At 72.2% G+C, this 53433-nt stretch carries 54 protein-coding genes and 1 tRNA gene; 19 read left to right on the top strand and 36 right to left on the bottom strand.

All coding sequences use genetic code 11. The features are described 5' to 3' along the window. Window positions 1-2: 2 nt before the first annotated feature. Together DZA62_RS09475 and DZA62_RS37190 are read right to left on the bottom strand one after the other, a co-directional pair. Window positions 3-76, bottom strand: a tRNA-Pro gene (locus DZA62_RS09475). 90 nt (window positions 77-166) lie between these two features. After that, window positions 167-301, bottom strand: a complete 135-nt coding sequence (locus DZA62_RS37190; RefSeq protein WP_269813859.1) for a hypothetical protein — start codon at window positions 299-301, stop codon at window positions 167-169. Between the two features lie 102 nt (window positions 302-403). Between DZA62_RS37190 and yczR the strand changes: the two genes are divergently transcribed. Beyond that, on the top strand, window positions 404-1831 hold the full coding sequence (gene yczR / locus DZA62_RS09470) for a MocR-like transcription factor YczR (RefSeq protein WP_116948582.1): 1428 nt from the start codon (window positions 404-406) through the stop codon (window positions 1829-1831). Between the two features lie 4 nt (window positions 1832-1835). Here the strand turns inward: yczR and DZA62_RS09465 are convergent, their stop codons facing one another. Genes DZA62_RS09465 through DZA62_RS09445 form a run of 5 tightly spaced genes read right to left on the bottom strand, consistent with a single transcriptional unit; the run spans window position 1836 to window position 5524 of the window. Next, window positions 1836-2567 (bottom strand): ABC transporter permease, encoded by a 732-nt coding sequence (locus DZA62_RS09465; RefSeq protein ID WP_116948581.1) that lies wholly within the window; start codon window positions 2565-2567, stop codon window positions 1836-1838. A 30-nt stretch (window positions 2568-2597) separates the two neighbouring features. Further along, entirely contained in the window at window positions 2598-3518 is a 921-nt protein-coding gene (locus DZA62_RS09460) for an ABC transporter ATP-binding protein (RefSeq protein WP_116948580.1), read from the bottom strand. A 28-nt stretch (window positions 3519-3546) separates the two neighbouring features. Continuing rightward, complete coding sequence (locus DZA62_RS09455) at window positions 3547-4284, bottom strand: hypothetical protein (protein ID WP_116948579.1); 738 nt, start codon at window positions 4282-4284, stop codon at window positions 3547-3549. After that, entirely contained in the window at window positions 4281-5159 is an 879-nt protein-coding gene (locus DZA62_RS09450) for an ATP-binding cassette domain-containing protein (RefSeq protein WP_116948578.1), read from the bottom strand. Before DZA62_RS09450 ends, DZA62_RS09455 begins: the two co-directional genes overlap by 4 nt. Continuing rightward, window positions 5156-5524 (bottom strand): GntR family transcriptional regulator, encoded by a 369-nt coding sequence (locus DZA62_RS09445; RefSeq protein ID WP_116948649.1) that lies wholly within the window; start codon window positions 5522-5524, stop codon window positions 5156-5158. Before DZA62_RS09445 ends, DZA62_RS09450 begins: the two co-directional genes overlap by 4 nt. 120 nt (window positions 5525-5644) lie before the next feature. Here DZA62_RS09445 and DZA62_RS09440 point away from each other — a divergent pair, with 120 nt between their 5' ends. Beyond that, window positions 5645-5974 (top strand): ArsR/SmtB family transcription factor, encoded by a 330-nt coding sequence (locus DZA62_RS09440; RefSeq protein WP_116948577.1) that lies wholly within the window; start codon window positions 5645-5647, stop codon window positions 5972-5974. Continuing rightward, on the top strand, window positions 5971-6396 hold the full coding sequence (locus DZA62_RS09435) for an SRPBCC family protein (RefSeq protein ID WP_116948576.1): 426 nt from the start codon (window positions 5971-5973) through the stop codon (window positions 6394-6396). The genes DZA62_RS09440 and DZA62_RS09435 overlap by 4 nt, the downstream gene beginning before the upstream one ends. 84 nt (window positions 6397-6480) lie before the next feature. Here DZA62_RS09435 and def read toward each other — a convergent pair whose 3' ends face one another. Genes def through DZA62_RS09390 form a run of 9 tightly spaced genes read right to left on the bottom strand, consistent with a single transcriptional unit; the run spans window position 6481 to window position 13961 of the window. Next, window positions 6481-7026, bottom strand: a complete 546-nt coding sequence (gene def / locus DZA62_RS09430; protein ID WP_116948575.1) for a peptide deformylase — start codon at window positions 7024-7026, stop codon at window positions 6481-6483. A 3-nt stretch (window positions 7027-7029) separates the two neighbouring features. After that, the gene (locus DZA62_RS09425; RefSeq protein ID WP_116948574.1) at window positions 7030-7665 is read right to left on the bottom strand and encodes an HAD family hydrolase; all 636 of its coding nucleotides are present in this window, start codon (window positions 7663-7665) and stop codon (window positions 7030-7032) included. Beyond that, the gene (locus DZA62_RS09420; protein ID WP_116948573.1) at window positions 7662-7979 is read right to left on the bottom strand and encodes a metal-sulfur cluster assembly factor; all 318 of its coding nucleotides are present in this window, start codon (window positions 7977-7979) and stop codon (window positions 7662-7664) included. The genes DZA62_RS09425 and DZA62_RS09420 overlap by 4 nt, the downstream gene beginning before the upstream one ends. Continuing rightward, a complete protein-coding gene (gene sufU, locus DZA62_RS09415; protein WP_116948572.1) occupies window positions 7976-8437 on the bottom strand; it encodes a Fe-S cluster assembly sulfur transfer protein SufU in 462 nt (153 codons plus the stop codon). The genes DZA62_RS09420 and sufU overlap by 4 nt, the downstream gene beginning before the upstream one ends. Then, the gene (locus DZA62_RS09410) at window positions 8434-9699 is read right to left on the bottom strand and encodes a cysteine desulfurase (RefSeq protein WP_116948571.1); all 1266 of its coding nucleotides are present in this window, start codon (window positions 9697-9699) and stop codon (window positions 8434-8436) included. The genes sufU and DZA62_RS09410 overlap by 4 nt, the downstream gene beginning before the upstream one ends. Window positions 9700-9731: 32 nt before the next feature. Continuing rightward, complete coding sequence (gene sufC / locus DZA62_RS09405; protein WP_116948570.1) at window positions 9732-10490, bottom strand: Fe-S cluster assembly ATPase SufC; 759 nt, start codon at window positions 10488-10490, stop codon at window positions 9732-9734. 29 nt (window positions 10491-10519) lie between these two features. Next, the gene (gene sufD / locus DZA62_RS09400) at window positions 10520-11776 is read right to left on the bottom strand and encodes a Fe-S cluster assembly protein SufD (protein ID WP_116948569.1); all 1257 of its coding nucleotides are present in this window, start codon (window positions 11774-11776) and stop codon (window positions 10520-10522) included. Between the two features lie 50 nt (window positions 11777-11826). Continuing rightward, complete coding sequence (gene sufB / locus DZA62_RS09395; protein ID WP_116948568.1) at window positions 11827-13239, bottom strand: Fe-S cluster assembly protein SufB; 1413 nt, start codon at window positions 13237-13239, stop codon at window positions 11827-11829. Then, on the bottom strand, window positions 13236-13961 hold the full coding sequence (locus DZA62_RS09390) for a helix-turn-helix transcriptional regulator (protein ID WP_198663576.1): 726 nt from the start codon (window positions 13959-13961) through the stop codon (window positions 13236-13238). The genes sufB and DZA62_RS09390 overlap by 4 nt, the downstream gene beginning before the upstream one ends. Before the next feature lie 149 nt (window positions 13962-14110). Here DZA62_RS09390 and DZA62_RS09385 point away from each other — a divergent pair, with 149 nt between their 5' ends. Beyond that, window positions 14111-15055: an ABC transporter ATP-binding protein gene (locus tag DZA62_RS09385; RefSeq protein ID WP_116948566.1), complete on the top strand. Its 945-nt coding sequence runs from the start codon at window positions 14111-14113 to the stop codon at window positions 15053-15055. 311 nt (window positions 15056-15366) lie between these two features. Continuing rightward, entirely contained in the window at window positions 15367-16083 is a 717-nt protein-coding gene (locus DZA62_RS09380; protein ID WP_116948648.1) for an ABC transporter permease, read from the top strand. Between the two features lie 162 nt (window positions 16084-16245). On the opposite strand, the gene DZA62_RS09375 is transcribed toward DZA62_RS09380, so the two are convergent. Continuing rightward, entirely contained in the window at window positions 16246-17883 is a 1638-nt protein-coding gene (locus tag DZA62_RS09375; protein ID WP_198663575.1) for a PH domain-containing protein, read from the bottom strand. Then, window positions 17880-18374 (bottom strand): PH domain-containing protein, encoded by a 495-nt coding sequence (locus DZA62_RS09370; protein ID WP_116948646.1) that lies wholly within the window; start codon window positions 18372-18374, stop codon window positions 17880-17882. The genes DZA62_RS09375 and DZA62_RS09370 overlap by 4 nt, the downstream gene beginning before the upstream one ends. A 945-nt stretch (window positions 18375-19319) precedes the next feature. Here DZA62_RS09370 and DZA62_RS09365 point away from each other — a divergent pair. Both DZA62_RS09365 and DZA62_RS09360 read left to right on the top strand, forming a co-directional pair. Further along, on the top strand, window positions 19320-20246 hold the full coding sequence (locus tag DZA62_RS09365; RefSeq protein ID WP_116948645.1) for a COX15/CtaA family protein: 927 nt from the start codon (window positions 19320-19322) through the stop codon (window positions 20244-20246). Between the two features lie 88 nt (window positions 20247-20334). After that, on the top strand, window positions 20335-20583 hold the full coding sequence (locus tag DZA62_RS09360) for a DUF6458 family protein (protein WP_116948565.1): 249 nt from the start codon (window positions 20335-20337) through the stop codon (window positions 20581-20583). 10 nt (window positions 20584-20593) lie between these two features. Here DZA62_RS09360 and DZA62_RS35620 read toward each other — a convergent pair whose 3' ends face one another. From DZA62_RS35620 to DZA62_RS09335, 5 genes are all read right to left on the bottom strand, one after another. Further along, complete coding sequence (locus DZA62_RS35620; protein ID WP_157987569.1) at window positions 20594-21460, bottom strand: hypothetical protein; 867 nt, start codon at window positions 21458-21460, stop codon at window positions 20594-20596. Window positions 21461-21604: 144 nt separating this feature from the next. Next, window positions 21605-22561, bottom strand: coding sequence for a MerR family transcriptional regulator (locus DZA62_RS09350; RefSeq protein ID WP_116948564.1), 957 nt, complete (start codon window positions 22559-22561; stop codon window positions 21605-21607). Between the two features lie 34 nt (window positions 22562-22595). Further along, window positions 22596-22766 (bottom strand): hypothetical protein, encoded by a 171-nt coding sequence (locus tag DZA62_RS09345; RefSeq protein WP_157987568.1) that lies wholly within the window; start codon window positions 22764-22766, stop codon window positions 22596-22598. Between the two features lie 47 nt (window positions 22767-22813). After that, a complete protein-coding gene (locus tag DZA62_RS09340) occupies window positions 22814-23068 on the bottom strand; it encodes a hypothetical protein (protein ID WP_157987567.1) in 255 nt (84 codons plus the stop codon). A gap of 256 nt (window positions 23069-23324) precedes the next feature. After that, on the bottom strand, window positions 23325-24278 hold the full coding sequence (locus DZA62_RS09335; protein WP_116948561.1) for a heme o synthase: 954 nt from the start codon (window positions 24276-24278) through the stop codon (window positions 23325-23327). A 208-nt stretch (window positions 24279-24486) separates the two neighbouring features. On the opposite strand from DZA62_RS09335, the gene tkt reads away from it, so the two are divergent. From tkt to DZA62_RS35615, 7 genes are read left to right on the top strand one after another with little or no spacing between them, the layout of a single operon-like run. After that, window positions 24487-26592 carry a transketolase gene (gene tkt / locus DZA62_RS09330; RefSeq protein WP_232827320.1) on the top strand — a complete coding sequence of 702 codons (2106 nt, stop codon included), beginning with the start codon at window positions 24487-24489 and terminating at the stop codon, window positions 26590-26592. 10 nt (window positions 26593-26602) lie between these two features. Further along, window positions 26603-27715: a transaldolase gene (tal, locus tag DZA62_RS09325; RefSeq protein WP_116948559.1), complete on the top strand. Its 1113-nt coding sequence runs from the start codon at window positions 26603-26605 to the stop codon at window positions 27713-27715. Further along, the gene (locus tag DZA62_RS09320; RefSeq protein ID WP_116948558.1) at window positions 27712-29343 is read left to right on the top strand and encodes a glucose-6-phosphate isomerase; all 1632 of its coding nucleotides are present in this window, start codon (window positions 27712-27714) and stop codon (window positions 29341-29343) included. Before tal ends, DZA62_RS09320 begins: the two co-directional genes overlap by 4 nt. Further along, entirely contained in the window at window positions 29340-30869 is a 1530-nt protein-coding gene (gene zwf, locus DZA62_RS09315; protein ID WP_116948557.1) for a glucose-6-phosphate dehydrogenase, read from the top strand. The genes DZA62_RS09320 and zwf overlap by 4 nt, the downstream gene beginning before the upstream one ends. Beyond that, window positions 30866-31822, top strand: coding sequence for a glucose-6-phosphate dehydrogenase assembly protein OpcA (gene opcA / locus DZA62_RS09310; protein ID WP_116948556.1), 957 nt, complete (start codon window positions 30866-30868; stop codon window positions 31820-31822). The genes zwf and opcA overlap by 4 nt, the downstream gene beginning before the upstream one ends. Further along, entirely contained in the window at window positions 31819-32592 is a 774-nt protein-coding gene (gene pgl / locus DZA62_RS09305) for a 6-phosphogluconolactonase (RefSeq protein ID WP_116948555.1), read from the top strand. The genes opcA and pgl overlap by 4 nt, the downstream gene beginning before the upstream one ends. Before the next feature lie 60 nt (window positions 32593-32652). Next, entirely contained in the window at window positions 32653-32829 is a 177-nt protein-coding gene (locus DZA62_RS35615) for a hypothetical protein (RefSeq protein WP_157987566.1), read from the top strand. A 167-nt stretch (window positions 32830-32996) separates the two neighbouring features. Here DZA62_RS35615 and DZA62_RS35610 read toward each other — a convergent pair whose 3' ends face one another. Further along, window positions 32997-33890, bottom strand: a complete 894-nt coding sequence (locus DZA62_RS35610) for a DinB family protein (protein WP_157987565.1) — start codon at window positions 33888-33890, stop codon at window positions 32997-32999. A gap of 52 nt (window positions 33891-33942) precedes the next feature. Here DZA62_RS35610 and DZA62_RS09295 point away from each other — a divergent pair, with 52 nt between their 5' ends. After that, entirely contained in the window at window positions 33943-34890 is a 948-nt protein-coding gene (locus DZA62_RS09295; RefSeq protein WP_116948554.1) for a helix-turn-helix transcriptional regulator, read from the top strand. Here the strand turns inward: DZA62_RS09295 and DZA62_RS09290 are convergent. From DZA62_RS09290 to gap, 5 genes are all read right to left on the bottom strand, one after another. Then, window positions 34887-35228, bottom strand: coding sequence for an RNA polymerase-binding protein RbpA (locus DZA62_RS09290; RefSeq protein ID WP_116948553.1), 342 nt, complete (start codon window positions 35226-35228; stop codon window positions 34887-34889). The genes DZA62_RS09295 and DZA62_RS09290 overlap by 4 nt on opposite strands. A gap of 21 nt (window positions 35229-35249) precedes the next feature. After that, window positions 35250-35480 carry a preprotein translocase subunit SecG gene (gene secG / locus DZA62_RS09285; RefSeq protein ID WP_116948552.1) on the bottom strand — a complete coding sequence of 77 codons (231 nt, stop codon included), beginning with the start codon at window positions 35478-35480 and terminating at the stop codon, window positions 35250-35252. Between the two features lie 175 nt (window positions 35481-35655). Beyond that, the gene (gene tpiA / locus DZA62_RS09280; RefSeq protein ID WP_116948644.1) at window positions 35656-36414 is read right to left on the bottom strand and encodes a triose-phosphate isomerase; all 759 of its coding nucleotides are present in this window, start codon (window positions 36412-36414) and stop codon (window positions 35656-35658) included. Window positions 36415-36442: 28 nt separating this feature from the next. After that, window positions 36443-37648 (bottom strand): phosphoglycerate kinase, encoded by a 1206-nt coding sequence (locus DZA62_RS09275; RefSeq protein ID WP_116948643.1) that lies wholly within the window; start codon window positions 37646-37648, stop codon window positions 36443-36445. A gap of 5 nt (window positions 37649-37653) precedes the next feature. Continuing rightward, window positions 37654-38658 (bottom strand): type I glyceraldehyde-3-phosphate dehydrogenase, encoded by a 1005-nt coding sequence (gap, locus tag DZA62_RS09270; RefSeq protein WP_116948642.1) that lies wholly within the window; start codon window positions 38656-38658, stop codon window positions 37654-37656. 196 nt (window positions 38659-38854) lie between these two features. Here gap and DZA62_RS09265 point away from each other — a divergent pair, with 196 nt between their 5' ends. Beyond that, the gene (locus DZA62_RS09265) at window positions 38855-39340 is read left to right on the top strand and encodes a hypothetical protein (RefSeq protein WP_116948551.1); all 486 of its coding nucleotides are present in this window, start codon (window positions 38855-38857) and stop codon (window positions 39338-39340) included. Window positions 39341-39368: 28 nt separating this feature from the next. Beyond that, window positions 39369-40910 (top strand): flotillin family protein, encoded by a 1542-nt coding sequence (locus DZA62_RS09260; RefSeq protein ID WP_116948550.1) that lies wholly within the window; start codon window positions 39369-39371, stop codon window positions 40908-40910. A gap of 3 nt (window positions 40911-40913) precedes the next feature. On the opposite strand, the gene DZA62_RS09255 is transcribed toward DZA62_RS09260, so the two are convergent. From DZA62_RS09255 to uvrC, 5 genes are all read right to left on the bottom strand, one after another. Continuing rightward, window positions 40914-41615 carry a peptidyl-tRNA hydrolase gene (locus DZA62_RS09255; RefSeq protein ID WP_116948549.1) on the bottom strand — a complete coding sequence of 234 codons (702 nt, stop codon included), beginning with the start codon at window positions 41613-41615 and terminating at the stop codon, window positions 40914-40916. Between the two features lie 141 nt (window positions 41616-41756). Continuing rightward, entirely contained in the window at window positions 41757-42737 is a 981-nt protein-coding gene (whiA, locus tag DZA62_RS09250; RefSeq protein WP_116948548.1) for a DNA-binding protein WhiA, read from the bottom strand. Window positions 42738-43096: 359 nt separating this feature from the next. Then, a complete protein-coding gene (locus tag DZA62_RS09245; protein ID WP_116948547.1) occupies window positions 43097-44098 on the bottom strand; it encodes a gluconeogenesis factor YvcK family protein in 1002 nt (333 codons plus the stop codon). Next, window positions 44095-44982, bottom strand: coding sequence for an RNase adapter RapZ (rapZ, locus tag DZA62_RS09240; RefSeq protein WP_116948546.1), 888 nt, complete (start codon window positions 44980-44982; stop codon window positions 44095-44097). The genes DZA62_RS09245 and rapZ overlap by 4 nt, the downstream gene beginning before the upstream one ends. Before the next feature lie 80 nt (window positions 44983-45062). Further along, complete coding sequence (uvrC, locus tag DZA62_RS09235) at window positions 45063-47072, bottom strand: excinuclease ABC subunit UvrC (RefSeq protein ID WP_116948545.1); 2010 nt, start codon at window positions 47070-47072, stop codon at window positions 45063-45065. A 211-nt stretch (window positions 47073-47283) separates the two neighbouring features. On the opposite strand from uvrC, the gene DZA62_RS09230 reads away from it, so the two are divergent. Then, entirely contained in the window at window positions 47284-48114 is an 831-nt protein-coding gene (locus DZA62_RS09230; RefSeq protein WP_198663573.1) for a mechanosensitive ion channel family protein, read from the top strand. A 352-nt stretch (window positions 48115-48466) separates the two neighbouring features. Here the strand turns inward: DZA62_RS09230 and DZA62_RS09225 are convergent, their stop codons facing one another. Then, on the bottom strand, window positions 48467-49381 hold the full coding sequence (locus DZA62_RS09225; protein WP_116948543.1) for an endonuclease domain-containing protein: 915 nt from the start codon (window positions 49379-49381) through the stop codon (window positions 48467-48469). Window positions 49382-49579: 198 nt separating this feature from the next. Beyond that, the gene (locus tag DZA62_RS09220; protein WP_116948542.1) at window positions 49580-50146 is read right to left on the bottom strand and encodes a QcrA and Rieske domain-containing protein; all 567 of its coding nucleotides are present in this window, start codon (window positions 50144-50146) and stop codon (window positions 49580-49582) included. A gap of 143 nt (window positions 50147-50289) precedes the next feature. On the opposite strand from DZA62_RS09220, the gene DZA62_RS09215 reads away from it, so the two are divergent. After that, window positions 50290-53229, top strand: a complete 2940-nt coding sequence (locus tag DZA62_RS09215; RefSeq protein ID WP_116948541.1) for a helix-turn-helix transcriptional regulator — start codon at window positions 50290-50292, stop codon at window positions 53227-53229. The last annotated feature ends 204 nt before the right edge of the window (window positions 53230-53433 follow it).

The raw sequence follows: 53433 nt of genomic DNA, 5'->3' as shown, positions 1-53433 counted from the left end.
TGTCGGGCTGACAGGATTTGAACCTGCGACCCCCTGACCCCCAGTCAGGTGCGCTACCAAGCTGCGCCACAGCCCGTGGCTACCCCAGCCACGAGCGCGGCCGAGCGATGAACAGTGTACCGCCTCTGAGGCACCACTTCTGACACGCCCAGCCGGAGCGCACGGCTCAGGGCCGCGGCCGCCGGCTGTCGTAGTCGGTGCGGAAGGGCTGGGCGCGGACGTCGCCGTGCTGCGCCGCCCAGAGACCGGCCGCCAACGCCCACGCCAGCAGCAACACCATCACGACCACAACGACTCCCATGATCAACCCGCCACCCGAAGCACCAGACCAATTTCGAACTCACTCCAACCAAACACCAGTCCACTCTTCGCAACAAGATGCCAATCGTGGAACACTGGACTGATGAACGGCGCACGGCTGGGACCGAAGGATCTGCGGACCCTGCTCGGTGAGTGGGAGACCGACGGGCAGAGCACGTACCACGCGCTGGCCGACCGCATCCGGCTGCTGATCATCGACGGGCGGATACCGACGCGGACGCGGCTGCCGGCCGAGCGGGAACTCGCGGACGAGCTCGACCGCAGCCGCACGACCATCGTCTCCGCGTACCGCGCGCTCAGACAGACCGGCCACGTCATCAGCCAGCGCGGCTCCGGCAGTGTCGTCGCGCTGCCGCACGCGCACGAGCGGCCGGGCGCGCTCCCCCTGCCTGCCGTGGTCGACTTCGCGCGGGCGGCGCCGGCGGCGATCAGCGGCCTGGAGACGATCATCCAGCGCGCCACCGCCCACCTCCCGGAGGTGCTCGGCAAGAGCGGCTTCGACCTCATCGGCAGCCTGACGCTGCGCGAGCGCATCGCCCGCCACTACACCGAGCGCGGCCTGCCGACGCACCCCGGCCAGCTCATGATCACGCTCGGCGCGCAGCACGCGATCGCACTGGTCACGCGGACGCTGGTGCGGCAGGCCGACCGGGTGCTGGTCGAGTCACCGACCTACCCGCACGCGCTGGACGGGCTCAGGATGAGCGGCGGGCGGCTCGTCACCGTGCCGGTCACCGCCGACGGGTGGGACGGCGACAGGCTGCGCGACGCGTTCGAGCGGGTGCGGCCGTCGGTCGCCTACCTGATCCCCGACTTCCAGAATCCCACCGGCGCCTCCATGCTCCCGTCCGAGCGGGACGACGTCGTCCGGCACGCGCGCCGGGCGGGCACCGTCCTCGTCATCGACGAGACGACGGCCGACCTCGACATCGACCGCGGCTGGACGGACGTGCCGTTCGCCGCCCGCGCGGAGGGCCACCGCACCGTCACCATCGGCTCGCTCGGCAAGAGCGTCTGGGGCGGCCTGCGCATCGGCTGGATCCGGGCCGACGACGACGTCATCGGCGCGCTGCACGCGGCACGGGCGGCCGGCGACCTCGGGACGCCTGAGCTGGAGCAGCTGGTCGCGACCGAGGTCTTCGACGACTACGACACGCTCGTGCAGCGGCGCACCGAGCAGCTACGACACCATCGCGACGTGCTGGTGCGCGAGCTGCGCGAACGGCTGCCCCAGTGGGACGTGCCGGTACCGGACGGCGGGGCGTCGCTGTGGGTGGGGCTCGGCGCGCCGATCAGCTCCGCCCTCGCGCTGTTCGGCCTCACCAGGGGCGTCAGCCTCATCGCCGGCCCCAAGTTCGGCGTCGACGGGGCGTTCGAGCGGTTCCTGCGGATCCCCTACACCGGTCGCGTGGACGAGCTGACGCGCGGCGTCCACCTGCTGGAGGACACCGCGCGCTCGCTTCCCGCGCTCCCGGCCGGACGGGCACCGCAGCTGGCCGAGGTCGTCTGAGCCGTCACTCCCAGCGGAACACCCGGGCGGCGATGCCGCCGGCGACCACCGTCGCCACGGCCAGCGCGAGCAGGTTCGTCCCCTCGGGCCAGGAGCCGTTCCACGCGTCCTGCAGTGCCTCCATGCCGGCGCCCAGCGGCGACACGTCGCGGATCGGCCGGGCCCACGACGGCATCAGGTCGCCCGGCGTCCAGACGCCGGCGAAGAACATGCTCGGGAAGAACAGCAGCATGCCGATGGACGTCGCCGCCTTGCCGGTCGGCGCCAGGGCGGCGACCAGCAGGCCGACGCCGAACAGCGCGGTCGCCGTCAGCGCGAAGGCGACGACGAAGCCGCCCACGTTCGACGGCGTTCCGAGGTCGAAGGCGATCGCGCCGAGCAGCACCACCATGACCGCCGCCGCCACCAGCGCCGCCAGGTTGACCAGCAGCTGCGCGGCCAGCACGTTGCCGGGATGGACCGGCGTCGTCGACAGCCGGCGCAGGATGCCCTTCTCGCGGTAGGTCGCGAGCACCGTCGGCAGGACGCTCAGCCCGAGCAGCGCCGCCGACAGTGCCAGCGCCATGACCGGCAGGAACGCCTTGGTGATGCCGGTCTCGGGGTCGTCCTCCCCCAGCCCGATCGAGCCGAACACGACCATCAGGCCGATCGGCAGGGCGAACGTCATGACGGCGGACGTCGTGTCGCGGAGGAACAGCTTGGACTCGACCGTGGTGATCTTGGTCAGGGTGGACATCGAGGTCTCCTCTTCGGGTCGCGGACGGCGTCAGGCCACGGGCTGGGGCTCGAACGACCGGCCCGTCATCGCGACGAACGCGTCCTCGAGACTGGCCTGGTCCATCCGCAGCTCGGCGGCGACGACATCGTGTGCGGCCAGCGTGGTGATGACGGTGTAGGGCAGGTTGCCGGTGCCGCTGACGACGTAGTGCGCGCCGTCGCGGCGGACGCCGGTGACGTCGGGCAGGGCAGTGAGGACGGTCTCGTCCAGCGGCGAGGACGGGCGGAACCGCAGCGTCTGCTCCGTGGAGACCCGTGCGATCAGCCCGGCCGGGCTGTCGATGGCCGCCACCCGGCCCCCGTCGATCAGCGCCAGCCGGTCGCACAGCCGCTCGGCCTCGTCCATGAAGTGCGTGACCAGGATGATCGTGACGCCACGCGACCGAACCTGCTCGATCAGCTGCCAGGTGTCGCGCCGCGCCTGCGGGTCCAGGCCGGTGGTCAGCTCGTCCAGCACGGCGATGCGCGGGTTGCCGACCAGCGCCAGCGCGATCGACAGCCGCTGCTTCTGCCCACCGGACAGCTGCTCGAACCGGGTGCCGGCCTTCTCGGTGAGCCCGAGGTCGGCGAGCAGCTCGGCCGGGTCGGCCGGCGACGGGTAGAACGACGCGTAGAGGTCGAGCGCCTCGGCCGCGGTGATCTTCTCCGGCAGCTCGCTCTCCTGCAGCTGCGCGCCGAGCACCTTGCGGACCTCGGCACGGTCGCGGACGGGGTCCAGGCCCAGCACGCTGACGTTGCCGCCGTCGGGCCGCCGCAGTCCTTCGATGCACTCGACCGTGGTGGTCTTGCCGGCGCCGTTGGGGCCGAGGATCCCGAAGATCTCGCCCTCCTCGACCGCGAACGAGACGTCGTCGACGGCGACGGTCGAGCCGTAGACCTTGTGCAGGTTGGTCACGTCGATGATCGGCATGGTGCTGCCGTCCTTCCAGGTCAGGGGGTCAGGCCTTCTGCGGCCGGAGGTCGATGGTGCGGATGAAGCGCTGGATGCCCGCGAGGGTGAGGGCGAGGACGGCGATCGCGGCGGCGATCGCGAGGCCGACGGGCAGCCGCTCGACGCCGAGGTCGTCCATCGCCGCGCCGGCCCAGCCGACCGACATGATCGCCTCGACGGCCAGCAGCGGGAGCAGCAGCAACGGCAGCGCCAGTGTCGGCCCGAGCCAGCCGTACCGGTAGTAGGCGGAGCCGATCAGCCAGCCGCCGGCAACGTTGGCCGCGACGACGATCCAGACCTCGGGAACGATGAGCCAGAACTGGTAGCCGTGGTCGAACAGGTGCGGCGTCGTGAACGTCGGTGTCTCGTCGACGGCGCGGTACAGGCCGTACTCGACGAGATAGCCGCCGGCCTCGAGCACCGCCATGACGCCGGCCATCGCGACGACGATGGCCGAGCCGGCCCAGCCGAAGCTGCGCCGCGTCACGCCGGAGGCGACGGCGACCGGCAGGTAGGCGGCGGTGATCATGATGCCCATCGAGAGCGGGAAGTAGCGCGTCGCGTACTGGGAGTTCTCCCAGATGCTCTCGCTGCCGTCGCCGCCGTCCTGGAACAGCGCCACGATCAGGCCGATGACCAGGAAGATCACCGCGACGATCGCGACGAACAGGACGAGCGCCTTCGACAAGCCGTACGAGAGATCCAGGAACGACGCCCGGGCGCGGCGGTACGTGAGCGAGCTCATGCCGGGTCTCCCTTCGTGAGGTGGACGAACAGGTCCTGCAGTGCGACGGGCGAGAGTTCCAGACCCCAGTCGGCGGCGACGCTGCGCGCGTCCGGGTCGATGTCGCCGTAGACGGTGACCGACTTCGTCCCGCCGAGCCGCTTCTCACCGAGGACCGTCATGCCGGTGGTGAAGTCGTCGACGGCCGCCGCCGGGCCGACGACCGCGGCGCCGCGCATGCGCAGCGACTCGGTGTCGTCGTAGGCGACCAGCCGGCCGCGGTCGATGATGATCACCTGCTCGAACAGCCGCGAGACCTCCTCGATGAGGTGCGTCGACAGGATGATCGTGCGCGGGTTCTCGATGTAGTCCGCGAGCAGGACGTCGTAGAACGCGTAGCGCGACGGCGCGTCGAGGCCGAGGTAGGACTCGTCGAGCATGGTCAGCGGGGCCCGCGACGCCAACCCGACGGTGATGCCGAGCGCCGACCGCTGCCCGCGGGACAGCTTGGTGACGCCGCGGTTCAGCGGCAGCTCGAACAGATCGATCAGCCGCTGCGCGAACTCGTCGTCCCAACGCGGCCGGAACCGCCGCGACCGGCGCAGGATGCCCTTGACGTTCTCGCCCTCGATGACGAGGTCGCTGCTCTCGCGGATCAGGCCGATCTCCTGGGTGAGCTCCTCGTTCTCCCATGGCGTCCTGCCGTCGACGAGGATGGTGCCCTCGGTGACCTTCCGGTATGCCGCGATCAGCGACAGCAGCGTCGTCTTGCCCGACCCGTTGCGGCCGAGCAGGCCGTAGATCTTGCCGCCCTCGAGCTTCAGCGTGAGGTCGTCGATCGCCGTGACGCCGGGGTAGCGGACGGTCAGGTTCTGGATGTCGATACCGAACGTCATGCCGACTCACGACCCTTCAGCGTCTGGATGCGGGCGACGACGTCGTCGAGCGGGATGCCGATGACCCGGGCCTCGGCGACCATCGGCTCGACGACGTCGGCGAAGAAGCGCTCGCGCCGCTGGGACAGCAGCATGTCGCGGGCCTCTGAGCTGACGAACATGCCGATCCCCCGTCGCTTGTAGAGGACGCCCTCGTCCACCAGTTGCTGGAACCCCTTGGCGGCCGTCGCCGGGTTGATGCGGTAGTAGGCCGCGTACTGGTTGGTGGACATCACCTGCTCGTCAGCTCCCAACTCGCCACTGAGGATGTCGTTCTTGATGGCCTCCGCGATCTGGTGGTAGATCGGGCTCCGGTCGTCGAACATCAGCACCCCCTCTGGTTCCTAGGTTCTTTACTTGACTAATGAACCGTAACACCGCAGAACCAACGAACGCAAAACAGGTGGCTTGATAGTTCACCGAGTGGTGAAGTATTGTGCGTGGCGATGCGCCCCGCACCAGCTCAGCTCGACGTCGTCTTCGCGGCGCTCGCCGACCCGACCCGGCGCGCCGTCGTCGCCCGTCTGCGCCTCGGACCAGCGACGATGACCGAGCTCGCCACTCCCCTGTCGGCCAGCCTCCCGGCCATGACGAAGCACCTCGCGGTCCTCGAACGCGCCGGCCTGGTGACGACGGCGAAGAAGGGACGGCAGCGGTACTGCGCGCTGACGGCCGCGCCGCTGCGCGACGCCGCCGCCTGGCTGGCCGAGCACGGCGCCTACCGGGGCGACCGGCTCGACGCCCTCACGTCCTACCCGAAGGAGAACCCGTCATGATGCCCCTGACGTTGCAGCTCAAGCGGCCCGTCCCGGCCGAGCCCGCGCGAGTGTGGCAGGCGTGGACCGACCCCGCCGAGCTCGTCAGCTGGTACTGGCCGGCCTCCTTCGCGACGTCGTGCGACGTCGACCTGCGGGTCGGCGGCCGGTTCCGCATCTCGTCGGCGGCCGCCGGCCTGGCCGTCAGCGGCGAGTTCGCCGCCGTCGAGCCGCCACCGGCCGGGCGGCTCGTCCACACCTGGCGGTGGGACGGCGAGGAGGCCGAGACCCTGGTGACGGTGGAGTTCCTCCCCGGCGCCGACGACGGCACGGACGTCGTCGTCACGCACGAGCGGTTCACCGACCCGGGCGACAGCGCCAACCACGCCCAGGGCTGGAACGACTGCCTGGCCCGGCTGGTCAGTCGCACCCGGCAGCGTTGATCTTGGAGTTGTTCGTCCATCTATCGGACATTTCACCCCACGTTGGCCGAACAACTCCAAGATCAACGCGGGAAGGGGCGAGGGTCAGATGGCGCGGCCGAAGGTGGCGTGCGGCGAGTCCTTGATGACCGGCGTCTGCTCCCCCGCCCAGTCGGCCTCGCGGATGACCTTCATGGCCGCCTTGCGGGCCTCGCGGTCGAGCTTGTCGATGAACAGGATGCCGTCGAGGTGGTCGGTCTCGTGCTGGATGGCGCGCGCCAGCCGCTCCGAGCCCTCGATGGCGACGGCGTCGCCGTGCATGTTGAAGCCGTGCGCGACGACGCGCAGGGCACGGCGGCAGTCGTACTCGAGACCGGGCAGGGAGAGGCAGCCCTCGGGGCCGAACTGCTCCTCCTCGGACAGCTCCAGCGTCGGGTTGATCAGGTGCCCGACGACGTCGTCGACGTCGTAGGTGAAGACGCGGAGCGAGACGCCGATCTGCGGGGCGGCGAGGCCGGCGCCGGGCGCGGCCTGCATGGTGTCGACGAGGTCGGTGACGAGCTGGCGCAGCTCACGGTCGAAGTCGACCACTGGTTCGGCCTCGGTGCGCAGCACCGGGTCGCCGAACAGCCGGATCGGTCGGACGGCCATCTCTCACTCCTCGGGAGAACGATCGGGTGACACCAGGCCCAGCTGCGACAGCTCGTCGCGCAGCCGGCCGGGGTCGGTGAAGTGCAGGCTGGTCATGCCCAGCTCGGCGGCGGCGTCGACGTTGGGCGGGTTGTCGTCGATGTACACCGTCGACGACGCGTCGAGGCCGTAGCGGTCCAGCAGCACCTGGTACAGCCGGGGGTCGGGCTTGACCAGCCGCTCGGTCCCGGACACGACGATGCCCTCGAACCAGGAGAGGAACTCGAACCGCTCCAAGGCCAGCGGGAACTTCTCGGCCGACCAGTTGGTCAGCGCGTACAGCCCCACCGAGCCGCCGTCGCGCAACTCGCGCAGGAGGTCGACGGTGCCGTCGATGTGCCCGCCGATGGTGTCGAGCCACCGGGCGTCGTAGGCCGCGATCAGCTCCGCGTGCTCAGGGAACCGCGCCGACAGCTCCGCCACCGCCGCGGCCCAGGTGCGGCCGGCGTCCTGCGCCGCGTTCCACTCCGGCGTCGTGACCTCGGTGACGAACCGCTCCACCTCGTCCTCGGACGGCAGCAGCGTGCGGTAAAGGTAGCGCGGGTCCCAGTCGACCAGCACTCCCCCGAGATCGAAGACGACGGTCTGCGGCGCGCTCATACGTTGAAACCGAGCGCGCGCAGCTGCTCCCGCCCCTCGTCGGTGATCTTGTCCGGCCCCCACGGCGGCATCCACACCCAGTTGATGCGCAGCTCGGCGACCAGGCCGTCGGTGGCGGCCGCGGCCTGCTCCTCGATGACGTCGGTGAGCGGGCAGGCGGCGCTGGTGAGCGTCATGTCGACGGTGGCGACGTTCTGCTCGTCGACGGTGACGCCGTAGATCAGGCCGAGGTCGACGACGTTGATGCCCAGCTCGGGGTCGACGACGTCGCGGAGGGCCTCCTTGAGGTCCTCGAGGTCGACGGTGGCGGTCATCGGGTCTCCTCCTCGATTGGCCCGGCGCCGGCGAGCGCCCGGGCGGTCGCGTCCTTGAACGCCATCCAGCTCAGCAGCGCGCACTTCACGCGGGCGGGGTACTTGGCAACGCCGGCGAAGGCGATGCCGTCGCCGAGCACGTCCTCGTCCGGCTCGACCTGGCCGCGGCCCTGCATGAGCTCCGTGAACACCCGCTCGGTGGCGAACGCGTCGTCGACGGTCGAGCCGGTGAGCAGCTCGTGCAGGACGCTCGCCGACGCCTGGCTGATCGAGCAGCCCTGGCCGTCGTACGAGACGTCGGTGATCTTCTCGCCGTCGAGCGCGACCCGGATGGTGATCTCGTCGCCGCACGTGGGGTTGACGTGGTGCGCCTCGCCGCCGAACGGCTCGCGGAGTCCGCGCCCTTTCGGATTCTTGTAGTGGTCCAGGATGATCTCCTGGTACAGGCTGTCGCTCACCCGAAGAACCTCTTCACCTGGTGGAGACCGTCGGCGAGCGCGTCGATCTCGTCGAACGTGGTGTACAGGTAGAACGACGCTCGGGTGGTCGCGGGTATTCCGTACCGGACGCAGACGGGTCGCGCGCAGTGGTGCCCGACGCGCACGGCCACGCCCCGCTCGTCGAGGAGCTGGCCGACGTCGTGCGGGTGGACGCCGTCGAGGACGAACGAGACGGTGCCGCCGCGGCTCTCGGTGCTGTTCGGGCCGATGATCCGGACGCCGTCGACGGCGTTCAGCTTCTCCAGCGTGTACGCCGTCAGTGCCTGCTCGTGCGCGTGGACGCGGTCCAGGCCGATGCCGGTGAGGTAGTCGACGGCGGCGCCCAGGCCGATGGCCTGCGCGATGGGCGGCGTGCCGGCCTCGAACTTGTGCGGAATGGGGGCGAAGGTGGAGCCCGTCATCGCGACGGTCTCGATCATCTCGCCGCCGCCCAGGAACGGCGGCAGCGCGTCGAGCACCTCGCGGCGGCCCCACAGCACGCCGATGCCGGTGGGGCCGACCATCTTGTGGCCGGTGAACGCGAGCAGGTCGACGCCCAGCGCGGTGACGTCGATGGGCTGGTGCGGCACCGACTGCGACCCGTCCAGCAGGACGAGCGCGCCGACCTCGCGGGCCCGGGCGACGACGGTGGCGACGTCGTTGACGGTGCCGAGGCTGTTCGACTGGTGCACCAGCGAGACGATCTTCGTCCGCTCGTTGATCAGCTCACCGATCGTCGAGAGGTCGAGCCGGCCGTCGTCGGTGAGCCCGAACCAGCGGAACGCCGCGCCCGTGCGCTTCGCGGCCAGCTGCCACGGCACGATGTTGGAGTGGTGCTCCATCTCGGTGACGACGATCTCGTCGCCGGGGCCCAGGCGGTACCGCGGGTCGTCGGCCAGACCGCTGGCCAGCGTGTGCGCGACCAGGTTGAGCGCCTCGGAGGCGTTCTTGGTGAAGATGACCTCGTCGCGGCTGGGCGCCTTGATCAGCGCGGCGAGCTTGTCGCGAGCGCCCTCGAAGGCCGCCGTCGACTCCTCGCCGAGCTGGTGCACGGCGCGCGCCACGTTGGCGTTGTGGCGCGTGTAGTGCTCGGCGAGGGTGTCGAGGACGGCGGTCGGCTTCTGCGACGTGTTCGCGGAGTCGAGGTAGACCAGCGGGTGGTCACCGGCGAGCCGCCGTTCGAGGATCGGGAAGTCCTTGCGGACCCGATCCACGTCCAGCGGGCTGTGCGGTGCGCTCACGATGGCTCCTCAGTGATCGAGCGGTGGCGGGGTCAGGCCGGGGTGCCGACGTAGTCGACGTAGCCCTTCTCCTCCAGCTTCTCGGCCAGCTCCGAGCCGCCCGCCTCGGCGACGCGGCCGGCGACGAAGACGTGCACGAAGTCGGGCTTGATGTAGCGCAGGATGCGCGTGTAGTGCGTGATCAGCAGGACGCCCTTGTCGCCGCCCGCGGAGAAACGGTTGACGCCGTCGGAGACCACCCGCAGCGCGTCGATGTCGAGGCCGGAGTCGGTCTCGTCGAGGACGGCGAACTTCGGGTTCAGCAGCTCCAGCTGCAGGATCTCGTGCCGCTTCTTCTCACCGCCGGAGAAGCCGGTGTTGAGGTCGCGCTCGGCGAAGTCGTCGGCGATGGCCAGCTGGTCCATGGCCTGCTTGACGTCCTTGACCCAGGTGCGCAGCTTCGGGGCCTCGCCGTCGACGGCGGTCTTGGCGGTGCGCAGGAAGTTCGACACCGACACGCCCGGCACCTCGACCGGGTACTGCATGGCCAGGAACAGGCCGGCGCGGGCCCGCTCGTCGACCGTCATGGCCAGCACGTCGTCGCCGTCGAGCAGCACCTCGCCGCTGGTGACGGTGTACTTCGGGTGCCCGGCCAGGGAGTAGGCCAGGGTGGACTTGCCGGACCCGTTCGGGCCCATGATGGCGTGCGTCTCGCCGCTGCGGACGGTGAGGTCGACGCCGCGCAGGATCTCCTTGGGACCGGCCTCGGTCTCGACGGAGACGTGCAGGTCGCGGATCTCCAGGGTGCTCATTCTCGATGCCTCTCGGGTGTTCTCGGTGGTCAGTGCGTCGTCGTGGCGGCCGGCAGGCCCTCGCCCAGCGCCAGCTCGCGCTCGACGGTGGCGGTCAGCCGCTCGGCGATCTCCGGTACGCCGATCTTGTTGATCAGCTCGGTGAAGAAGCCGCGCACGACCAGCCGGCGGGCCTCGTCGGCCGGGATGCCCCGCGCCATCAGGTAGAACAGCTGCTCGTCGTCGAACCGGCCGGTGGCGCTGGCGTGCCCGGCGCCCTCGATCTCGCCGGTCTCGATCTCGAGGTTCGGCACGGAGTCGGCGCGGGCGCCGTCGGTGAGCACCAGGTTGCGGTTGAGCTCGTAGGTGCTGATGCCCTCGGCGGCCGGCCGGATGAGCACGTTGCCGATCCACACGGTGTGCGCCTTCGAGCCCTGCAGCGCGCCCTTGTAGAGCACGTTGCTGCGGCAGTTGGGCTGGTTGTGGTCGACGAACAGGCGCTTCTCGAGGTGCTGGCCGCTGTCGGCGAAGTACAGGCCGAGCAGCTCGGCGTCGCCGCCGGGGGCGGAGTAGTCGAGCGTGACGGACGTGCGCACGAGGTCGCCGCCGAAGCTCACCACGACGTGCTTGACGACGGAGTCGCGGCCGACGCTGACGTGGTGGTGCGACAGGTGCACGGCGTCGTCGGCCCAGTCCTGCAGCGTGACCAGCGTCAGCCGGGCGCCGTCGTGGGTGATGACCTCGACGTTGTCGGCGAACGCCGCCGACCCCTCGTGCTCGAGGACCACGACGGACTGGCTGAACCGCTCGGCCGTGATGACGACGTGGCCCGCGGCGGCCTTCTCGGCGCTCAGGCCGCGCAGCCGTACGATCGTCGGCTTGTCGACGATCGCGTCGGCCGGGACGGTGATCGCGAGCACCTTGTCGGCCTCGGCCCAGGCCCGGGCACTGACGCGGTCGTTCGGCACGTAGCCGGACGAGCCGCGCCGGGGGTCGCCGGCCTCGACCGTCTCGACGACGACCTGCGGGTCGGCGTCGACGCTGACCTCGTAGTCGTGGCCGTCGAGCGGGGCGTCGTCGTGCAGGCCGCGCAGCCGCGCCATGGGCGTGAAGCGCCACTCCTCCTCGCGCCCGCGCGGCACCTCGTGGTCGGCGACGTCGAATGACGCGACGGTGTCGAAGGCGCTGCCGCCGTGGTCGGGCGCGCCGGCGCCGTGCGAGTGCTCGGTGAGGCCGTGCTGGGCCTGCTGAGCGGTACCGGCCGAGGCATGCTTCTCCGTCGAGGCCGGAATGTTAGCCGTGGTCATCTGCTCTCTCTCGTGGGTGGTCGCGCTGCTGGTCGGTCCGGGCGGCGGCGTCAGCCGACCGCGCCCTCCATCTGCAGCTCGATCAGCCGGTTCAGCTCCAGCGCGTACTCCATGGGCAGCTCGCGCGCGATGGGCTCGATGAAGCCACGCACGATCATCGCCATGGCCTCCTCCTCGGTGAGGCCGCGGCTCATCAGGTAGAAGAGCTGGTCCTCGCTGACCTTGGAGACCGTGGCCTCGTGACCCATGGAGACGTCGTCGTTGCGGATGTCGACGTACGGGTAGGTGTCGGAGCGCGAGATGGTGTCGACCAGCAGCGCGTCGCAGCGCACTGTGCTGGCGCTGTGGCTGGCGCGCGGCATGACCTGCACCAGGCCGCGGTAGGACGTCCGGCCGCCGCCGCGGGCGACCGACTTCGACACGATCGAGCTCGACGTGTTGGGCGCGAGGTGCACCATCTTCGACCCGGAGTCCTGGTGCTGCCCCTCGCCGGCGAACGCCAGCGACAGCGTCTCGCCCTTGGCGTGCTCGCCCATGAGGTAGATGGCCGGGTACTTCATGGTGATCTTCGAGCCGATGTTGCCGTCGATCCACTCCATGGTGGCGCCCTCGGCGGCCGTGGCGCGCTTCGTCACCAGGTTGTACACGTTGTTCGACCAGTTCTGGATGGTCGTGTAGCGAACCCGGGCGCCCTTCTTCACCACGATCTCGACGACCGCGCTGTGCAGGGAGTCGGAGGTGTAGATGGGGGCGGTGCAGCCCTCGACGTAGTGGATGTAGGAGTCCTCGTCGGCGATGATCAGCGTCCGCTCGAACTGGCCCATGTTCTCGGTGTTGATGCGGAAGTAGGCCTGCAGCGGGATCTCGACGTGGACGCCCTTCGGCACGTAGATGAAGCTGCCGCCGGACCACACCGCCGTGTTCAGCGCGGAGAACTTGTTGTCGCCGGCCGGGATGACCGAGGCGAAGTACTCCTTGAACAGCTCGGGGTACTGCTTGAGGCCGGTGTCGGTGTCGAGGAAGATGACGCCCTGCTCCTCGAGGTCTTCACGGATCTTGTGGTAGACGACCTCGGACTCGTACTGCGCCGCGACGCCGGCCACGAGGCGCTGCTTCTCGGCCTCGGGGATGCCCAGCTTGTCGTAGGTGTTCTTGATGTCCTCGGGCAGGTCCTCCCACGAGGCCGCCTGCTTCTCCGTCGACCGGACGAAGTACTTGATGTTCTCGAAGTCGATGGTGGAGAGGTCGGCGCCCCACGTCGGCATGGGCTTCTTGTCGAACAGCCGCAGTGCCTTGAGCCGGGTCTCGAGCATCCACTCGGGCTCGTTCTTGAGGGCGGAGATCTCGCGGACCACGTCCTCGTTCAGCCCGCGCTTCGCGGCCGCGCCGGCGCTGTCGCTGTCGGCCCAGCCGTACTCGTAACGACCCAGGCCCTCGAGCTCGGGGTGAGCGGTGGTGGTCATATCTGGGAGATCCTCTCCGTCTTTCCCGTGGTGTCCGTGGCGTTGCCGCCGCGGGGGATGTGCGTGGTGCAGACGCCCTCGCCGTGCGCGATGGTGGCGATGCGCTGGACGTGGGTGTCGAGCAGCCGGGCGAACGCCTCCGTCTCGGCCTCGCACAGCTGCGGGAACTGCTCGGCGACGTGTGCCACCGGGCAGTGGTGCTGGCACAGTTGCTCGCCGGTGACCGGCGAGGCCTGGGCCGACGCGGCGTAACCGTCGGCGCTGAGGGCGTCGGCGAGCGCGGCCGCGCGCTGCTCCGGTGGTACCGATTCGATGATAGGCCGGTACCGCTCCTCGAGGTCGGCAATGCGCCGACGCGCGAACTCGGCGACGAGGTGTTCTCCCCCGGTCTCGGCGAGGAACCTCAGCGCACCGACCGCGAGGTCGTCGTAGGCCTGCTCGAACGCGTCGCGACCGGCCGGCGTCAGCACGAACACCTTGGCCGGGCGGCCGCGGCCGCGGTGGCCGTAGACTCGCTCCTCGCGGGACTCGATGACGCCGTCGCCCATCAGGGTGTCGAGGTGGCGCCGCACGGCAGCCGGGGTCAGCCCCAGGCGCTCGCCCAGCGCCGCCGCCGTCGAGGGGCCGTTCTCGAGGATGGAGCGGGCGACCCGCTCCCGGGTGCGTGCGTGCGCCTCCTGGACGCCGGGCTCGTCGCCCGGTGCCCGCGTGGCCTCGCGCACGTTTTTCACAACACCATCGTGCTCTTTTTCATTCGCCGACTCAACCTCCTCATCGTGCGATGCATCACGCAGGTCAGCCTTACCTTTGTTGCTCCGGCAGGCCCCGACCGGGCGGCGGCAGGCCGGTGCCGCCGTGCGACACTCGCGGGATGAGCACAGCGCCGGCCGTCGAGATCACTTCTCTGGTCAAGCGCTACGACGCCGTCACCGCCGTCGACGGCCTGTCCCTGCGGGTGGCCGCCGGGACCCTCACCGCCGTGCTCGGGCCGAACGGCGCCGGCAAGACGACGACCGTCGAGATCTGCGAGGGCTTCCGCCGGCCCGACGCCGGGTCCGTGCGCGTGCTGGGGCTGGACCCCTGGCGCGACGGCGCGGGGCTGCGGCCGCGGGTGGGCGTCATGCTGCAGGAGGGCGCCGGGTTCTATCCGGGCGCGCGGCCGGTCGAGCTGCTGTCCCACCTGGCGCGCCTGCACGCCGATCCGCTGGACGTGCCGATGCTGGTCGCTCGGCTGGGCCTGGAGTCGGTGGCCCGCGGACGGACGCCGCTGCGCCGGCTGTCCGGTGGCGAGCGACAGCGCATCGCGTTCGCGGCGGCGCTGGTCGGGCGGCCCGAGCTGGTGTTCCTCGACGAGCCGACGGCCGGGCTGGACCCGCAGGCGCGGCGTGCGACGTGGCAGCTGCTGGACGAGCTGCGGGCCGCCGGGGTCACCGTCGTGCTGACGACGCACCTCATCGACGAGGCCGAGCGGCTCGCCGACCAGGTCGTCATCATCGACGCGGGGCGGGTGCTGGCCGAGGGGACGCCGCAGGAGCTGACCAGCGGTGTCTCGGACGACGTGATCCGCTTCGGCGGGCCGCCGCGTCTGGACGTCGCCTCGCTGCGGGCGGCGCTCCCCGACGGCTCCTCGGTGAAGGAGGTCGCGCCGGGCTCGTACGAGGTCGCGGCGGTGGTGGATCCGCGGCTGCTGGCGACGCTGACGTCCTGGTGCGCGGCGAACGACATCCTGGCGGAGGGTCTGCAGGTCGGGCACCGGTCGCTGGAGGACGTGTACCTGGAGTTGATCGGGGCCGCGGCGGAGAGGACGGCGCCGTGACCGAGACGCCCTCGACCGGCCAGCCGCCCGAGTTCCCGCGCCCCACCGCCGGACCGCCCGAGCCGACCCGCCCCGCCGCCGGACCGCCCGAAACCCCGCGCCCCACCGCCGGACCGTCCCAGCCGACCCGCCCCACCGCCGGACCGCCCGAGCCGTCGGGACGCTCGTCGGCCCGGCCGTCCCAGCCGTCGCCGCGCTCGTCCGGCGCCTCCCCCGCCCCCGACTCCCAGTCGTCGCCCGGCCCGTCCGGCCGTTCGTCCGCACGGCCGTCCCTGTTCACGCCGGCTCCCGGTGCGGCGCCGGTCGGCCGGATGCTGCTGGCGCAGACGCTGTTCGAGATCCGCCTGCTGCTGCGCAACGGCGAACAGCTCCTGCTGACCGCCGCGATCCCCGTCGTGCTGCTGTGGCTGCTGACCGCCGCGCCGGTGTTCGACACCGGCGACTACGAGCGGGTCGACTTCCTCGTGCCGGGGATCCTGGCGCTCTGCGTGATGTCGACGGCGTTCACGTCGCTGGCGATCGCGACCGCGTACGAGCGGCGCTACGGCGCGCTCAAACGCCTGGCCGCGTCGCCGCTCCCCCGCTGGACGTTGCTGCTGGCCAAGGCGCTGACCGTGCTGGTCGTCGAGGCGTTGCAGGTCGTGCTGGTCGGCGGACTCGGGCTGGCGCTCGGGTGGCGGCCGTCGGGGTCGCCGCTGGCCGTGATCGTCTTGCTGGTCGCCGGGACACTGGCGTTCGCCGGGCTCGGCCTGCTGATGGCGGGCACGCTGCGCGCCGAGGCGACGCTGGCCGCTGCCAACCTCGTCTACCTGTTACTGCTGGTTCTGGGCGGCGTGGTGATCCCGCTGTCCGGCTTCCCGTCGGGCGTGCGGACGGTCCTCGAGCTGACACCGACCGGCGCCCTCGCGGACGGTCTGCGCTCGGTCCTGGCCGACGGTGCCGGGCTGCCGTGGGGATCGGTCGCCGTGCTCGCGGTCTGGGCGGTGGCCGGTCTCGCCGCCGCGGCCCGCTGGTTCCGCTGGGACTGAGCGCGACGCCGTGGCCTGCCCGCCGCATCGGCGACCACACGCAACACGACTCATCGCGTACTTTCCGGCCACGCGCACAGCGCCCGGTCGCCTCAGAGAGCCGCCCACCCTGCCGGCCTGACAACGCAGCGCCGGCGCATCGAGCTGTGTCGTCGGCGGCGCTCAGCGTTCCCGGAAGGCCGCCTGCTCGGGCTCAGCCGCGACCGGAGCATCCCGGACCAGGAAAGGGTCGAGCAGGCCGGGAACGGCCTCGGCGCCGAAGTCGAGGACCTCGTGCTCGTCGGCGTCGACGACGGAGTACCGTCGCGCGCCGGCCGCCGTGGTGGCGGTGAGGGTGAGCAGGCCCGCGCGACGCTGGAAGACCGACTGGCTCAGCCGCCAGCCGATGATGCCGTTGCGCTGCAGGTACACCGTCGCCCGCCGGAGGCTGCCCTTGCGAGCGACGAGGTAGTCGCCGTCGAGGTCGTGGCCGAGCGACCGGTAGGCGTCGCCGGCCAGCAGGACGAGGGCCACGCAGCAGGCCGCCGCGAGCACCGTCAGCACGACGGCCCAGAAGTCGCGCACCGGTGAGGCGACCGTCAGCCAGACCACCGCCGCCGCCAGCACCACGTCGGCCGCGAGCGCCCAGCGCAACCGGCGTGTGCGCGCCGCGACCGGATGTCGTCGCAACCGCCCGCCCGGACGGACGCCGGCGACAGCCGCCGCCACCGACGCGGCGACCGTCATGGGCGCGGCCGGCAGCAGCGTTGACGCCTCGGATTTGGGGTCGGTGCGCAGACCCGTCGTGACGACGTCGACGCGGGCCGCGCCGGCGGACCGCACACCGAGCGGCTCGACGATCTCGACGCCGCGGACACGCTGCTCCTCGATGCTGACCGAGCGCGTCGTGAGCAGCCCCCGCCGGACCCGCAACGTGCCGCCCGGCTCGCGTTCGAGGCGGTACGCCCACCACGCCTCGAGCGTGAGCGCCAACGTCGCCACGGCCCCGACCAGCACGAACACCACCGCGAACAGCACCAGTGTCTGCGTCGCGCCGATGTCCTCGACGATGTCGCGGGTGGTGTCGATGGGCAGGCTCTCGCGACCGAACCAGTTCAGCACCTGGAACAGGCCCCCGACCGCGATGCCGGCGAGTGCGAGCGTCCAGAACGAGAGCGGCGCGAAGCGGAGCCAGCCAGGGTCCCAGCGAGCCAGGACGCGTACGTCGGGTTCGGTGCCGTCGGCGGCGACCGGCGCGCGGTCGAGTAGCAGCGCGCGCAGCCGCTCGCCCTCGTCGCGGTGCACGGGGTCGAGCACGATCGTCTGCGGCGACTGCCCCGGCCCGCCGGCCTCGACCTGTTCGCCGGTGCCGATGCTGACCTTCACCAGGCCGAACACCCGCTGGACCGGATCGGCCGAGAGGTCGACGGTGCGGATGCGCTCGCGGCCGAGCGAGCGCTTCGTGGTGAAGACCATGCCCTTGTGCTGTTCCATGCGCGTCGGCGTGACGCGGTACCGGCTGTGCCGCCAGCGCACGTAGTCGGCGATGGCCGACACCAGCACGACCAAGACCACCGCCGGCACCACCCACGCCAGCGCCGTGCCGTAGGAGGTGCCGGAGCCGATGCCGATGGTCGTGGGGATGGCGCCGCCGAGCGCGAGGATGAAGACCCAGACGCCGGTGACCTTGACGGTGTCGCGGTGCAGCGCCAGCCAGCCCGGTTCGTCACCGGCGGTGGGCGTGGTGGTGGCCACCGAGTCCGGCGCCGGCGCGGCCGCCGCATGGTCGAACGCGGGGTCGGCGGGACCGGTGTCGCTCACGTGGCGTCGCCCGGGGTGTCGTGGGTGATGCGGGTGAGTTCCTCGGCGAGGTCGGCGGCCTGCTCGTGGTCGAGTCCCTCGATCTTCACCGCACCCGCCGACGACGCCGTGGTGACCGTGACGGTCGACAGGCCGAAGGCGCGCTGCAGCGGGCCTCGCATGGTGTCGACCGTCTGGATGCGTGACATCGGCGCCACCCGCCAGACCTGCCACAACACCCCGCCGCGGGTGTAGACGGCCTGGTCGGTGACCTCCCAGCGATGGATGCGGAACCACCACGGCGGCAGCAGCAGAATGCCCACCAGCCCGACGACCGCGAGCACGGCGGCCGGGATCAGGAACCACGCCCGGGCCGGGGCGATGAGCAGGCCGAGGATCAGCAGCGGCACGACGACCACGGCAGTCAGCACACCGATTTGGGCCCGCCACCACGCCATGACGCGCTGGTCCAGCCAGTTTCGGGGCGGTCGCAGCCGAGTGGCGCTGCTCATGTCGCTGTCCTCCCGCAGATCGTCGCAGTGAACGAGCCGACTGCCGGAGCCCGCCGGCGTGCCCACGGCGGCTCTCACGGCGATCATGGCGTGCCCGTAGACGCACGGTATCGGAGCCGCTGTGCCGAGGCGACCGAAGCGGGACGAACCACGTCGTGGCGGTCGCGGCGGACTCGGCCTGGGGCGCCGGTCCGCGGTCGCCGCCATGGCAGCGGCATGCGACGGCCACGGCACGCCGCCGCTCGGTGAGAACGGCGAGAGCGGCGACAGCCGGCGATCCTGGCAGGTCCGTCGCCGAGGGCCGCGACGGACGCGGATCCGGCCGCCCCAGCTGTGACCGGCGCGGGTCCGGGTGCCCCAGGTGTGGCGTCACGGATCGCCCCATTCCCGGTCCGACCCGGCCGCCGGACGGCGCCGGGGCCGGAGCCGACGCTGCCGCCAAGGAGAGGGGCGCCGGCAGCGCACCGATCGGCCACGCGGCAGACGCCGTCGGAGCGGCGTACTCCCCCAGGCCGGCACCCGGCCCGCTGCCAGGAGTACGCGGGTCGCCACCACCCTGCCCACCACCGAGCAGCCCGCCACCGGCGAGGGCGGCGAGCAGCACGACCGCCAGTACGGCGCGGAGACGAGCGGACCGAAGGACCATGACCCGGACGCTAAGCCCGAACCCGGCCCGGTTCACGATTTCGCCGTTTGCCCGAATGAGCTGGACGTTTGCCCGATTCCGGGCTAACGGCGACCACCCACGAAACGTGGTGAGGGCTAACTTCCGGGCTAACGCGGACGCGAGTCGGGCAGGTCGCAGACCCTTGACAGAACGCCCGGCGGTGGGGCAGGCAACGGAGGACCCGGAGATCGCGAGCGGAGGCCGGGTCCTACCATGACGTGGTGACCGCGACCCTTCCGACGACTCCGGCTCCGGCGCCCGGCCGGGCCGCCCGGCTCGTGCGGCGGCTGCCGCTCCCGTCGGAGCTGACACTGCGGCGGCTGGCGGTCGCATCGCTGGTCACACAGGCCGGAATCATCGTCACCGGCGGCGCGGTCCGGCTCACCGACTCCGGGCTCGGCTGCCCCGACTGGCCACATTGCACCGCGGGCTCCATCGCCGCCACACCCGAGATGGGGCTGCACGGCGCGATCGAGTTCGGCAACCGGCTGCTGACGTTCGTGGTCGGCGCCGTCGCGTTCGCGATGCTGGTCGCGGTGCTGCGGACGCTCACCTCCGACCGGCCCCGCCGCGATCTCCTGGTGCTGTCGGCGGTGCTGCTCGGCGTGGTGCCCGCACAGGCGGTCATCGGCGGCATCACCGTCTGGACCGACCTGAACCCGTGGGTCGTCATGTTCCACTTCCTGGTATCGGCCACGCTGGTCGGCGTCGCGACGGTGCTGGTCAGACGGGCGCAGCGGCCGCACGGAGCCGTACCGGCCCGCGTCGGGCAGCCGTGGCTGGAACGGCTCGCCCTGCTGACGCTGGCGGTCACCGCGGTCGCCGTCTACCTGGGCACCGTCGTCACCGGCAGCGGGCCACACTCCGGCGACCCCGACTCCAAGCGCACCGGCCTCGACGTCGCCGTCGTGACGCAGGTGCACGCTGACTCGGTCCTGCTGCTCATGGGCGTCTCGATCGGCCTGTACTTCACCGCGCGGGCGGTCGGCTCCCCCGGGCGGGCCGCACGCGCCGCCGCCGTCCTGCTCGCCGTCGAGCTCGGGCAGGGCGTCATCGGGCTGGTGCAGTATCGGCTCGAGCTGCCGGAACTGCTGGTCGGACTGCACATGCTCGGCGCGGCGCTCATGGTGATGGCCGCAACCGACGCCTGGCTGGCCACGCGCTGGCTGCCCTCGCGGCGACCGGCTGCGCCGATCGTGCGCTGACGCCGGCTCCGCACCGGCGCCGTTTGCCCGTCAGGCGGCCGGGTACCTCCCGAAGGCGAATCATGCCGATTTGGGAGGTCTGTTCGACATGAACATCGGTCTGGGTGTCTTTCTGATGGCGCTGGGCCTGATCCTGGCGCTCGGTGTCCGCGACCGGCTGGCCGACTTCGACCTGAGCGTCATCGGCTGGGTGCTCACCGGCGTCGGTGCCCTGGCCATCGTGGTGTCGATGATGGTCACGTCGATGCGGAGCCGTCGCGCCAGCAGCACGGAGTACGTCGAGCGGCCGCGCACCAGGGAGTACGTCGAGCGGCGCGACGACGTCGACCCGCTCTGATCACGCTGGTTCAGCGCACGACCGCACCGGCCGCGATCCGGCGCACGGCGGCGCCCGTCCCAAGTTCGGGACGGGCGTCCGCGTTCTCCTGGTAGTAGCGCAGCGCGTGATAGGCCAGCACCGGGTCGGCGCCGAGGCGCTCGGCCGGGATCGCCGCGGCCGTGTTCGCCGGCGCCGTCGCCGTGAGGCGGCCGAGCGCCGCGGTCCGGCGGCCGGATATCCGCGCCGCGACGTTCACCGGCTCGCGCGTCACCACCGTCAGCCAGTTCTGCACGGGCCGCGGCGCCAGGCCGATCCCGTAGCGGATCGACGTCGTGCCGATGCGCTCGACCTGCTCCCAGGTCAGCTCGACGGGCTCGCCACCCAGCCCGACGACCAGGTGCGACGGAGTGAGGTCCAACCCGAGCCGGCGGCGGGAGGCGATCAACCCGACGATCCCGCCGAGCGCCAGCACCGACCCCACCACCAGCAGCACGACGAAGCCCACCACCGACGACCATTCGCCGCGAACCGCCGCGACGACGAGAGCCGCCACGCCGAGCGCGACGAGCGCCAGCCCCAGGACCGCCAGCGCCAGGCTGACCAGCGGCGACGTCGGGCGGACGGGGATCCGCACCCCGGTCTGCCGGTCGCCGTCCAGCTCGAGCGACACCTCCACGACGGAGGAGGTGCGGCGACGGGGCCGTCCGGCGACGGCGATCGGCGCGAGCAGCAGCAGGACGCCGCCGATCACGGCGGCCGCGCTCCACTGGCGGTCGGCTGCGGCGATCGCCGCGACCGGCACCAGGACGGCCGCGAGGGCCCCGGACACCACGACGCCGAGCCAGCCGCCGAGGGGCGGACGGCGCCAGTCCGGCGGCCACGGCAGCGTCGTCACGGCGACGATGCTCTCACGCCGGCCGCCGCGGCGAGGACCCCGGCGCACCACCCCCACCACCGGGACCATGCGCCGGCCGTGCGGCACACTCGCGGATGCCCGGACGGCGAGGCGGGTGCGCAGCGAACAGCCACCAGGCGCGGGTCAGTCGGCGGACTCCGACCCGATCAGGGCCTGGGCGAACCACTCCATCGCGGCGACGCTGCCCGAGCTCACCTGCGCGGCCGGCCAGTCATTGATGACGCCGACGAGCTCCCAATAGCGCTCGACCCGGCGGTCGGAGAACAGGGCGATCTGCTCGCCCAGCTCACGCCGGAAGTCCGCGGCGTCGTCGACACCGCGGGCGTGCGCGAACCGCGGCGCCAGCTGGTCGACGACGAGTTGCCCGTCCGGTGAGGCCGGGGCGACACCGGCGGTGTGCAGTGGCGCCACCAGCTCGGTCACGCTCTGGTAGAGCGCCACCTCGGCGGGCGATGGACCGGACGAGTCGGACGCGGCGGCGCCGGCCTCGGCCATCTGGCGCACCCGCGCACGGTAGGACGGGTCCTGTACCAGCTCGGCCAACTCGACCCAGGCGTCGACCTGGGCCGGTGTCGGGTCGTCGGGCAGGTCGACGCGGACCGAGCGCATCCGGTCGGCGAACGCGGGGTCGGTGTCGAGGCCCTCGAAGGCCGACGACCAGTAGTCGTCGATGATCTGCTGCCGCTCGGCGGCGGACAGGTGGGCCAGGCGGTTCATGAGATCCAGCTCCTCGTGGTCGTCGATCCCCAGCGCGGCCACCGCCCGCAGCACCGAACGCCGGGTCCGGAGCAACCGGATCTGCGCGTCCAGAGCCGCGGCATGCGCCGTCGCCATGTCGGCCAGCGACAGTGACCGGTCGAGGACCCGCCGGACGGTCGCGAGGTCGATGCCGAGCTCGCGGAGCGTGCGGACGAGATCCAGCCGAGCCAGGGCGACGGCGTCGTAGCGGCGGTAGCCCGCCGGGGATCGGTCGGTCGGCGGCACCAGTCCGATGTCGGCGTAGTACCTGATCGTCTTCACCGGGAGTCCGGTGCGCCGGGCCAGGTCGCCGATGCTGAGGAAGGCGCCGTCGTCGTTCACGAGAACCACCGTGGTGTCTCCAGTAACAGGAGGGTCAAGTCCACCAGGCGAGCCGTCCGGACGCCAGCCGTTGCTGCGCCGTCCCGTCGGCCAGTTCGCCGTGCGCCGCGGGGTATCGCCAATGGAACCGGAGCCCGTGGTGGACGACCGCGGGATCGTTGACCAGTCGGGCCGTGACCACGGTGGCGGCGACCTCGGCGGGCACGCCGGTGAACCGATGCCACAACTGCGTGAGGGCGTCGACCTCGCCGGCTACGATGCCCGGCGAGGCGTGGACCACCAGGCAGTTCGGTGTCGACGAGCCGAGCCGGGCCAGCCCGCGGCGACGTGGTGTGGGTCAGCTCGGGCGACGAGCCCGGTGAACAGCAGGACACCGAAGTCCTCCTGCCCGCGCAGCCCGGACATGGCAGCCGCGACGACGCCGGTCGCCACGAGGCCGAGGGCGATGAACAGCACCGCCACCGGCACCGGCACCGTGCGGAGCGGGAACCGCACTCCCGAGGACACCAGGCCGGCCACCCTGACCTGTGCCGATGGCCCGACCGGCTGGGAGCGCCGGGGCGCGTACTGCCACGCTGCGGGCACGGTCAGTGAGCACCACCGACAGCAGGACAGACGCCACCACGGCCAGGCCGAGATACTCGACGACGAACCCGGCCCAGCCGCCCAGGACGGTGCCGCGCCACTCCTCGGGCCATGGCAGACCGGTCACGACAGCATGGTCGCGGCCACCGTGCACACAACCCGCGGCGGCGGAACGGCGTCAGCCCAGGATCAGCACGTCGGCCATCACGGCGACGAACACCACCGTGAGGTAGGTGATGGAGCCGTGGAAGAGCCGCATGGCGGTCAGCCCTGCGCCGTCGGGGGTCCGCTTCGCCCGGCCGTACAGCCGGTGCGCCTCGACGAGGAACCAGACGCCGGTCAGCACGGACGCCAGCCCGAAGATCCACCCGAGCGAGGCGACCGGCCACAGCACGAACGTCGTGGCGACCATGGCCCACGAGTAGAGCAGGATCTGCAGCGCCACCGTGCGCGCCGACGCCACGACCGGCAGCATCGGCACGCCGGCCCGCGCGTAGTCGTCGCGGTAGCGCATGGCCAGCGGCCAGTAGTGCGGCGGCGTCCAGAAGAAGACGACGAGGAACAGCAGCACCGGCGGCCAGTCGAGCGACCCGGTGACGGCGGCCCAGCCGATCAGCGTCGGCACACAGCCGGCCACCCCGCCCCAGACGATGTTCTGTGACGTCCGCCGCTTGAGCAGCATGGTGTAGACGAGGACGTAGAAGAGGTTGGCCGCGATGGTCAGCGCCGCGGCCAGTGGGTTGACCCACACCAGCATGATCGCGACCGAGGCGGCCAGCAGGACCGAGGCGAACGCGAACGCCGGGTACGGGGCGACGACGGCGCGGGCGAGCGGCCGGCGCCGGGTGCGGTGCATGACGGCGTCGATGTCGCGCTCGAGCACCTGGTTGAACGCGTGCGCGCTACCGCCGGCCAGCGTGCCGGCCACCAGTGTGGCGAGGGCGAGACCCAGCGGCGGCAGCCCGCGCTCGGCGAGCACCATGGCCGGCAGGGTGGTGATGAGCAGCAGCTCGACGACGCGCAGCTTCATGAGCGACACGTAGGCGCCGACGACGGAACCCAGCCGCCCCAGCCGCGTGGGCGGCTGTGGTGTACGCCGGGTCGCCGCGGGACTCGGCTCGACGGACGTCAACGTTCACCTTCGTGTGGTCGAAGCGACAGGCGGGAGTGGGAACATCCGCCAGCATGGCCTGTTGAGTCTAACGGTGCGCCCAAACCGCCGAGCGGCCGGGCACACGTGCGGGTGACGTCGATACGCTCGACCGTGGAACGGCCGTCTCGCCGACGCCGCCATGATCACAGACGTAGGGACCCATCCGCCTGAGAGGAACGTCACGCCGGTGAACACGACACCCGAGAACAGCGCAGACTTCGAGTGGACGGAGCTCGACGACCGGGCGGTCGACACCGTGCGGCTGTTGGCCATGGACGCCGTCGAGAAGGTGGGCAACGGGCACCCGGGCACGGCGATGAGCCTGGCACCGGTCGCCTACACGCTCTACCAGCGGGTGCTGCGCCACGACCCGTCCGACCAGCACTGGCTGGGCCGCGACCGGTTCGTCCTGTCCGCGGGACACAGCAGCCTGACCCAGTACATCCAGCTGTACCTGTCCGGCTACCAGGTGACCCTGGACGACCTGAAGGCGTTCCGCACCTGGGGCTCGGCGACGCCGGGGCACCCGGAGTTCCGGCACACCAACGGCGTCGAGGTCACGACCGGCCCGCTCGGGTCCGGGTTCGGGTCGGCGGTCGGCCTGGCGTTCGCCCAGCGCCGGGTCCGCGGCCTGCTCGACCCCGACGCGCTGCCGGGCGAGAGCGTCTTCGACCACCACGTCTTCGTCATCGCCTCCGACGGCGACCTCGAGGAGGGCGTGTCGAGCGAGGCCAGCTCGCTGGCGGGCACGCAGGAGCTGGGCAACCTCGTCGTCATGTGGGACGACAACCACATCTCCATCGAGGACGACACCAACATCGCCTTCACCGAGGACACCGTCGCCCGCTACGAGGCGTACGGCTGGCACACCCAGGTGGTCGACTTCACCGCGGGCGGCGAGTACCACGAGAACCCGCAGGCCATCTACGAGGCGCTGGAGAACGCGAAGGCCGTCACCGACCGCCCGTCGTTCATCGCCGTCCGCACCATCATCGGCTGGCCGGCCCCGAACAAGCAGAACACCGGCGCCATCCACGGCTCCGCGCTGGGCGCCGACGAGGTCGCCGCCACCAAGCGGGTGCTGGGCGCCGACCCGGAGACGTCGTTCGACGTCGCCGACGAGGTCCTGGCGCACGCCCGCGAGGTCGGCGCCCGCGGCAAGCAGGCCCGCACCGAGTGGGACGAGCGCTACGCCGCGTGGCGCGAGGCCAACCCCGACCGCGCCGCCCTGCTCGACCGCCTGCGGAGCGGCGAGCTGCCCGACGGCTGGACCGACAGCCTGCCGGTCTTCGAGCCGTCGGAGAAGGGCATCGCCACCCGCGCCGCGTCGGGCAAGGTCATCAACGCGGTCGCGCCGGTGCTGCCGGAGCTGTGGGGCGGCTCGGCCGACCTCGCGGGCTCCAACAACACCACCATCGAGGGCGAGCCGAGCTTCCTGCCCGAGAAGCGCTCCTCGAAGATGTTCCCCGGCGACCCGTACGGCCGCACGCTGCACTTCGGCGTCCGCGAGTTCGCCTCGGGGCTGATCGTCAACGGCATCGCGCTCAACGGCCTCACCCGCCCGTACGCGGCGACGTTCCTGGTGTTCAGCGACTACCAGCGGGCCGCGGTCCGGCTGGCGGCGATCCAGCAGCTGCCGGTGACGTTCGTGTGGACGCACGACTCCATCGGCCTCGGCGAGGACGGCCCCACGCACCAGCCGGTCGAGCACCTGTCGGCGCTGCGGGCCATCCCGGGCCTCGACGTCATCCGTCCGGCCGACGCCAACGAGACGGCCGTCGCGTGGCGCACCGTGCTGGAGCGGAAGCACCCGGCCGGCCTGGCGCTGACGAGGCAGAACGTGCCGACCTTCGACCGCACGGTCTACGCGTCGGCCGAGGGCACGGCCCGCGGCGGCTACGTGTTCGCCGAGGCCGCCACCGACGATGGGAGTGGCACGCCGCAGGTGATCCTCATCGCCACCGGCTCGGAGCTGCAGCTGGCCGTCGAGGCCCGCGAGACGCTGCAGGCCGACGGCGTCCCCACCCGCGTCGTCTCGATGCCGTCGCAGGAGTGGTTCGAGGAGCAGGACGCCGAGTACCGCGAGTCGGTGCTGCCGGCCGCCGTGAAGGCACGCGTCTCCGTCGAGGCGGGCATCGCGATGAGCTGGTACCGCTACCTCGGCGACGCCGGCCGCGCGGTCAGCCTCGAGCACTTCGGCGCCTCGGCCGACTACCAGACCCTCTACCGCGAGTTCGGCATCACGGCGGACGCCGTGGTCGCCGCGGCCCGTGATTCCATCTCCAACGCCTGAGAGGGACATCATGAACGCAACCGATCCGCTCGGCCGGCTCTCCGCCGAAGGCGTCGCCATCTGGCTCGACGACCTCTCGCGCGACCGGCTGACCACGGGCAACCTCCAGTCGCTGATCGACGGCAGGCACGTCGTCGGCGTCACCACCAACCCGTCGATCTTCCAGGCCGCCATCACCAAGAGCAGCCTGTACGACGACGACCTCCGCCGCCACGCGGGCCAGGGCTCCGACGCCGACGCCGCCGTACGCGACCTCACGACCGACGACGTCCGCGCCGCCGCCGACCTGTTCGCGCCGGTCGCCGGGCGCAGCACCAACGGCGACGGCCGGGTCTCCATCGAGGTCGACCCGCGGCTGGCGCACGACACCGCCGCCACCATCACCCAGGCCCGCGAGCTGTGGAGCGAGGTCGACCGCCCGAACATCTACGTGAAGATCCCGGCGACGAAGGCCGGCCTGCCGGCCATCACCGCGACCATCGCGGCGGGAATCAGCGTGAACGTCACACTGATCTTCTCCATCGACCGCTACCGTGAGGTCATGGACGCCTACCAGGCGGGACTCGAGCAGCGGGTCGCCGCCGGTGAGTCGCTCGACGGCATCGCCTCGGTCGCGTCCTTCTTCGTGAGCCGGGTCGACTCCGAGATCGACAAGCGGCTGGAGTCCATCGGCTCGGACGAGGCACTGGGGCTGCGCGGGCAGTCCGCCGTCGCCAACGCCCGGCTCGCCTACGCCGCGTACGAGGACGTCATCGCCGCCGACCGCTGGCAGCGGCTGGAGGCGGCCGGCGCCCAGCGGCAGCGGCCGTTGTGGGCGTCGACGTCGACGAAGAACCCCGACTACCCCGACACCCTCTACGTCACCGAACTCGTCGCGCCCGACACCGTCAACACCATGCCCGAGGCGACCATCGAGGCCGTCGCCGACCACGGCGACATCACCGGTGACACCATCCGGCCCAACCGCGAGAACGCCTGGAACACGCTCGCCGCGGTCCGCGCCGCCGGCGTCGACCTCGACGACGTCAGCGAGGTCCTCGAGCGCGAGGGCGTGGAGAAGTTCGAGACGAGCTGGAACGACCTGCTCGAGTCCGTCAACGCCAAGCTGGAGGCCGCCAAGTGACCGCTCTGACCGTCACGACGTTCGGCGTCGACGCGGACGCCGTCGTCGACGGCCTGGTCGGCGAGAAGGTCGCGTCGCGCATCGCGGCGAAGGACGCCACGCTGTGGGGCCCGGAGGCCGAGCCCGAGGCGTCCATCCGGCTGGGCTGGACCGACCTGCACGAGACGTCGCGGCCGCTGCTGGCCGAGATCGAGGCGCTGTCGGCGCAGCTGCGGGCCGAGGGCCTCGACCGCATCGTGCTGGCCGGCATGGGCGGCTCGTCGCTCGCGCCGGAGGTCATCACCAGGTCGGCGGGGGTCGAGCTGACCGTGCTCGACACCACCGACCCGGGCGCGGTGCGCCGGGCGCTGGCCGACCGGCTCGACCGCACCGTCCTGGTCGTGTCGAGCAAGTCCGGCTCGACGGTCGAGACCGACAGCCAGCGCCGGGTGTTCGAGGCCGCCTTCACGGCGGCCGGCATCGACGCCGCCAGCCGCATCGTCGTCGTGACGGACCCGGGCTCCGGCCTCGCCGACCTGGCGGCCGAGCGGGGCTACCGCAAGGTGTTCCTCGCCGACCCCGACGTCGGCGGCCGCTACTCCGCGCTGACGGCTTTCGGCCTGGTCCCGAGCGGGCTGGCCGGCGCCGACATCGCCGCGTTGCTGGACTCCGCAAGTGCTGTCGCCGCCGTCCTCTCAGGCGACGTCCCCGACAACCCGGCGCTGCGCCTGGGCGCCGCGCTCGCCGGCGGTCACGGCGGTCACATTCCGGCCTCGGCTGAGGAGCGTACCTCGGCCGAGAGCTACGACAAGGTCGCCATCGCCGACTCCGGCTCCGGCATCGTGGGTCTGGCGGACTGGGCCGAGCAGCTCATCGCCGAGTCCACCGGCAAGCAGGGCACCGGCGTCCTGCCGATCGCCAGCGGCAGCGTCGACGACCCCGAGGTCGCCCACCCCGCCGCCGACGTCCTGCCCGCCGTCGTCGGCTCCCCCGCGCAGCCGCCCGCCAAGGGCGTCGTCGTCGCCGGTGAGCTGGGCGCGCAGTTCCTGCTCTGGGAGTACGCGACGGCCGTCGCCGGGAAGCTGCTGGGCATCAACCCGTTCGACCAGCCCGACGTCGAGAGCGCGAAGGTCGCCGCCCGCGGCCTGCTCGACGCCACGCCGGAGCCCGAGGCGCCGGCCTTCACCGACGGCGTCGTCGAGGTCCGTGGCTCGGCCGGCCTGCTCGACGGCGTCGACTCGCTCTCCGGGGCCGTCGACGCCCTGCTCGGGCGGCTGGCGCCCAACGGCTACCTCGCCGTCATGGCCTACCTCGACCGCGAGGGCGCCGACGCCGAGCTCGCCGACGTCCGCGTCCCGCTCGAGCGGCGCACCGAGCGGCCCGTCACCTTCGGCTGGGGCCCGCGGTTCCTGCACTCCACCGGGCAGTACCACAAGGGCGGCCCGGCGCAGGGCGTGTACCTGCAGGTCACCGGCGCGCCGGCGGAGGACCTCGAGATCCCGGAGCGGCCGTTCACGTTCGGGCAGCTGATCGCCGCCCAGGCCACCGGCGACGCCCAGGTGCTGGCCGACCACGACCGTCCGGTGCTCCGGCTGCACCTGACCGACCGCAAGGCAGGCATCGAGACCCTGAGGGGCATCCTGAGGTGAACGTCCAGAACCCGCTGCGCGACAAACGCGACAAGCGGCTGCCCCGCATCGCCGGCCCGTCCGGCCTGGTGATCTTCGGGGTCACCGGTGACCTCGCGCGCAAGAAGCTGATGCCGGCGGTGTACGACCTCGCCAACCGCGGCCTGCTGCCGCCCGGTTTCTCGCTGGTCGGCTTCGCCCGGCGCGACTGGGCGACCCAGGACTTCGGCAAGATCGTGCACGACGCCGTCAAGCAGCACGCGCGCACCCCGTTCCGGGAGGCGACCTGGCGGCAGCTCGCGCAGGGGTTCCGGTTCGTCCCGGGCGACTTCTCCGACGACGACGCGTTCGACCGGCTGGCCGAGACCGTCCACGAGCTGGACGACCAGCAGGGCACCGGCGGCAACTACGCGTTCTACCTGTCGATCCCGCCGTCGTTCTTCGACATCGTCAGCAAGCAGCTGGACCGCTCCGGGCTGGCTCACCCCGACGGCCCGGAGCAGTGGCGGCGGGTGATCATCGAGAAGCCGTTCGGGCACGACCTCGAGAGCGCCCGCCAGCTCAACGCGACCGTCGAGAACATCTTCCCGCCCGACGCGATCTTCCGCATCGACCACTACCTGGGCAAGGAGACGGTCCAGAACATCCTGGCGCTGCGCTTCGCCAACCAGTTGTTCGAGCCGATCTGGAACGCCCACTACGTCGACCACGTGCAGATCACCATGGCCGAGGACATCGGCATCGAGGGCCGGGCCGGCTACTACGACGGCATCGGCGCGGCCCGCGACGTCATCCAGAACCACCTGCTGCAACTGCTGGCGCTGGTGGCCATGGAGGAGCCGGTGTCGTTCAACGCGTCGGACCTGCGCGCCGAGAAGGAGAAGGTGCTCTCGGCGGTGCGGCTCCCCGACGACCTCAGCGAGCACACGGCGCGCGGGCAGTACGCGGCGGGCTGGGCCGGCGGCGTCAAGGTGAAGGGCTTCCTCGAGGAGGACGGCATCCCGCCGGAGTCCACCACGGAGACCTACGCCGCCGTCCGCCTCGACATCGACACCCGCCGCTGGGCGGGCGTGCCGTTCTACCTGCGCACCGGCAAGCGGCTCGGGCGCCGCGTCACCGAGGTGGCCATCGTGTTCAAGCGGGCGCCGCACCTTCCGTTCGAGTCCACCGCCACCGAGGAGCTGGGCCAGAACGCGCTGGTCATCCGGGTGCAGCCGGACGAAGGCACCACCATCCGGTTCGGGTCGAAGGTGCCGGGCACGGCCATGGAGGTGCGCGACGTCACCATGGACTTCGGCTACGGCGGCTCGTTCACCGAGGAGAGCCCGGAGGCGTACGAGCGACTCATCCTCGACGTCCTGCTCGGCGACCCGCCGCTGTTCCCGCGGCACGAAGAGGTGGAGCTGTCCTGGAAGATCCTCGACCCGATCGAGGACTTCTGGGCCCAGAGCTCCGTGCGGCCCGAGCAGTATCCCCCGGGCGACTGGGGCCCCGCATCAGCCGACGAGATGCTGGCCCGCGACGGCCGCAGCTGGAGGCGTCCATGATCATCGACATTCCCTCCACCACCGCGGCCGACGTCGGCAAGCGCCTGGTCGACCTACGCGAGAAGCACGGCGCCGTCGCGCTGGGCCGCGTCCTGACGCTGGTCATCGTCACCGAGGAGGCCAACGCCGAGGACGCCATCGAGTCGGCGAACCAGGCCAGCCACGAGCACCCGTGCCGCATCATCACCGTCATCCGCGGCACGTCGCGCGGGTCGGCACGGCTGGACGCGCAGATCCGGGTCGGCGGCGACGCCGGCGCCAGCGAGGTGGTCGTGCTGCGGCTGTTCGGGCCGCTCACCGGGCACGCGGAGTCCGTCGTGATCCCGTTGCTGCTGCCCGACAACCCGGTGGTCGCCTGGTGGCCGGCCGAGTCGCCCGCGGTGCCCGCCGACGACCCCGTCGGGCGGCTGGCGCAGCGGCGCATCACCGACGCCGCGGCGTGCAAGCGGCCGAGCGCCGCCCTGCAGGAACGGGCCGAGAGCTACCAGCCGGGCGACACCGACCTCGCGTGGACCCGGCTCACGCTGTGGCGGGCGCTGCTGGCGGCGGCCCTCGACCAACCGCCGCACGAGGAGATCATGGCGGCGCGGGTGGTGGGCGGGCCCGACAACCCGAGCGCCGACCTGCTGGCCGGGTGGCTGGCGCACACGCTGCGGGTCCCGGTCACGCGGACCAAGGCGACCGGCGTCGACGGCCTGCTCAGTGTGCGGCTGGACCGCCCGTCCGGCGCCATCGGCATCGAGCGGCCCGACGAGGAGGTCGCGACGCTGACCGTCCCCGGCCGGGCCGACCGCCGCGTCGCCCTCCCCCGTCGCTCCGCCGGCGACTCCCTGGCCGAGGAGCTGCGCCGCCTCGACCCCGACGACGTCTACGCCGAGGTCATCCAGGAAGGGCTCGAGGAGCTGCACGAGACCGGCAAGATCACCCGGACCAAGGCGAAGGCCAGGCGATGACCACACCCACGATCGTGATCCACCGCGACGCCGAGGTGCTCGTGCAGGCGGTGGCGGCCCGGCTCATCACCCGTCTGGTCGACGCCCAGGCCGCCCACGGCGACGCGTCGGTGGTGCTCACCGGCGGGACGGCGGGCATCGCGACGCTGCGGGCCGTGGCGGCCTCGCCGGCCCGCTCCGCCGTCGACTGGGCAGCGCTGTCCGTCTGGTGGGGCGACGAGCGGTTCCTGCCGTCCGGCGACCCCGAGCGCAACGAGACGCAGGCCCGCGCGGCGCTGCTGGACCACGTGCCGGTCGACCCGGCGCGGGTGTTCGCCATGCCGGCGGCGTCGGGCGATCTCACCCCGGAGGACGCGGCGGCGCGGTACGCGGACGTGCTGGCCGACGAGACGGAGAAGCGGCTGCACTCCGGCGCGCCGGCGTTCGACGTCCTGCTGCTCGGCGTCGGGCCGGACGGCCACGTCGCGTCGCTGTTCCCCGAGCACCCTGGCCTGCACGACGACCGCACGGTGGTCGGCGTGCGTGGCGCGCCCAAGCCGCCGCCCGAGCGGGTCAGCCTGAGCCTGCCGGTCATCCGGTCGGCCGACGAGGTGTGGCTGGTCGTGGCCGGTGCCGACAAGGCGACGGCCGTCCGGCTGGCGCTCGGCGGGTCCGGGCCGGTGCAGATCCCGGCGGCCGGCGCCCAGGGCCGGCGGGCGACGCGGTGGCTGCTCGACCGCGCCGCCGCGGCCGAGCTCCCGCCCGGACTGGACCGGCTGGCGTCGCCCTGAGATCGCCCTACATCGGGACAGATGTGACACAACGGCGAAGGCTTGCCTATCCTTCCCCGCGTGGCGTCGATGAAGGCGAAGAAGAAGTGCTGCCGCGACCGGCCGCGGTGCAAGGTGTGCCCGGTCGTGCTCAAGCGGCTGGCCGATGCGGGGTTGCTGGAGCGCGAGAGCAAGCGCCGCTACTCCTTCGACGCCAAACCCCCGAAGGCCGCCGTCGCCGCCGCCCGCACCGTCTGACGCCGACCCCGCCTGGAATGATCACGTTCAGTTGGCGTGTTCACGCTCACCCAGGCATGCATGCCTGGTGAAGCGAGTACACGCCGGCCCGACGCCGAACACAGGACTTCTCCCGCTTACCCAGGCATGCATTCCTGGGTGAGCGGGAGTAACCCCACTGAACGTGATCATTCCGGGGCGGGCGCGCGGAGGAAGGCGGCCACGTCGGGGTGCTGGAAGAAGTCGGCCCAGCCGGCGGCGTCGAGGTGGAAGCGGTCGTCCTGGGCCGAGACGTCCGCACCGCGCGAGACCAGCAGCTTCACGACGTCCAGTGCGCCGGCCCCGGCGGCGTAGTGCAGCGCCCCGTCGACCGGCGCGCCGGCCGCCGCCAGCGCCCGCACCACGTCCCAATGGTGCAGTCCGGCCGCCTCGGCCGTCAGCGTCGCACGCACGGCCGGCGCACCGGCACCGAGCGCGGCCGCCACGCCGGCCGCGTCTCCACGCAGCGCCGCCGCCACGACGTCGTCCCGCAAGTCCGCCTCGGCGCGGTACAGGTCGCGCAGCAGGCAGATCTCCGCGCCGTGCGCCATCACCTCGCGATTCACGTGCAGCACGAGCTTGGCCATCGAGTCCTCGGCGTACGGCCCGCCACGCGGCCCGAGCGGGCGCAGCATCGCCTCGTCGTCCAAGGCCGCGACGCCGGAGCGCCACAGCTCGTACGCCTCGTCCAGCAGCGTCAGCGCCCCCTCCGCGGTCGCCGGCAGCGGCTCCGGCCAGTGCCGCGCGTCGTACATGTCGGCGTCGGCCGCGGCCGGGTCGAAGAACGCCCGCGCGCGCTTGCCGAGCACGTCGCGGCCGACGTGCATGGCGCGCCAGGCGATCGTCGTGACGGGCGGAAGCGGCGGCTCCGGCTGGACGGACTCCAGGTCCAGCGCGCCGCCCTCGCCCACCGGGCGCAGGCTCCACGCCCCGTCGACCGGCTCCCACCGGTACTCGTCGTCGGTCAGGCCGGCCAGGCGCGGCCGGAAATGGACAGTCCAGTAGAACTCGAGCTGGTCGAGCAGGTCCGTGCTCCACGTCATGCAGACCACGGTAGGACCCAAATAGGACACCGTCTGTCATATAAAGGAAGACATGCGCGCCGAACGCCTCGTCCAGATCGTCCTGCTACTGCAGACGCACGGCCGGCTGACGGCGGGCGAGCTGGCTCGGCGGCTGGAAGTGTCGGCCCGGACGGTGCAGCGCGACCTCGACTCCCTCAGCGGGGCCGGCTTCCCCGTCTACGCCGACCGCGGCCGGTCCGGCGGCTGGTCGCTCGCCGCCGACTACCGGACCCGGCTGACCGGCCTCTCCCCCGCCGAGACCGCCGCGCTGTTCGTCGCGTCGACGGCGCACGTCCTCGCCGATCTCGGGCTGGACGCCGCCGCGGGGACGGCCGAAGCCAAGCTGCTCGCGACGGTGCCCTCGCACGCGCGGCGGCAGGCCGATCTCGCCCGGGAACGCGTGCTCGTCGACCACGCCGACTGGATGGACACCCGCGAGCCGTCACCGTGGCTGCCGGTGCTGCAGCAGGCGGTCTGGGACGACACCCGCGTCCGCCTCACCTACGGCAGCGCGCCGGACGCCGTCGACGTCGAGCCGCTGGGGCTGGTCGCGAAGAAGCGGTCGTGGTACCTCGTCGCCCGCAAGGCGACCGGGGAGTTCCGCACCTACCGGGCCGACCGCATCGTCCACGCCGACGCCACCGACGAGCGGTTCGACCGGCCGGACGACTTCGATCTCACCGAGCACTGGCGGCGCGGCAGCGACCGCTACTTCGCCGAGCTGCGCCGCTACCCGGTCCGGCTACGGGTCCGCGGCTACGCCGCCGTGCGGCTGCGCTGGGCCCGCAACGCCGTCGTCGACACCGAGTCGGCGCCTGACGAGGACGGCTGGTCGGAGGTCGCGATGACCTTCGAATCGGCCCACGAGACCCGGATCCACCTGCTCGGGCTGGCCGGCGACGTGGTGGTGCTGGAGCCCGTGGAGCTACGTGAGGCCATGCGCCACGCCGCCCAGCAGTTCCTGGACCAGAACGGCTAGAGCGAGCGGCGCTTGCGCAGCGCCTGAAGCGCCTCTTCGAGGATGGCCGCGCCGTCCTCGTCGCTGCGCCGCTCCTTCACGTACGCGAGGTGCGTCTTGTACGGCTCGGTGCGCGGCGCCGCCGGCGGGTGATCGGGGTCCTGGCTGGCCGGAAGCCCGCAGCGGATGCAGTCCCAGGACTCCGGGATGACAGCCTCGGCGGCGAAGCTGGGCGAACTCTCATGCCCGTGCTCGCAGTAGTACGTGACCCTGCGGCGTGGTGCGGAATCGCCGCGTTCTGCCTCGCCCATGGGCCCGGCGCCCACCCGACTGCCACGGATCGCGTTGCCTCCGACCACGGTGCGTCCTCTCTGACGGTTCTAGCTGGCGTTCAGCAGGCCGAGCGCGACGATGGCGGCGCCCCAGACGAGACCCAGGGCGATCGTGAGCCGGTCGAGGTTGCGCTCGGCGACCGAGGAGCCGCCCAGCGAGGTGGACACGCCACCGCCGAACATGTCGGACAGGCCGCCACCCTTGCCCTTGTGCATGAGCACCAGCAGGATCAGCAACGCGCTGGTGATGACCAGCAGGATCGAGAATGCCAGTTCCACGGTGGTGTGCCTTCGTCCTTCCGGATCGGCCGGCCGGCAGAGCGCCGGTCGCACGGTCCAAGACTACGCGTTCGAGCCCGTCGTGCCGAATGGTACCCGCTCGCTGGGAATGATCATGTCCCCGCCCCCGGCCGATGAGACGGGCCGGACGACGGGGACACGAATGTGCTGGTGCTCAGGGGTTGCGGTGGTACCGGGCGATCAGCGCGAACTCGTCGGCGTTGATGCTCGCACCGCCCACCAGGGCGCCGTCGACGTCGGGCTGCTCCATGATCGGCTTGACGTTCGCCGCCTTCACCGAGCCGCCGTAGAGGATGCGGATGCCCGCGGCGACCTCGGCGCCGTACAGCTTGGCCAGCCGCTCGCGGATGGCCGCGGCCAGCTCCTGGGCGTCGTCGGGCGTCGCGACCTCGCCGGTGCCGATGGCCCAGACCGGCTCGTACGCGACGACGATCTTGGCGGCCTGCTCGGCGGGCAGACCGTCGAGCGCGCCGTCGAGCTGCGCCAGCGTGTGCTCGACGTGCCGGTTCTCCTGCCGGACCTCCAGCGGCTCGCCGACGCACAGGATCGGCGTGAGCTCGTGCTGGTACGCCGCCTTGATCTTGGCGCCGACCAGCTCGTCGGTCTCGCCGTGGTACTCGCGCCGCTCGGAGTGGCCGACGACGACGTACGTGCAGCCCAGCTTCGCCAGCATGGCCCCGGAGATCTCGCCCGTGTAGGCGCCGGAGGCGTGCTGGGAGAGGTCCTGCGCGCCGTACGCGATGTTGTAGCGGTCGGCGTCGATCAGCGTCTGCACCGATCGGATGTCGGTGAACGGCGGCAGCACCGCCACCTCGACCTTCTCGAGGTCATCGTCGTTGAGTGAGAAGGCGAGCTTCTGCACCAGCGCGATGGCCTCGAGGTGGTTGAGGTTCATCTTCCAGTTGCCGGCCATGAACGGCCGGCGGGTGGTCTGTGCCACGTCAGTCCTCCAACACGGTGAGGCCGGGAAGCTCCTTGCCCTCGAGCAGTTCCAGCGAGGCCCCGCCGCCGGTCGAGATGTGCGTGAACGCGCCCTCGTCGAGGCCCAGCTGTCGGACCGCGGCCGCGGAGTCGCCACCGCCGACGACGCTGGTGCCGCCGACCAGCGAAGATATGGCGACCGCGACCTCTCGCGTGCCCTCGGCGAACGGGGCCAGCTCGAACACGCCCATCGGGCCGTTCCAGACCACCGTCTTCGCGTCGACCAGCTTGCCGCGGAACAGCTCGATGGTGGCCGGGCCGATGTCGAGGCCCTTCTGGTCGGCCGGGATGGCCGCCGCCTGCACCACGGACGTGGCGGCGTCGGCGCTGATGTCGGCCGCGACGACGACGTCGACCGGCAGCACCAGCTCGACGCCGCGGTCAGCCGCGCGCGACAGGTACTCGCGGACGGTGTCGAGCTGCTCCTCCTCGAGCAGCGAGCCGCCGACCTCGTAGCCCTGGGCCTTGAGGAACGTGAACGCCATGCCGCCGCCGATGAGCAGGCGGTCGACCTTCTCGAGCAGGTTGTCGATGACGCCCAGCTTGTCCGAGACCTTCGAGCCGCCCAGCACGACGACGTACGGACGCTCGGGGTCGTCGAGGACCTTCGCGAACGCCCGCACCTCGGCCTGGACCAGCAGCCCGGCCGCGTGCGGCAGCGCCTTGGCGAGGTCGTAGACACTGGCCTGCTTGCGGTGCACGACGCCGAAGCCGTCGGACACGAACACGTCGCCCAGCTCGGCCAGCTCGGCCGCGAACGCGCCGCGCTCGGCGTCGTCCTTGCTGGTCTCGCGCGCGTCGAAACGCAGGTTCTCGAGCAGTGCGACGTCGCCGTCGGCCAGCGCGGCGACCGTCTTCTGCGCGTTCTCACCGACGGTGTCGGTGGCGAACGCGACCTCGGCGCCGAGCAGCTCGGACAGCCGCTTCGCCACCGGCGCCAGCGAGTACTTCGCGTCGGGTGCGCCCTTCGGGCGGCCCAGGTGCGCCATGACGACGACCCGGGCACCCGCCGCGGTCAGCTGCTGGATGGTCGGCACCGACGCCCGCACCCGGCCGTCGTCCGTGATCACGGACTCGCCGGCCTCGCCTTCCAACGGCACGTTGAGGTCGGAGCGCAGGAGGACCCGCTGACCGCGCAGGTCCCCCAGCTCGTCGATTCCCCTCATCACGCTCAGAGCGAGGCGCCGACGAAGCGGACCAGGTCGACCAGACGGTTGGAGTAGCCCCACTCGTTGTCGTACCAGCCCACGACCTTGACCTGGTCGCCGATGACGCGGGTCAGGCCGGAGTCGAAGATGCACGAGGCGGGGTCGGTGACGATGTCGGAGGAGACGATCTCGTCCTCGGTGTAGCGCAGGTAGCCGGCCAGCGCGCCCTCGGCGGCCGCCTTGTACGCGGCGTTGACCTCGTCGACGGTGACCTCGCGCGACAGCGTGACGGTGAGGTCGGTGGCCGAGCCGGTGGGCGTGGGCACCCGCAGGGCGAAGCCGTCGAGCTTGCCCTTGAGCTCCGGCAGCACGAGGCCGATGGCCTTGGCCGCACCGGTGCTGGTGGGGACGATGTTCAGCGCGGCGGCACGAGCGCGGCGCAGGTCCTTGTGCGGGCCGTCCTGCAGGTTCTGGTCGGCGGTGTAGGCGTGCACCGTGGTCATGAGACCGCGCTCGATGCCGAACGCGTCGTTGATGACCTTGGCCAGCGGCGCCAGGCAGTTGGTGGTGCAGGAGGCGTTGGAGATGATCGAGTGAGCGGCCGGGTCGTAGGTGTCCTCGTTGGCACCCAGGACGACGGTGACGTCCTCGTTCTTCGCCGGGGCGGAGATGATGACCTTCTGCGCGCCGCCGTCGATGTGCGCCTTCGCCTTGGTGGCGTCGGTGAAGAACCCGGTGGACTCGACGACGATGTCGGCGCCGAGCTCCTTCCACGGCAGCTGGGCCGGGTCGCGCTCGGACAGCACCTTGAACGACTGGCCGCCGGCGCTGATGGTGTCGCCGTCGTGGCTGACGTCGGCGAGCGTGCCGAGGATGGAGTCGTACTTCAGCAGGTGCGCGAGGGACTTGGTGTCGGTGAGGTCGTTGGCGCCGACGATCTCGATGTCGCCGCCGCCCTGAGCGAAGACCGCGCGGGCGAAGTTGCGCCCGATCCGGCCGAATCCGTTGATGCCAACACGAACGGTCATCAGGAGATGCTCCTTCACGGTTCAGGGTGATCAAGGACGGTCGTCCACCCCGTCGTGGTGACCCAGACGAAACATTAGGGCATCACTACCGGAAACGTTGAGTGGCCCGTCATCCGCATGCTAGTACCCTCCTCGGCCCTCGGAGCGGCACCCGCTACCATCGGCCCGTCCACGCGGCCGGCAGGGGGATCAACGGGTGACCATCTATCTCGTCCTGGGCTTCGCCGGGCTCGCTTTCCTGCTGGTGTCACTACTGGCCGGCGAGTTCCTGGACGGGGTCCTCCACATCGGCGGCGACTGGTTCTCCAGCGCCGCCGCGGCCGCATTCGTGTCCGCGTTCGGCTTCTGCGCCTCACTGGCGCAGTCCGCCGACCTCGGCACGGCCGCGACGCTCGGGCTCGGCGTGGCCGCCGGCGCGCTCGTCGCGGCGCTCACCGCCTGGCTGACCAGGCTGCTCAAGGACGGCGCCACCGACCAGACTCCGCGCACCACCGACATCATCGGCTACGACGGCGTCGTGGTCTCGACCATCCCGGAGGCGGGGTTCGGGGTGGTCAGTATCAGCGTCGGCGGGCATCTCACCCGGCTGAACGCGCGCGCCGTCGAGGCGATCGAGAGCGGCGCCCCGGTCACCGTCGTCGGCGTCCTGTCACCCACCGCTGTGTCCGTCGCCCGCCTGTAGCGGGCTCCGCCAACGGGGAGATCCACATATGAGTGAAACGACCATCACCGTCATCGGACTCATCGTCCTTCTTGTTCTGATCGTCCTGCTCATCACCAGCCGCTACAAGGTGGCCGGGCCGAACGAGGCCTACATCGTCACCGGACGCCGCGGCAAAGCCGTCCGCAATCCCGAGACCGGCATCATCTCCACCGACCTGTCCGGCCAGCGCGTCGTGATGGGCGGCGGCACGTTCGTCATCCCGTTCGTCCAGAAGCTGCACATCCTCGACCTCTCCAGCCGCCGGCTGTCGGTGCAGATCCGCGGCGCCGTGTCCGGCCAGGGCGTCAAGCTCAACGTCGAAGGCGTCGCCATCGTCAAGGTCGGCGGCAACGAGGACCAGATCCGCGCCGCCGCGCAGCGCTTCCTCACGCAGCAGGAGGAGGTCGAGACGTTCACGCAGGAGGTCCTGGCCGGTGCGCTCCGGTCGATCGTCGGCGGGCTGAGCGTCGAGCAGATCATCCGCGACCGCGCCGCGTTCGCCCAGCGCGTCGCCGACGAGTCCGAGAACTCCCTCACAGGCCAGGGCCTGGTGCTGGACACCTTCCAGATCCAGGACATCACCGACGACGGCAGCTACCTGTCCGACCTGGGCCGCCCCGAGGCCGCCCGGATCGGGCAGGAGGCGGCCATCGCCGAGGCCAACGCGCGGCAGGCTGCCGAGCAGGCGCGCATCCTGGCCGAGGAGGAGATCGCCGTCGCCCAGCGCGGGCTGGCGCTGCGGCAGGCCGAGATCAAGGCCGAGACCGACGCCGCGTCGGCGCGGGCGGCCGCCTCCGGCCCGCTCGCCCAGGCCGACCAGGACCAGGCGATCCTCGCCGAGCAGGAGAAGGTCGCCGTCCGCCAGGCCGCGCTCACGGAGCGGCAGCTGGACACCCAGGTGCGCAAGCCCGCCGACGCCGAGCGGTACCGCGTCGAGCAGGAGGCCGAGGGCAAGCGGAACTCCGACATCGCCGAGGCCGAGGCGCGCAAGGCGGCCGCCATCGCCGCCGCCGAGGGCCGCGCCGAGGAGGCCCGGCTGGTCGGTGAGTCGGAGAAGGCCCGCCGCGCGGCGCTGGCCGAGGCGGAGGCGATCGAGGGCGCCAAGCGCGGTGAGGCCGAGAAGGCCCGCCGCGTCGCCGAGGCCGAGGCCGTCCGCGCCGAGGGCGACGCCGAGGCGTCGGCCATCCTCGCCCGCGGTCACGCCGAGGCGGAGGCGATGGACAAGCGCGCCGAGGCGTTCGCGCACTACAACGAGGCGGCGGTGCTCCAGATGCTGGTGGAGGTGCTGCCGACCATCGCCCGCGAGGTGTCCGCGCCGATCGGCGCGATCGACAAGCTGACGGTGGTGTCGACCGACGGTGTGAGCTCGCTGCCCCGGCAGGTCACCGACAACGTCGTCCAGACGCTGGAGATGCTGAAGAACGCGACCGGCCTCGACCTCGACGAGCTGATCAAGAGCGCCGCGTCGGGCGCGGTGGGCCGGCTCGGCGGCTCGAACGGCTCGTCCGACGGCGCCGCGCCGGACGGCGTGCCGGTGCCGCGGCCCTGACGCTCACCACCAGGCGATCGCCGTCGTGGTCCCGGGCCTGACCTCGGTCAGGCCGCCGTCGCGGACCACGACGGCGACGCGGTCCAGCGCCGTCGCCCACTCCCGCGGCGGCACCGGGACGAGCCGGACCGGGCAGCCGGCCGCCGTCCACTCGCGCCGCCGGCTCGGCGGCATCGCGTGCCAGGCGAGCTGGGCGGCGTGCCCGGCCTGGGCGGCGGCCTTGCCCGCCGTCATCGCCACCGCGGGGTTCAGGGCCACGGCGAGCGCGGCGGGCTCGGCGTCGAGCGGCTCGCCCTCGGCGTCGCGCACCTCGGTGCCGCCGACCTGCAGCCTGCGCACCTCGTCGGGCAGCTCGCCGACCGGGCCGGGCAGCAGCGCCCGCACGCCGGCGCCGCCATGCGTCACCCCGACGCCGGGAAGCTCCCGCACCCGCTGCCAGTGGATGCCGCGGGCGCGGCGGACCACCTTGCGGATCCAGCCGTCCTCGTACTGACGGACCGCGGCCGCCCACTCAGGGTCGGCGTCGTCGGCGTACCCGGCGTCGACCAGCCGGGCGACCGCCGACGCGACCGCCTCCAGCAACGCCCGCCGGGTGGGCGGGTCGCCCTCCGCCGAACCGGGCCTGGGCAGGTGGACGACGATCTGCATCGCCCACGCGTCCGGCCCGGCCGGCGGGCCGGCCTCGGGTGTGTCTCCCGGGTCCATGGACTACCGCGCGACGCCCAGGCGGCGCCTCGCGGCGTTCTCGTCAGTCGCCATAGGCACCGCTATGACTCCTTCCTCGGCCTTGCGAGGCATCGACCTGGACGCCGCTCGCAACGGCCGAGACCCGAGAGACACAGCCGGTCACGGGGCGAGCATGTCCGGTGTGAGGCTGGCCTCGGTGTCGGGGATGCCTTCGTCGGCGGCCTTGCGGTCGGCCATGGCGAGCAGCCGGCGGATGCGGCCGGCCACGGCGTCCTTCGTCATCGGCGGGTCGGACAGCTGGCCCAGCTCTTCGAGGCTGGCCTGCTTGTTCTCCAGCCGCATGACGCCGGCCTGACGCAGGTGGTCGGGAACGTCCTCGCCCAGGATCTCCAGCGCCCGCTCGACCCGCGCACCCGCGGCGACGGCGGCCCGCGCCGACCGGCGCAGGTTGGCGTCGTCGAAGTTGGCCAGCCGGTTCGCCGTGGCCCGGACCTCGCGGCGCATGCGCCGCTCCTCCCACGCCAGCACGCTGTCGTGCGCGCCCAGCCGGGTCAGCAGCGCGCCGATGGCGTCGCCGTCGCGCACCACCACGCGGTCGGTCCCCCGGACGTCGCGCGCCTTGGCCGAGATGTCCAGCCGCCGGGCCGCGCCGACCAGCGCGAGCGCCGCCTCGGGCCCCGGGCAGGTGACCTCCAGCGCCGACGACCGTCCCGGCTCGGTCAGCGAGCCGTGCGCGAGGAACGCGCCCCGCCACGCCGCCTCGGCGTCGTGGTCGGCGCCGTTCACCACCTGCGGCGGCAGCCCGCGGACCGGCCGCCCGCTGCCGTCGATCAGCCCCGTCTGCCGCGCCAGCCGCTCGCCGTCGCGCACCACGCGCACGACGTAGCGACTCCCCTTGCGCAGCCCACCGGCCGCGACCATCGCGAGGTCGCTGTCGTGGCCGAACACCTCCGCTATGTCACGTCGCAGCCTGCGGGCCGCGACCCCCGTATCCAACTCGGCCTCGATGACGATCTTCCCACTGACGATGTGCAGGCCGCCGGCAAAGCGCAGCAGCGACGACACCTCAGCCTTACGGCAGCACGTCCTGGTCACCTCGAGGCGAGCCAGCTCGTCCTTCACGGATGCTGTCATCGCCATGCCGTGATCCTGCCACACCGGAGGGCCCGTCCGGTCACGGTCACTGCATGCCGGACGGGGCCGTTCCCCTGCGCCGGGGAGGTGGGGCGACTGGTCCCTTCCTCGGATGGGGAGCACCTCACTCGCGTAGGAACCAGACGGTGGCCGGATCGGTGCCGGGTGTGGTCCTGCGGCGGGTGAGGTGTACTCGTGGCGGGTGAGGTCACCGTCATGCTCGTGAAGACCGGGGGCCCGGCGACGGCCGCGAACATCGAGGTGCCCGCTCTTCCTCCGTCCCCCTGATGGCTGCCCGTTCTTGGCCAGCAGGGGACGGCCGGCTGTCGCACCCAGCCAACCCGACCGACGGGCGCGCTTCGGCGTCAGGGGCCGACGACGAGCGCCTGGGCGTAGGTGCGGCCCAGCCGGGCGGGGTCGTGCTGGGCGCTGCCGTCGCTGCGGGCGACGTCGGCGACGACCAGTTCGGCGCCCATCTCGCCCGCGATGCGCCGCAGCAGTTTCTCGTCGGCGCAGGAGCGCCGCTCGGCGATGACGAGGTCGAGGCGCAGGTCCGGCGCGTACGCCCCGAGCACCTCCAGGTGCATCTCCGGGGTGAAGCCGGTGGTCTCGCCGCCCTCCTCGGACAGATTCAACGTCACCGCGCGCCGCGCGGACGTCGTGACCAGCGCGTCGCGGATCTCGGGGACGAGCAGGTGCGGGACGACACTGCTGAACCAGGAGCCGGGGCCGAGCACCACCCAGTCGGCGTCGGCGATCGCGTCGAGCGCCTCGGGACAGGCCGGCGGGTTCTCGGGGACCAGGCCGACCGCGACGATGTCGCCGTCGGTGGTGGCCACCTCGTGCTGCCCGCTGACGGTGAAGATCTCGCGCGGCGCGCCGGGCCCCGCGGCCGGGCGGCCGACCAGCGCCTCGATCGTCAGCGGGACGAGCGCCATCGGCAGCACGCGGCCCTGGGCTCCGAGCAGCCGGCCGACCCAGTCCAGGCCCTCGACGTGGCCGCCGAGCAGCTCCCACAGCGCGACGATGAGCAGGTTGCCGGCCGCGTGGTTGTGCAGCTCTCCCCCGCTGAGGAACCGGTGCTGCAGCACCCGCGCCCAGGTGCGGCCCCAGTCGTCGTCGCCGCACAGGGCGGCGAGCGCCATGCGCAGGTCGCCGGGCGGCAGCACGCCCAGCTCCTCGCGCAGCCGTCCGCTGGAGCCGCCGTCATCGGCGACGGTGACGACGGCGGTCAGCCGCCCCGCCATGCGACGCAGCGCCGACAGCGACGCCGCCAATCCGTGCCCGCCGCCGAGGGCGACCACCTTCGGGCCGGCGAGCCGGCCGCGGGCCGCTTCGCCCGCCTTGCTGGTGAGTGTTCCGGTCATTCCCGTCCGAGATCGCGATGGACCACGAGGGTCTCGATGCCCTGTTTACGCAGCCGCTGCGCGAGCGCCTCGCTCATCGCGACGCTGCGGTGCTTGCCTCCGGTGCAGCCGATGCCGATGGTGACGAACCGCTTGCCCTCACGCAGGTACCCGGGCGCCACCATGGCGACCAGCTCGCTGTAGTGCTCGAGGAAGTCCTCGGCCCCCGGCTGCGTCAGGACGTAGTCGCTGACCTCGGCGTCCGTGCCGTTCTGCGGCCGCAGGTGCGGCACCCAGTGCGGGTTCGGCAGGAACCGCATGTCGGCGACAAGATCAGCGTCCACCGGCAGACCGTACTTGAATCCGAACGAGATGACGATGGCCCGCAGCCCGGTGATCTCGGGCGCCGAGAACGCCGACCGCACCCGGCCGGCCAGCTCGTGCGGATTGAGCAGCGAGGTGTCGATGACGACGTCGGCGGCGACCCGCAGCGACGCCAGCTCTTCACGCTCGCGCTCGATGGCCTCGAGGATGCGGCCGCCGCCCTGCAGCGGATGCGGCCGCCGCGCGGACTCGAACCGGCGCACCAGCGCCTCGTTGCCGGCCTCGAGGAACAGCACCGTCGGGCGGTAGCCCTGCTCGGTGAGGCGGTCGAGTGCGCCCCGCAGCTCGCCGAAGAACACGCCGCCTCTGACATCGGCGACGACGGCGACGCGGCGCAGGTCGGTGCGCTGGGTGACGGTGGTGACGAGGTCCATCAGCAGCGACGGCGGCAGGTTGTCGACGACGAACCAGCCGATGTCGTCGAGTGCCGCGGTGGCCGCCGTCTTCCCGGCGCCGGACATGCCGGTGACGAGAAGCAGGTCGAGCTTCTCCGAGGCCTCGGGTCGGGCCTGGTCGTTCATGGTGCGATCCCCTTGTGCGGTGCGGCGGTGGATGTTCTCTTGTGGGAGCGCGTCCGGAGAGCGACCGCGACCATGGCTGGTCACGGATCGAGGATCTCGCCGGTTGCGGTGTTGACGGCCGGGGCGGCCGGGCGCTCCGCCAGCGCATCGACCACCGCCTGCGCCGTCGCAGGACCGAAGCCGGGGACCTCCGCGATCTGCTCCATGGTCGCAGCTCGGAGCCGTTTCAGCGACCCGAACGTGGTCATGAGCGTCTTGCGACGCGTGGGGCCCAGCCCGGGCACGCCGTCGAGCAGGCTGTCGACCATGGACGTGGATCGGCGCTGCCGGTGGAACGTGATGGCGAACCGGTGCGCTTCGTCGCGGACCCGCTGCAGCAGATAGAGGCCCTCGCTGGTGCGCGGCAGGATGATCGGGTGGTCGGAGTCGGGCGGCCACACCTCCTCCAGCCGCTTGGCCAGGCCGACGACGGGGATGTCGCTGACGCCCGCCTCGTCCATGGCCTGCCGGGCGGCGTTGACCTGCGGCTGGCCGCCGTCGACGACCACCAGGCCGGGCGCGTAGGAGAACTTGCGCGGCCGGCCGGTCTCGGGGTCGATGCCGGGACGCAGCTCGGGCGCGGCGGCCGCGCCGTCAGGCGCGGCCTCGCCGTCAGGCGCGGCCTCGTCCTGGTCGGCCTGGTGCGACTCGCGCAGCCGGCGGAACCGGCGGGTCAGCACCTCCCGGATGGAGGCGACGTCGTCCGTGCCGCCCTGCTCGCCGCGGACGGTGAACTTGCGGTACTCGCTCTTGCGCGGCAGGCCGTCCTCGAACACCACCATCGAGCCGACCACCTCGGTGCCGGCCAGGTTGGAGATGTCGTAGCACTCGATGCGCAGCGGCGGCTCGTCCAGCTCGAGCGCCTCCTGGATCTCCTCGAGCGCCCGGCTGCGGGTGGTGAGGTCGCTGGCCCGCTTGGTCTTGTGCAGGTTGAGCGACTGCTTGGCGTTGGCGGCGACGGTCTCGAGCAGCGACCGCTTGTCGCCGCGCTGCGGGACCCGGATGTCGACCCGGCCGCCGCGCAGCTCGGCGAGCAGCTCCGTCAGCGCGGCCGCCTCGCCCGCGTCGTCGGGCAACGCCGGCACCAGCACCTCGCGCGGCACCGCCTCGCCGCCCAGCTCGCCGTAGAGCTGCAGCAGGAACCGCTCGACCAGCTCGCCCTGCGGCGCGTCGTCGGCCTTGTCGGCGACCCAGCCGCGCTGCCCGCGGACCCGGCCGCCGCGCACGTAGAACACCTGGACGGCGACCTCGAGGGCGTCGTCGGCCAGCGCGACGACGTCGGCGTCGGTGCCGTCGCCCAGCACGACGGCGTTGGCCTCCATGGCACGGTCGAGCGCGGCGATGTCGTCGCGCAGCCGGGCGGCCCGCTCGAAGTCGAGCTCCGCGGCCGCGGCCTTCATCTCCTTCTCCAGCCGCCGGACGTAGCCGGTGGTCTTGCCGTCGAGGAAGGAGACGAGGTCGTCGGCGATCTGCCGGTGCTCGTCGGCGTCGACCCGGCCGACGCACGGCGCGGAGCACTTGCCGATGTAGCCGAGCAGGCACGGCCGGCCGATCTGGCGGGACCGGTTGAACACGCCCTTGGAGCAGCTGCGCACCGGAAACACCCGCAGCAGTTGGTCGAGCGACTCGCGGATGGCCCACGCGTGGGCGTAGGGGCCGAAGTAGCGCACGCCGCGCTTCTTCGCCCCGCGCATGACCATGGCCCGCGGGTACTCCTCGTTCAGCGTGACCGCGAGGTACGGGTAGGACTTGTCGTCGCGGTAGCGGACGTTGAACCGAGGGTCGTACTCCTTGATCCAGGAGTACTCGAGCTGCAGCGCCTCGACCTCGGTGCGCACGACCGTCCACTCGACCTTGGCCGCCGTGGTGACCATGGCGAACGTGCGCGGATGCAGGGCGGAGAGGTCCTGGAAGTACGACGACAGCCGCGGCCGCAAGCTCTTGGCCTTGCCGACGTAGATGACCCGGCCGCGCGCGTCGCTGAAGCGGTAGACCCCGGGCTCGACCGGGATCGACCCCGGGGCCGGTCGGTATGTCGTCGGATCGGCCACGACTGACAGCCTATGACCTCGCACCGACAGCGGTGGCACCGTGACGTTCGCCGTGGGCGTGACCGAGCGGCCGACCGGCCATGTGCCGCGATGTGCCGACAATTCTCACACCTCCCTCGGCCGAATAGCGGAACAAATCGGAATCACCATGATCGGTTCGCCGGCCGGAACTATGTTCGGGGCACCTTCGAGACAGGGCGGGAGGCATGGAATGCCCACATCTGTGCGAACAGAGAATTTCGTCGACCAACTCGGCGATTCGTTCAGCCGACTCGGCTCCGACATCGGCGACTTCGTGCCGCGCCTGGTGGTCGCGCTAGTACTGCTGCTGGTCGGACACTGGATCGCGAAACTGATCCGGCGGCTGCTCACGGCCGGTCTGAACAAGATCGGCGCGGGTCGGCTGACCGAGGCCGCCGGCATCGAGAACACCCTGCGCCAGGCCGGCACCAACGGCGTCGCGCTGATCGGCCAAGTGGCCTATTTCCTCGTCTTCATCATCTTCGTGCAGATCGCGGCGGAAGTGCTGCAGATCCACGAGTTGACGTCGATGTTGAATCTGCTGATCGCTTATCTGCCACTGGTGGCCGTCGCGCTGCTGGTGCTGTTCGTGGCCGCCGCGATCGCGAATTGGGCGGCCAATGTCGTCCGGCCGTTCGCGGAGAGCCGCAACATGGCCTGGGTCAGCAGCGCCGTACGCATCGGCGTGTTGGTGATCGGGATCCTCGCCGCGTTCGACACGCTGAACTTCGCGCCGTCGGTGACGTCGAAGATCGAGAACACGCTGCTGCAGTACCTGCCGCTGGCGGTTCTGGTCGCGGGGACGATCGCGTTCGGCGTGGGCGGCATCAACACCGCCCGCGAGTGGTGGACGAAACTGTCGCCGTCGAACTTCGACCGGCCGATGGGCCGCGCCGCCACCGCGCCCTCGTATGGCTCGGCCGGGTCAGCGGCGCTCGCGGACCCGCCGGCCGATCCGCCCGGCCCGTCGCTCTTCGGCGACGAGCAACCACCGCCGACGGAGCCGAATCCGGGCACCTGACCCGGACGTCACACCCAGGCTCCCCTGACGCCGCACCCGGCCGCCGGTTCACCCCGTTCGCACCGGCCGGGTGCGGCCCCGTCAGCCCCTCCACAGCCGACCTCCCGTTGATCTTGGAGTTGTTCGGCCATCTATCCGACATATCGGACCCGTGGGCCGAACAACTCCAAGATCAACTTCGGGGGGACGGACGGGCCGCGGTGGCCGGGCCGCGGTGGCCGGGCCGCGGTGGCCGGGCCGACGGTGGCCGGGCCGACGGTCCCGGTGGTCGAGCGCGGTGGCGGGGCGCGCGGTGGCCGGACGCGTCAGCCGCGCCGACGACCCCGGTGCGCGGGCGCGGTGGCCGAGCGGGTCAGCCGAGCCGACGGCCCCGGTGGTCGAGCAAGCGCCGAATCCGGGCGCACAGCTGCTGCGGACGGGCGAGGTCGGCTCCGGTGACACGCACGACCTCCCAGCCGTGATCGCGCAGCACTTCGTCGCGGCCGATGTCCGCACGCCAGCGCCGGGCATTCACTCGGTGGACGTCGCCCTCGTACTGAATCGCGAGCTTCGCGTCCTCGTAGGCGAGATCCGGACGGCCGATCCAGCCGCCGCGTCCGTCCGACAGATCCGGGTTGACCGTGGGCTCACGCAGGCCCCCGGCCACGAGCACCAGGCGCAGCCTGCTCTCCTGCGGCGAGTCCACCCGAGCGCGGACCATCCTGGCCACCGACCGCACCCGGACGATCCCGCGCCGACGTCGCGCCGCGTCCGCCGTCTCCACCAGGCGGTTGCACGTAGTCAGCCCGCGCCGCACCATCGCGTCGCCCACCACGACCAGCTCGGTGTCGTCGAGCGTCCGTGACAGATCCAGCCACGTGCGCTCGGGGGTCGTCACCCGTACGCCGCGATACACCATCGCGTCGTCAGGACCGAGGCCCTCGTGTGGTTCCACCCCAGGCCGCCGCGGCACCGTGCCCGGCGGGACGATGACCTGCAGGTCGGCCGGCAGCTCGGCCGGGAGCTCCATCCAGGCGGCCGCCGTCGCTCCGTACAACGCGGCGTCAGCCGGCAAGGCCAGCAGCAACGCCCGCACGCGCCGGTCGTCGTCCATCTCGAGCTCGCGCGCGACATAGACACCGCGGTGCAGCCGGACGTACGCCGGGCCGCAGAGGCGATCCTTGCTGACGCCGGCGGCTCGAGCGGTGGCATAGGTGAACTCCGCGCCGGCGAGCCGTACGGGAACCGGCTGCGTCCGGCGGCCGGGGTCGTCTCGTCCATGCCGCACACTCCGACGTTCCCGGAATCGCGGCGCCGCCACCGCGACCGAACACCGGAATGTGGACAACCCTCGCCGCGACCCTCAGGTGTGGACAGACGCCCCGCCACCCAGCCACGTTGATCTTGGAGTTGTTCGGCTCACGGGGTCCGATTTGCCGGATAGATGGCCGAACAACTCCAAGATCAACGCCGATGGTCGCGGCGGTCAGCCGGCGAGGATCTGGTCGCCCTCGACGACGATGGCGACCTGCGGCAGCGGCTGCTCGGCCGGGCCGCGCGCGACCGAGCCGTCGGCGACGTTGAACTGGCTGCCGTGGCAGTCGCAGGTGATGAGGCCGTCGGCCACCGTGGTGACCGCGCAGCCCTGGTGTGTGCACGTGCTGCTGTAGGCAACGAACGTGCCGGCCTCGGGCTGGGCCACCACGACGCCGGGGACGTGCAGGACGACCCCGCCGCCCACGGGGACGTCGGCCGTGCCGGTGAGCGCCTCGCCGCCCGGCTCGCCCGCCGGGGTCGAGGCCTCGGAGGTCGGGTCGGCCGGTGTGGTGCCCTCGGCCGGCGTGGTGGCGTCGGCGCTCGGTTCGGTGGTGGCGGACGGCGCGCCGCCGGTGGTCGGCTCGTCGTCACCTCCCCCGCAGGCCGCCAGCAGGCCGGCGACGCCGACGGCGCCCAGACCCATCAGGGCGGTGCGGCGGCCGATGCAGTGGCCGCAGCCGGCATGGTCGCCGTCGGTCTCGCCGGTCGGGGTGGTTGCCGTCTGGTGCTGTGCCATCGATCGCCTCTCGGTGGTCCTGCGTGCGCCCGTCCCAGGGTTGTACGGACCAGCGGCCGGGATGGATTGCGCGCGCCGGTGGGCACGACCGTACCGCCGCCAGCAGCCTTGCGTCCCGGCGACCGATCGGGAGACCATCGCGCATGGTCCACCTCCCGCCGGCGGCCGGCAGGCATCCGCTGTCGGTCTCGCCGCCGGCGTTCGTGGGCCGTTCCCGCGAGGTGGCCTCGCTCCTCGACGCGCTGGCCCGGCCACCGGCGGTGGTGCTGGTCGAGGGCGAGGCCGGCATCGGCAAGAGCCGCCTCGTCCAGGAGGCGCTGACCGCGTCCGAGTCAGCGCCGCGGGCGCTGGTGTCGGTGTGCCCGGCGCTTCGCGAGTCGCTGACGCTCGGCCCGATCGTCGACGCGCTGCGCGAGGCCCGGCCACAGGTGGCCGGGCTGGGGCTGAGCGAGCTGGCCGGAGCGCTGCGGCCGTTGTTCCCGGAGTGGACGGCCGGCCTGCCGGAGCCGCCGGAGCCGCTCGACGACGCCAAAGCGGCACGGCATCGGCTGTTCCGGGCACTCGCCGAGCTGATCCGGACGCTCGCGGTCGAGCTGCTGGTCCTCGAGGACGCCCAGTGGGCGGACGAGGTGACGCTGGAGTTCCTGCTGTTCCTCACCGCCCGGCGTCAGACCGGCGGGCCGAACCTGGTGGTGACCTACCGGCCGGAGGAGGTCGGCGACCAGTCGCTGCTGCTGCGGCTGTCGTCGCGGCCACCGGCCGGCGGCACCCAGCTGCGCATCGCCCTGGCGCCGCTGGGCCGCGACGACACCGCGACACTGGTGTCGTCGATGCTGGACGGCGAGCCCATGTCGGACGAGTTCGCCGGTTTCCTGCACGAACGCACCGACGGCGTGCCGCTCGCGGTCGAGGAGTCGGTGCGCCTGATGTGCGACCGCGCCGACCTGGTGTTCCGCGCCGGCCAGTGGGTCCGCCTGAGCCTCAGCGACCTGCAGGTGCCGCCCACGGTCCGCGACTCCACCCGCGAACGGGCCGGACGGTTGTCGCCGACGGCGCAGCAGGTGCTGCGCGCCGCGGCCGCCTTGGCGGAACCGTCCGGCGAGGCGGTCCTGTCGGCCACCGCGGGGCTCGCGCCGCCCACGTGCCGCGCCGGCGTGGCCGAGGCGTTCTCGGCCGGCTTGCTGGACGAGGACGACCGCGGGCGGTGGCGGTTCCGGCACGTGCTCACCGCCACCGCGGTGTACGAGGCCATCCCGCGCCCTGACCGGCAGGTGCTGCACCTGCGCGCGGGCCGGGCGCTGGCGGACCACGATCCGCCGCCGGTCGCCCAGCTGGCCCGGCACTTCCGCGAGGCGGGCGACACCGCGCTCTGGGCCCGCTACGCCGAGAGCGCCGCGCGGCGCGCGATCGATTCCGGCGACCACACCACCGCGATCGTCCTGCTCGACGAGCTGCTGTCCGCGGCCGAGCTGGAGCCGCCGGACCGGTCCAGGATCGCGAGAACCGCGGCGGTGGCGGCGCTGGGCCGCCGCGAGCCCGTCGACGAGGTCTGGCACCGGCTGGTGCGGACCCTGCGCGCCGTGCTCGCCACACCCGGTCTCACCGACCGCCAGCAGGCGGAGATCCGCAACCCGCTCGGCCGGCTGCTGATCAACGGGGGCGAGGCCGAGGCGGCCCTCACCGAGCTCGAGCAGGCGGTGGCGCACCTCGACCACGATCCGGTCGAGGCCGCACAGGCGATGACCTACCTCGGCTGGGCCTACGCGGGGCCCTGGCCGGCCGCCACCCACCTGCGCTGGCTGCAACGCGCCGCCGGCCTCGCCGACGCCATCAGCTCCCCCGCCATCCGGTTGTCGCTCGCCGGCAACCGCGCGGCGGCGCTGCTGATGCTCGGAGAGGAGGAGGCCTGGCAGGCCGTCGCCGACGTCCCGTCCGTTGGTGACACGCCGGCCGAGCGGCAGGACGTGGCCCGCATCAAGGCCAACATCGGCACCGGCGCGCTGATGTGGGGCCGCTACCCGGAGGCGCGGCAGCATCTGGCGGCCGCCCTGGCCCTCGCCGAGGCCGAGCAGCTGGGCCGGCTCCGCTTCAACATCCTGCTCGAACAGGCCAATCTCGACTGGTTCACCGGGCAGTGGGACGAGCTGGAGCAGCGCGCGGCGGAGCTCGCCGAAGCCGACCGCGACCGGCCGGCCATCTACCTGGCCAGCGTGCGGCTGACGGCCCGGCTGGCCGCGGCGCGCGGCCGGTGGCGGACCGCCGAGGAGCAGTTCAGTCTGGTGCTCGACGAGGCGACCAGGCTCGGCGCGGTCGACGACACCGTCGAGCCGGCGGCCGCATTGGCCCGCCACCGGCTCGCGGAGCGCCAGCCCGCGCGTGCGCTCCGGGTGACCGACCGGCCGATGGAGACGGTCGAGACCAAGGGCGTCTGGGTGTGGGCCACCGACCTCGCGCCCGCCCGGGTCGAGGCGCACCTGGCCGCCGGTGAGCCGGAGCCGGCGGCCCGGCTGACCGAACGGTTCGCGACTGGATTGCGGGGGCGCAACGCCCCGGGCCCGCATGCCGCGCTGACGGCCTGCCGGGCCCTGCTCGCGGCGGCCGCCGACGACCACCTGACCGCCGCGGACGGCTTCGCGCTCGTGGCCGAGCAGTGGGACGCGCTGCCGCGGCCGTACGACGCCATGCTCGCCCGCGAACGACAGGCGCGGGCGCTGCTGACGGCCGGCCGGAGCGAGCCGGGGCTGGACCTGCTGGCGCGGACCTACGAGCAGCTCTTCCGGCTCGGCGCTCGCGGCGATGCGGACCGCGTCGCCCAGCGGCTGCGCGAGCACGGCGCCGAGGTGCCCCGTCTGTGGCGGGGCGGCCGGCGCGGCTACGGCGACCGCCTCTCGCCCCGCGAGCTCGAGGTCGTCCGCCTGGTCATCGCCGGCAAGACGAACCGCGAGATCGGCCGCATCCTGACCAAGTCGCCGGCGACGGTCGACCAGCAGCTGCGCTCGGCGATGCGCAAGCTGAGGGTGTCGTCGCGGACCGCTCTCGCGGTGACCGCGGTGGAGGCCGGAGTGTTCTCGGAGGAACCCTAGGGTCTCCGGATCAGGTTGATTGACGCATCCGCAGGATAGCGACGGCAGGGCCGGCCCCGCAGCATGAGCCCATGACGGATGCCACCGGGACAGCGGATGTCTGAGCGCCCCAGCTCGGCATGTGACGAGCCCGGCTCCGATGCCCCGCAGGACCCCCAGGGCGAGCCCGGCCACGGCGACGACGCCGGTCGGACCGGGGCCGCA

This window comes from Jiangella endophytica, from assembly GCF_003427025.1.
In the GTDB taxonomy this organism is placed as follows: Bacteria; Actinomycetota; Actinomycetes; order Jiangellales; family Jiangellaceae; genus Jiangella; species Jiangella endophytica.
The sequence above is the reverse complement of the archived record's forward strand: the minus strand, read 5'-3'. Positions and strand labels throughout refer to the sequence as shown.

What these genes read in the sequence shown, in the direction of transcription:
- DZA62_RS37190 (WP_269813859.1), bottom strand. Translation starts at nt 301, where the DNA reads ATGGGAGTCGTTGTGGTCGTGATGGTGTTGCTGCTGGCGTGGGCGTTG.
- yczR (WP_116948582.1), top strand. Translation starts at nt 404, where the DNA reads ATGAACGGCGCACGGCTGGGACCGAAGGATCTGCGGACCCTGCTCGGT.
- DZA62_RS09465 (WP_116948581.1), bottom strand. Translation starts at nt 2,567, where the DNA reads ATGTCCACCCTGACCAAGATCACCACGGTCGAGTCCAAGCTGTTCCTC.
- DZA62_RS09460 (WP_116948580.1), bottom strand. Translation starts at nt 3,518, where the DNA reads ATGCCGATCATCGACGTGACCAACCTGCACAAGGTCTACGGCTCGACC.
- DZA62_RS09455 (WP_116948579.1), bottom strand. Translation starts at nt 4,284, where the DNA reads ATGAGCTCGCTCACGTACCGCCGCGCCCGGGCGTCGTTCCTGGATCTC.
- DZA62_RS09450 (WP_116948578.1), bottom strand. Translation starts at nt 5,159, where the DNA reads ATGACGTTCGGTATCGACATCCAGAACCTGACCGTCCGCTACCCCGGC.
- DZA62_RS09445 (WP_116948649.1), bottom strand. Translation starts at nt 5,524, where the DNA reads ATGTTCGACGACCGGAGCCCGATCTACCACCAGATCGCGGAGGCCATC.
- DZA62_RS09440 (WP_116948577.1), top strand. Translation starts at nt 5,645, where the DNA reads ATGCGCCCCGCACCAGCTCAGCTCGACGTCGTCTTCGCGGCGCTCGCC.
- DZA62_RS09435 (WP_116948576.1), top strand. Translation starts at nt 5,971, where the DNA reads ATGATGCCCCTGACGTTGCAGCTCAAGCGGCCCGTCCCGGCCGAGCCC.
- def (WP_116948575.1), bottom strand. Translation starts at nt 7,026, where the DNA reads ATGGCCGTCCGACCGATCCGGCTGTTCGGCGACCCGGTGCTGCGCACC.
- DZA62_RS09425 (WP_116948574.1), bottom strand. Translation starts at nt 7,665, where the DNA reads ATGAGCGCGCCGCAGACCGTCGTCTTCGATCTCGGGGGAGTGCTGGTC.
- DZA62_RS09420 (WP_116948573.1), bottom strand. Translation starts at nt 7,979, where the DNA reads ATGACCGCCACCGTCGACCTCGAGGACCTCAAGGAGGCCCTCCGCGAC.
- sufC (WP_116948570.1), bottom strand. Translation starts at nt 10,490, where the DNA reads ATGAGCACCCTGGAGATCCGCGACCTGCACGTCTCCGTCGAGACCGAG.
- sufD (WP_116948569.1), bottom strand. Translation starts at nt 11,776, where the DNA reads ATGACCACGGCTAACATTCCGGCCTCGACGGAGAAGCATGCCTCGGCC.
- sufB (WP_116948568.1), bottom strand. Translation starts at nt 13,239, where the DNA reads ATGACCACCACCGCTCACCCCGAGCTCGAGGGCCTGGGTCGTTACGAG.
- DZA62_RS09385 (WP_116948566.1), top strand. Translation starts at nt 14,111, where the DNA reads ATGAGCACAGCGCCGGCCGTCGAGATCACTTCTCTGGTCAAGCGCTAC.
- DZA62_RS09380 (WP_116948648.1), top strand. Translation starts at nt 15,367, where the DNA reads ATGCTGCTGGCGCAGACGCTGTTCGAGATCCGCCTGCTGCTGCGCAAC.
- DZA62_RS09370 (WP_116948646.1), bottom strand. Translation starts at nt 18,374, where the DNA reads ATGAGCAGCGCCACTCGGCTGCGACCGCCCCGAAACTGGCTGGACCAG.
- DZA62_RS09360 (WP_116948565.1), top strand. Translation starts at nt 20,335, where the DNA reads ATGAACATCGGTCTGGGTGTCTTTCTGATGGCGCTGGGCCTGATCCTG.
- tal (WP_116948559.1), top strand. Translation starts at nt 26,603, where the DNA reads ATGAACGCAACCGATCCGCTCGGCCGGCTCTCCGCCGAAGGCGTCGCC.
- opcA (WP_116948556.1), top strand. Translation starts at nt 30,866, where the DNA reads ATGATCATCGACATTCCCTCCACCACCGCGGCCGACGTCGGCAAGCGC.
- pgl (WP_116948555.1), top strand. Translation starts at nt 31,819, where the DNA reads ATGACCACACCCACGATCGTGATCCACCGCGACGCCGAGGTGCTCGTG.
- DZA62_RS35610 (WP_157987565.1), bottom strand. Translation starts at nt 33,890, where the DNA reads ATGACGTGGAGCACGGACCTGCTCGACCAGCTCGAGTTCTACTGGACT.
- DZA62_RS09295 (WP_116948554.1), top strand. Translation starts at nt 33,943, where the DNA reads ATGCGCGCCGAACGCCTCGTCCAGATCGTCCTGCTACTGCAGACGCAC.
- tpiA (WP_116948644.1), bottom strand. Translation starts at nt 36,414, where the DNA reads ATGGCCGGCAACTGGAAGATGAACCTCAACCACCTCGAGGCCATCGCG.
- DZA62_RS09275 (WP_116948643.1), bottom strand. Translation starts at nt 37,648, where the DNA reads ATGAGGGGAATCGACGAGCTGGGGGACCTGCGCGGTCAGCGGGTCCTC.
- gap (WP_116948642.1), bottom strand. Translation starts at nt 38,658, where the DNA reads ATGACCGTTCGTGTTGGCATCAACGGATTCGGCCGGATCGGGCGCAAC.
- DZA62_RS09260 (WP_116948550.1), top strand. Translation starts at nt 39,369, where the DNA reads ATGAGTGAAACGACCATCACCGTCATCGGACTCATCGTCCTTCTTGTT.
- DZA62_RS09255 (WP_116948549.1), bottom strand. Translation starts at nt 41,615, where the DNA reads ATGGACCCGGGAGACACACCCGAGGCCGGCCCGCCGGCCGGGCCGGAC.
- whiA (WP_116948548.1), bottom strand. Translation starts at nt 42,737, where the DNA reads ATGGCGATGACAGCATCCGTGAAGGACGAGCTGGCTCGCCTCGAGGTG.
- DZA62_RS09245 (WP_116948547.1), bottom strand. Translation starts at nt 44,098, where the DNA reads ATGACCGGAACACTCACCAGCAAGGCGGGCGAAGCGGCCCGCGGCCGG.
- rapZ (WP_116948546.1), bottom strand. Translation starts at nt 44,982, where the DNA reads ATGAACGACCAGGCCCGACCCGAGGCCTCGGAGAAGCTCGACCTGCTT.
- DZA62_RS09230 (WP_198663573.1), top strand. Translation starts at nt 47,284, where the DNA reads ATGCCCACATCTGTGCGAACAGAGAATTTCGTCGACCAACTCGGCGAT.
- DZA62_RS09220 (WP_116948542.1), bottom strand. Translation starts at nt 50,146, where the DNA reads ATGGCACAGCACCAGACGGCAACCACCCCGACCGGCGAGACCGACGGC.
- DZA62_RS09215 (WP_116948541.1), top strand. Translation starts at nt 50,290, where the DNA reads ATGGTCCACCTCCCGCCGGCGGCCGGCAGGCATCCGCTGTCGGTCTCG.